The 55,633-nt window shown below is 66.5% G+C and carries 54 protein-coding genes (2 of these 54 running past the window's edge); 20 read left to right on the top strand and 34 right to left on the bottom strand.

Annotated features, from left to right (window positions below):
* From ACCQ10_RS19040 to ACCQ10_RS19005, 8 genes are all read right to left on the bottom strand, one after another.
* Positions 1–453 carry the 5' portion of a DUF3313 domain-containing protein gene (locus tag ACCQ10_RS19040; RefSeq protein ID WP_372361582.1) on the bottom strand. Its footprint begins 210 nt before the window's first position, so only the first 453 of its 663 coding nucleotides appear in the window; it begins with the start codon at positions 451–453; the stop codon falls past the left edge of the window.
* A gap of 55 nt (positions 454–508) precedes the next feature.
* Positions 509–796 (bottom strand): hypothetical protein, encoded by a 288-nt coding sequence (locus ACCQ10_RS19035; RefSeq protein WP_372361581.1) that lies wholly within the window; start codon positions 794–796, stop codon positions 509–511.
* Positions 797–895: 99 nt separating this feature from the next.
* A complete protein-coding gene (locus ACCQ10_RS19030; protein WP_372361580.1) occupies positions 896–2,080 on the bottom strand; it encodes an ATP-binding protein in 1,185 nt (394 codons plus the stop codon).
* Positions 2,077–2,742, bottom strand: coding sequence for a response regulator transcription factor (locus ACCQ10_RS19025; RefSeq protein ID WP_166744891.1), 666 nt, complete (start codon positions 2,740–2,742; stop codon positions 2,077–2,079). The genes ACCQ10_RS19030 and ACCQ10_RS19025 overlap by 4 nt, the downstream gene beginning before the upstream one ends.
* 148 nt (positions 2,743–2,890) lie before the next feature.
* A complete protein-coding gene (locus ACCQ10_RS19020) occupies positions 2,891–3,778 on the bottom strand; it encodes a TIGR01777 family oxidoreductase (protein ID WP_372361579.1) in 888 nt (295 codons plus the stop codon).
* Positions 3,779–4,008: 230 nt separating this feature from the next.
* Entirely contained in the window at positions 4,009–4,602 is a 594-nt protein-coding gene (locus ACCQ10_RS19015; RefSeq protein WP_039404514.1) for a DUF4142 domain-containing protein, read from the bottom strand.
* Positions 4,603–4,679: 77 nt separating this feature from the next.
* Positions 4,680–4,946, bottom strand: coding sequence for a hypothetical protein (locus tag ACCQ10_RS19010; protein WP_047692789.1), 267 nt, complete (start codon positions 4,944–4,946; stop codon positions 4,680–4,682).
* 53 nt (positions 4,947–4,999) lie between these two features.
* On the bottom strand, positions 5,000–5,281 hold the full coding sequence (locus tag ACCQ10_RS19005; protein ID WP_039404509.1) for a hypothetical protein: 282 nt from the start codon (positions 5,279–5,281) through the stop codon (positions 5,000–5,002).
* Between the two features lie 649 nt (positions 5,282–5,930).
* Between ACCQ10_RS19005 and ACCQ10_RS19000 the strand changes: the two genes are divergently transcribed.
* Together ACCQ10_RS19000 and ACCQ10_RS18995 are read left to right on the top strand one after the other, a co-directional pair.
* Positions 5,931–7,037: a DUF3182 family protein gene (locus tag ACCQ10_RS19000; protein WP_372361578.1), complete on the top strand. Its 1,107-nt coding sequence runs from the start codon at positions 5,931–5,933 to the stop codon at positions 7,035–7,037.
* Positions 7,037–7,900, top strand: coding sequence for an alpha/beta hydrolase family protein (locus ACCQ10_RS18995; protein ID WP_372361577.1), 864 nt, complete (start codon positions 7,037–7,039; stop codon positions 7,898–7,900). The genes ACCQ10_RS19000 and ACCQ10_RS18995 overlap by 1 nt, the downstream gene beginning before the upstream one ends.
* 226 nt (positions 7,901–8,126) lie before the next feature.
* Here ACCQ10_RS18995 and ACCQ10_RS18990 read toward each other — a convergent pair whose 3' ends face one another.
* The 3 genes from ACCQ10_RS18990 to ACCQ10_RS18980 form a co-directional block, all read right to left on the bottom strand.
* The gene (locus ACCQ10_RS18990) at positions 8,127–8,927 is read right to left on the bottom strand and encodes a hypothetical protein (protein ID WP_372361576.1); all 801 of its coding nucleotides are present in this window, start codon (positions 8,925–8,927) and stop codon (positions 8,127–8,129) included.
* A gap of 223 nt (positions 8,928–9,150) precedes the next feature.
* Positions 9,151–10,374, bottom strand: a complete 1,224-nt coding sequence (locus ACCQ10_RS18985; RefSeq protein WP_372361575.1) for an RtcB family protein — start codon at positions 10,372–10,374, stop codon at positions 9,151–9,153.
* Between the two features lie 54 nt (positions 10,375–10,428).
* Entirely contained in the window at positions 10,429–11,553 is a 1,125-nt protein-coding gene (locus tag ACCQ10_RS18980) for a slipin family protein (protein ID WP_372361574.1), read from the bottom strand.
* A gap of 826 nt (positions 11,554–12,379) precedes the next feature.
* On the opposite strand from ACCQ10_RS18980, the gene ACCQ10_RS18975 reads away from it, so the two are divergent.
* Positions 12,380–12,700: a hypothetical protein gene (locus ACCQ10_RS18975; RefSeq protein ID WP_372363198.1), complete on the top strand. Its 321-nt coding sequence runs from the start codon at positions 12,380–12,382 to the stop codon at positions 12,698–12,700.
* 153 nt (positions 12,701–12,853) lie between these two features.
* Here the strand turns inward: ACCQ10_RS18975 and fabR are convergent, their stop codons facing one another.
* Positions 12,854–13,501 carry an HTH-type transcriptional repressor FabR gene (gene fabR, locus ACCQ10_RS18970; RefSeq protein ID WP_039411152.1) on the bottom strand — a complete coding sequence of 216 codons (648 nt, stop codon included), beginning with the start codon at positions 13,499–13,501 and terminating at the stop codon, positions 12,854–12,856.
* Between the two features lie 93 nt (positions 13,502–13,594).
* Between fabR and ACCQ10_RS18965 the strand changes: the two genes are divergently transcribed.
* On the top strand, positions 13,595–14,671 hold the full coding sequence (locus tag ACCQ10_RS18965) for a ferredoxin reductase (protein WP_372361573.1): 1,077 nt from the start codon (positions 13,595–13,597) through the stop codon (positions 14,669–14,671).
* A gap of 9 nt (positions 14,672–14,680) precedes the next feature.
* Positions 14,681–15,802 (top strand): fatty acid desaturase family protein, encoded by a 1,122-nt coding sequence (locus tag ACCQ10_RS18960; RefSeq protein ID WP_123137646.1) that lies wholly within the window; start codon positions 14,681–14,683, stop codon positions 15,800–15,802.
* A gap of 399 nt (positions 15,803–16,201) precedes the next feature.
* Here the strand turns inward: ACCQ10_RS18960 and ACCQ10_RS18955 are convergent, their stop codons facing one another.
* A complete protein-coding gene (locus ACCQ10_RS18955; RefSeq protein WP_372361572.1) occupies positions 16,202–17,773 on the bottom strand; it encodes an EAL domain-containing protein in 1,572 nt (523 codons plus the stop codon).
* 383 nt (positions 17,774–18,156) lie between these two features.
* Between ACCQ10_RS18955 and ACCQ10_RS18950 the strand changes: the two genes are divergently transcribed.
* Positions 18,157–18,333, top strand: a complete 177-nt coding sequence (locus ACCQ10_RS18950) for a hypothetical protein (RefSeq protein ID WP_068835690.1) — start codon at positions 18,157–18,159, stop codon at positions 18,331–18,333.
* A gap of 419 nt (positions 18,334–18,752) precedes the next feature.
* Here ACCQ10_RS18950 and ACCQ10_RS18945 read toward each other — a convergent pair whose 3' ends face one another.
* From ACCQ10_RS18945 to ubiK, 3 genes are all read right to left on the bottom strand, one after another.
* Positions 18,753–19,262 carry a lipocalin family protein gene (locus tag ACCQ10_RS18945; RefSeq protein ID WP_166744882.1) on the bottom strand — a complete coding sequence of 170 codons (510 nt, stop codon included), beginning with the start codon at positions 19,260–19,262 and terminating at the stop codon, positions 18,753–18,755.
* A 199-nt stretch (positions 19,263–19,461) separates the two neighbouring features.
* On the bottom strand, positions 19,462–20,982 hold the full coding sequence (locus tag ACCQ10_RS18940) for a YifB family Mg chelatase-like AAA ATPase (protein ID WP_039411144.1): 1,521 nt from the start codon (positions 20,980–20,982) through the stop codon (positions 19,462–19,464).
* A 15-nt stretch (positions 20,983–20,997) separates the two neighbouring features.
* Positions 20,998–21,282 carry a ubiquinone biosynthesis accessory factor UbiK gene (ubiK, locus tag ACCQ10_RS18935; protein WP_039411142.1) on the bottom strand — a complete coding sequence of 95 codons (285 nt, stop codon included), beginning with the start codon at positions 21,280–21,282 and terminating at the stop codon, positions 20,998–21,000.
* Positions 21,283–21,435: 153 nt separating this feature from the next.
* Here ubiK and ACCQ10_RS18930 point away from each other — a divergent pair, with 153 nt between their 5' ends.
* Together ACCQ10_RS18930 and ACCQ10_RS18925 are read left to right on the top strand one after the other, a co-directional pair.
* Positions 21,436–21,810, top strand: coding sequence for a P-II family nitrogen regulator (locus ACCQ10_RS18930; RefSeq protein ID WP_199680230.1), 375 nt, complete (start codon positions 21,436–21,438; stop codon positions 21,808–21,810).
* A 454-nt stretch (positions 21,811–22,264) separates the two neighbouring features.
* On the top strand, positions 22,265–24,238 hold the full coding sequence (locus tag ACCQ10_RS18925; protein WP_372361571.1) for a glycoside hydrolase family 84 protein: 1,974 nt from the start codon (positions 22,265–22,267) through the stop codon (positions 24,236–24,238).
* 219 nt (positions 24,239–24,457) lie between these two features.
* Here the strand turns inward: ACCQ10_RS18925 and ACCQ10_RS18920 are convergent, their stop codons facing one another.
* Entirely contained in the window at positions 24,458–25,114 is a 657-nt protein-coding gene (locus ACCQ10_RS18920; RefSeq protein ID WP_372361570.1) for an RIO1 family regulatory kinase/ATPase domain-containing protein, read from the bottom strand.
* A gap of 547 nt (positions 25,115–25,661) precedes the next feature.
* On the opposite strand from ACCQ10_RS18920, the gene ACCQ10_RS18915 reads away from it, so the two are divergent.
* Positions 25,662–26,474, top strand: coding sequence for an outer membrane beta-barrel protein (locus ACCQ10_RS18915; RefSeq protein WP_184372117.1), 813 nt, complete (start codon positions 25,662–25,664; stop codon positions 26,472–26,474).
* 192 nt (positions 26,475–26,666) lie between these two features.
* Positions 26,667–27,278 (top strand): PH domain-containing protein, encoded by a 612-nt coding sequence (locus tag ACCQ10_RS18910; protein ID WP_166752626.1) that lies wholly within the window; start codon positions 26,667–26,669, stop codon positions 27,276–27,278.
* 359 nt (positions 27,279–27,637) lie between these two features.
* Here the strand turns inward: ACCQ10_RS18910 and speE are convergent, their stop codons facing one another.
* Positions 27,638–28,495: a polyamine aminopropyltransferase gene (gene speE, locus ACCQ10_RS18905; protein WP_372361569.1), complete on the bottom strand. Its 858-nt coding sequence runs from the start codon at positions 28,493–28,495 to the stop codon at positions 27,638–27,640.
* Between the two features lie 234 nt (positions 28,496–28,729).
* Between speE and speA the strand changes: the two genes are divergently transcribed.
* Positions 28,730–30,616, top strand: a complete 1,887-nt coding sequence (gene speA / locus ACCQ10_RS18900) for an arginine decarboxylase (protein WP_372361568.1) — start codon at positions 28,730–28,732, stop codon at positions 30,614–30,616.
* A gap of 318 nt (positions 30,617–30,934) precedes the next feature.
* Positions 30,935–32,062, top strand: coding sequence for an acyltransferase family protein (locus ACCQ10_RS18895; RefSeq protein ID WP_372361567.1), 1,128 nt, complete (start codon positions 30,935–30,937; stop codon positions 32,060–32,062).
* Positions 32,063–32,319: 257 nt separating this feature from the next.
* Here the strand turns inward: ACCQ10_RS18895 and ACCQ10_RS18890 are convergent, their stop codons facing one another.
* From ACCQ10_RS18890 to radC, 5 genes are all read right to left on the bottom strand, one after another.
* Positions 32,320–33,075: an SDR family NAD(P)-dependent oxidoreductase gene (locus tag ACCQ10_RS18890; RefSeq protein WP_372361566.1), complete on the bottom strand. Its 756-nt coding sequence runs from the start codon at positions 33,073–33,075 to the stop codon at positions 32,320–32,322.
* A gap of 48 nt (positions 33,076–33,123) precedes the next feature.
* Entirely contained in the window at positions 33,124–33,657 is a 534-nt protein-coding gene (locus ACCQ10_RS18885; protein WP_372361565.1) for a hypothetical protein, read from the bottom strand.
* A gap of 6 nt (positions 33,658–33,663) precedes the next feature.
* Positions 33,664–34,551 (bottom strand): SPOR domain-containing protein, encoded by an 888-nt coding sequence (locus ACCQ10_RS18880; RefSeq protein ID WP_355605521.1) that lies wholly within the window; start codon positions 34,549–34,551, stop codon positions 33,664–33,666.
* 175 nt (positions 34,552–34,726) lie between these two features.
* Positions 34,727–36,415, bottom strand: a complete 1,689-nt coding sequence (argS, locus tag ACCQ10_RS18875; protein WP_039411120.1) for an arginine--tRNA ligase — start codon at positions 36,413–36,415, stop codon at positions 34,727–34,729.
* Positions 36,416–36,501: 86 nt separating this feature from the next.
* Positions 36,502–37,179 carry a RadC family protein gene (gene radC / locus ACCQ10_RS18870; RefSeq protein ID WP_039411118.1) on the bottom strand — a complete coding sequence of 226 codons (678 nt, stop codon included), beginning with the start codon at positions 37,177–37,179 and terminating at the stop codon, positions 36,502–36,504.
* A gap of 96 nt (positions 37,180–37,275) precedes the next feature.
* On the opposite strand from radC, the gene coaBC reads away from it, so the two are divergent.
* The 3 genes from coaBC to ACCQ10_RS18855 are packed head-to-tail and all read left to right on the top strand — an operon-like array spanning position 37,276 to position 41,363.
* Entirely contained in the window at positions 37,276–38,541 is a 1,266-nt protein-coding gene (gene coaBC / locus ACCQ10_RS18865; protein WP_372361564.1) for a bifunctional phosphopantothenoylcysteine decarboxylase/phosphopantothenate--cysteine ligase CoaBC, read from the top strand.
* Complete coding sequence (gene dut / locus ACCQ10_RS18860) at positions 38,538–39,005, top strand: dUTP diphosphatase (RefSeq protein ID WP_039411114.1); 468 nt, start codon at positions 38,538–38,540, stop codon at positions 39,003–39,005. Before coaBC ends, dut begins: the two co-directional genes overlap by 4 nt.
* 12 nt (positions 39,006–39,017) lie before the next feature.
* On the top strand, positions 39,018–41,363 hold the full coding sequence (locus ACCQ10_RS18855; RefSeq protein WP_372361563.1) for a phosphomannomutase/phosphoglucomutase: 2,346 nt from the start codon (positions 39,018–39,020) through the stop codon (positions 41,361–41,363).
* A 103-nt stretch (positions 41,364–41,466) separates the two neighbouring features.
* On the opposite strand, the gene ACCQ10_RS18850 is transcribed toward ACCQ10_RS18855, so the two are convergent.
* The 3 genes from ACCQ10_RS18850 to ACCQ10_RS18840 form a co-directional block, all read right to left on the bottom strand.
* Positions 41,467–42,027, bottom strand: coding sequence for a hypothetical protein (locus tag ACCQ10_RS18850; protein ID WP_372361562.1), 561 nt, complete (start codon positions 42,025–42,027; stop codon positions 41,467–41,469).
* A 308-nt stretch (positions 42,028–42,335) separates the two neighbouring features.
* Positions 42,336–42,677, bottom strand: a complete 342-nt coding sequence (locus ACCQ10_RS18845; protein WP_228313575.1) for a lipid-A-disaccharide synthase N-terminal domain-containing protein — start codon at positions 42,675–42,677, stop codon at positions 42,336–42,338.
* Positions 42,677–43,399: a glycosyltransferase family 2 protein gene (locus ACCQ10_RS18840; protein ID WP_166744870.1), complete on the bottom strand. Its 723-nt coding sequence runs from the start codon at positions 43,397–43,399 to the stop codon at positions 42,677–42,679. Before ACCQ10_RS18840 ends, ACCQ10_RS18845 begins: the two co-directional genes overlap by 1 nt.
* A gap of 280 nt (positions 43,400–43,679) precedes the next feature.
* Here ACCQ10_RS18840 and ACCQ10_RS18835 point away from each other — a divergent pair, with 280 nt between their 5' ends.
* On the top strand, positions 43,680–43,919 hold the full coding sequence (locus ACCQ10_RS18835; RefSeq protein ID WP_372361561.1) for a hypothetical protein: 240 nt from the start codon (positions 43,680–43,682) through the stop codon (positions 43,917–43,919).
* Here ACCQ10_RS18835 and ACCQ10_RS18830 read toward each other — a convergent pair.
* The 6 genes from ACCQ10_RS18830 to pyrE form a co-directional block, all read right to left on the bottom strand.
* A complete protein-coding gene (locus ACCQ10_RS18830) occupies positions 43,916–44,881 on the bottom strand; it encodes an SDR family NAD(P)-dependent oxidoreductase (protein ID WP_372361560.1) in 966 nt (321 codons plus the stop codon). The genes ACCQ10_RS18835 and ACCQ10_RS18830 overlap by 4 nt on opposite strands.
* 204 nt (positions 44,882–45,085) lie before the next feature.
* The gene (locus tag ACCQ10_RS18825) at positions 45,086–45,394 is read right to left on the bottom strand and encodes a helix-hairpin-helix domain-containing protein (protein WP_039413399.1); all 309 of its coding nucleotides are present in this window, start codon (positions 45,392–45,394) and stop codon (positions 45,086–45,088) included.
* 35 nt (positions 45,395–45,429) lie between these two features.
* Positions 45,430–46,359: a ParB/RepB/Spo0J family partition protein gene (locus ACCQ10_RS18820; protein WP_039413397.1), complete on the bottom strand. Its 930-nt coding sequence runs from the start codon at positions 46,357–46,359 to the stop codon at positions 45,430–45,432.
* On the bottom strand, positions 46,359–47,156 hold the full coding sequence (locus ACCQ10_RS18815) for a ParA family protein (RefSeq protein WP_039413394.1): 798 nt from the start codon (positions 47,154–47,156) through the stop codon (positions 46,359–46,361). Before ACCQ10_RS18815 ends, ACCQ10_RS18820 begins: the two co-directional genes overlap by 1 nt.
* Before the next feature lie 113 nt (positions 47,157–47,269).
* Positions 47,270–47,935, bottom strand: a complete 666-nt coding sequence (locus ACCQ10_RS18810) for a hypothetical protein (RefSeq protein WP_372361559.1) — start codon at positions 47,933–47,935, stop codon at positions 47,270–47,272.
* A 22-nt stretch (positions 47,936–47,957) separates the two neighbouring features.
* Positions 47,958–48,617: an orotate phosphoribosyltransferase gene (gene pyrE, locus ACCQ10_RS18805; RefSeq protein WP_372361558.1), complete on the bottom strand. Its 660-nt coding sequence runs from the start codon at positions 48,615–48,617 to the stop codon at positions 47,958–47,960.
* Between the two features lie 118 nt (positions 48,618–48,735).
* On the opposite strand from pyrE, the gene ACCQ10_RS18800 reads away from it, so the two are divergent.
* The 3 genes from ACCQ10_RS18800 to ACCQ10_RS18790 all read left to right on the top strand — a co-directional run bounded on the left by ACCQ10_RS18800 (position 48,736) and on the right by ACCQ10_RS18790 (position 51,207).
* The gene (locus ACCQ10_RS18800; protein ID WP_372361557.1) at positions 48,736–49,536 is read left to right on the top strand and encodes an exodeoxyribonuclease III; all 801 of its coding nucleotides are present in this window, start codon (positions 48,736–48,738) and stop codon (positions 49,534–49,536) included.
* A complete protein-coding gene (locus ACCQ10_RS18795) occupies positions 49,533–50,900 on the top strand; it encodes an AmpG family muropeptide MFS transporter (RefSeq protein WP_372361556.1) in 1,368 nt (455 codons plus the stop codon). The genes ACCQ10_RS18800 and ACCQ10_RS18795 overlap by 4 nt, the downstream gene beginning before the upstream one ends.
* 79 nt (positions 50,901–50,979) lie before the next feature.
* Complete coding sequence (locus ACCQ10_RS18790; protein WP_003489057.1) at positions 50,980–51,207, top strand: hypothetical protein; 228 nt, start codon at positions 50,980–50,982, stop codon at positions 51,205–51,207.
* Positions 51,208–51,464: 257 nt separating this feature from the next.
* Here ACCQ10_RS18790 and ACCQ10_RS18785 read toward each other — a convergent pair whose 3' ends face one another.
* The gene (locus tag ACCQ10_RS18785; protein WP_372361555.1) at positions 51,465–52,598 is read right to left on the bottom strand and encodes an anhydro-N-acetylmuramic acid kinase; all 1,134 of its coding nucleotides are present in this window, start codon (positions 52,596–52,598) and stop codon (positions 51,465–51,467) included.
* 382 nt (positions 52,599–52,980) lie between these two features.
* Positions 52,981–54,399 (bottom strand): M23 family metallopeptidase, encoded by a 1,419-nt coding sequence (locus ACCQ10_RS18780; protein ID WP_179456629.1) that lies wholly within the window; start codon positions 54,397–54,399, stop codon positions 52,981–52,983.
* Between the two features lie 170 nt (positions 54,400–54,569).
* On the opposite strand from ACCQ10_RS18780, the gene tyrS reads away from it, so the two are divergent.
* Positions 54,570–55,633, top strand: partial view of a tyrosine--tRNA ligase gene (gene tyrS, locus ACCQ10_RS18775; RefSeq protein WP_372361554.1) — the 5' portion only. It continues 148 nt past the right edge of the window; only the first 1,064 of its 1,212 coding nucleotides appear in the window; the start codon lies at positions 54,570–54,572; its stop codon lies off the right edge, out of view.

Genomic DNA, 55,633 nt, shown 5'->3' with positions numbered 1-55,633 from the left:
CACCGCGTTGTAGGAGCCGCCGCCCAGGTCCACCTTCATGACGGTGCCCAGTACGCGCTTGCTGGGCTTGGCGCCGGTGAGGGTAAGGCGCACCCGCACGGTATCGCCATCGGCCACCGTGGTCGGGCGCCAACGCCGTGCAAGGGCGTAGCCGAATTGCTGCTGCATGTCATCGGCCAGCATGCGCTTGTCCTGTTCGGGCACCTCTTCGAACTGCGCATCCGGCCCGCGGTAGATGGCCACCGGTTCGACGATGGCCGCCCGGTAGCGCGTCCAGTCCACGTTGCTGTGATAGGCGTACGGCATGCGGTCTCCGCGGCTGCCGTTGTGTGGGCGCAAATAACTGGACGACGGCAGTTGGCTGTACGGCAACGGGCGGGTGCTGGAGCAGCCGATCAGACTGATGCCGACAACGGCAAGCGTGCAGCAACGAGTGACGAAATGGACAGACATGACAAAGACCTGCATAGAGTGAGGACGGTGGAAGGGCCAGTGCGGGCAGCGAGGTTCAATGCAGCAGCACGCGCGCCAGTGCCAATGCAAATGCAAGGCCTGCCGCGCCCAGCAGCACGCTGCGTGTTACCCAACGTGGCAGTCGGCGGACGTGGCGCGCGCTGCGGATATCGGGCAAGGCGCACCAGATGTCGCGGTTACGTGTGCCGGTGCGGCCACAACGACAGGCCGGCGACGCGGCAATGTGACTGACCGTCATGCCGACGCTGTCGTTGGCTGCCGCGTGCGTGGCCCACGGCGACAGGGCGGCGATGGGCGAGTTGGAGCGGGTCGAGGAAGTCATCACCATGCAGCCTGGATGCGTGTGGTGCGTGCACTCTAGGCGGCCAGGATTGGAAACTTATTGGAGGTGCCGGGCCGCAGCACCGTCCGCCCCGGGTGTTCACGCCGTGGTCGGCGCGCGGTCATCGGCGAACACCACGCGCACGCACAGGCCGCGCCCTTCGTTGCCTTCGCAGGTTTCGATGGTGGCTCCGTGCAGGCGGGCAATGCCCGCCACCAGCGACAGTCCGATTCCGCTGCCCTGCACCTCGCTGCCGGGCACGCGATAGAACCGCTCGAAGATGGACGCATGCGCCGCGTCCGGTACGCCGGGGCCGTCATCGCTGACCTGCACGAACGGGTGCAGTGCATCGGCGCGCAGGCAGTAGCCGCAACTCACTTCCACGGTGCCGCGAACGCGTCCGTAGCGGATGGCGTTGTCGACCAGGTTGCGGATCAGGATGCCCACTGCATCCACATCGCAACGCAGCAGGCAGGGTGCCGCCTCCACGTGCAGATTGAGCTGGCGTGCATCGGCCTGCACGCTGAATTCGTCCAGGACATGCGAGATCAATTCGCCCATCTCGACCTGTTGGTAGGCAGCCGAACTGATGCCGGCATCCAGCCGCGCCAGATCCAGCAATTGTTCGGCCAAGCGATTGCTGCGGCGCGCGGTTTCCAGCAACTGGCGCAGGGCAGCGTCCTTGTCCTGCAGCGTGGGCGCGCGCAAGGCGACTTCGGCGTAGGCATGCAGCGCCGAGAGCGGAGTGCGCAGTTCATGCGCGGCGTCGGCGACAAAATTGCGCTCGGCCTGCACGGCCTGTTCCACCCGTGCCAGCAAGGTGTTGAACGCGGCGATCAGCGGACGGATCTCGTCGGGCACCCGATCCAGCGGGACGGGGTCGGTGTCCAGCCCGGTGCGTTGCGCAATGGCGCAGGAGACGCTGCGCAACGGCGCCAGCGCCGTACGTACCGCCCACCACACCAGCACGCCGAGCACGCCCAGTTGCACGGTGTTGAGCACCATCGCGATCAGGGTCTGCTTGAAACTCATGCGCGAGGACGCATTGCCGATCGGCGTTTCAAGGTCTGCACCATTGGCCGGCGCTGACGGGCTGTCGAAGCGGTGCTGCAGCGCTTCGGGCAGGATGCCGACCAGGTGGTCGCCCAGCAGGTTGAGCTCCTGTTCGAACACGCTATGGTGACCCTCGGTGACCAGCGCCACCAGGATCCACAGCGAAGTGGACCAGCTCAGCAGGACGATTGCGGCCAGCGCCGCCAGCATGCGTGCCTGCAGGGACTTCATTCGGGGGACTTGCCGACCATGTACCCCTGGCCGTAAACGGTGGAGATGAGCTCTTCGCCCAGCTTGCGGCGCAACTGATGCACATACACCGCGATCATGTTGCTGCCGCCGTCGGACGGGCCGCCATACACGCCTTCTTCCAGCTGATCCTTGGTGACCACGCGCCCGGCACGTTCCATCAAGGCCAGCAGCAGTCGATATTCATGCGCGCTCAGCGCCACCCATTTGCCGGCCCTGGTGACCTTGCGGCTGCTCGGGTCCACGCAGACATCGCCCTGGCTGAGCAGCGGCACCACGCGGCCCTGGCTGCGCCGGGTGACCGCGCGCAGCCGCGCCATCAGCTCATCGAACTGAAAGGGTTTGACCAGGTAATCGTCGGCGCCGGCGTCCAGGCCGCGGATGCGGTCGGTGAGCTGGCCACGTGCGGTCAACGCGATCACCGGGGTCGGGTCGTAATGGCTGCGCATAAAGCGGAGTACCGCCAGCCCCGACTCGCCGGGCAGGCCGATATCCAGCAGGACAGCGGTGTAGCGGTGGTCCACCAGCGCCGCCCTGGCGGTGGCGGCGTTGCCCACGTGGTCGATGGTCCAGCTGTGTTGGCGCATGCCGTCGCAGATGGCGTTGGCCAACAGGGGGTCGTCTTCGACAAGCAGCAGGTGCATCAGGGTTCCGCCGGGCGCCGGGCCATTCCAAGATCCGCAGCACTGTCGGAAATGCGCGTTAGGCAAATATTAGTGCATGCGCAAACCTGCCGGGCAGGCGAACCGAGGGGCGGCCGGGATGTGCAGGCGAGTTGCCTGCGCGGCCGGTTCAGCGCTGCAGAATTGCGCGCAGGGCCGGCTCCAGCCGCTCGTGGCGGAAGCCGAACCCGGCATCGAGCGCACGCTGCGGCAGCACGCGCTGGCTGATCAGCAGCAGGTTGGCCATTTCGCCAAAGCCCAATCGCAGCAGTCCGGCCGGTAGCGCCAGCAAGGCCGGGCGGTGCAGGACCTTGGCCAGGGTGCGGGCAAATTCCGCATTGGTCACCGGGTTGGGGGCGGTGGCGTTGTAGGCGCCGGGCTGCCCGTGCTGCAGCAGCCATACCAGCAGCGCGACCATGTCGGCGCGGTGGATCCAGCTCATCCAGTGCCGCCCGTCGCCGAATGGCCCGCCGCCACCCAGCCGGAACGCCGGCAGCATGCGTGCCAGTGCGCCGCCGTCGCGGTCCAGCACGATGCCGGTGCGGACCCAGCTCACGCGTGGGCCAAGCGCGCCGATGCGGGCAGCGGCGGCCTCCCAGTCGCGGCAGAGTACGGCCGAAAAATCCTCGCCGGCGCCGTCCGTTTCGGTCAGCGCCGCATCGCCGCGCTCGCCGTAATAGCCCACCGCCGAACCGGACACCACCACTGCCGGGCGCTGCTGCGCTGGCTGCTGCGCGATCCAGTCGTACAACCGGTCAGTGGTGCCCAGCCGCGACTCGCGAAAGCGCTGCTTGCGTGCATCGCTCCAGCGGCCGGCCGCCAGCGGCTCACCGGCCAGGTTGATGACGGCCTCGGCCTGCACGCCGTCCAGCGTCTCCACGGCGGTGATGCCAGGCAGGCTGCGGCTTGCCCGGCCGGTATTGCGGGTCAGGACGCAGACCTGATGGCCGGCCTGCACCAAGGCCGGGCACAAGGCCTGGCCGATGAAGCCGGTACCGCCGGTGATGAGCACGCGCATGAGAGGTTCCTGGACGGAGGGATGCGGCACCATAGGCCAGTGCGGACTGAAGCGCAGTGAAGCCGACGCCGATGTCGCTGCCGACGCAGCGATACGGCCAGCGGCCGGTGGTACGTGGCGTCAGGCGCGCCGGTCCGGCGCCGTGATGCAGCGCCGGGTAGCCGCCTCATCCCCAAACGCAAACGCGCCGGACAGGCCGGCGCGTTTGCAAGGTGCTGGGTGCAGCGTACTTATTTCGACGACGACACCGCATGGGCACGTTCGAAGTGTGCCGACACCACACGGCGGGTTTCTTCCAGGTGCTGCTTGACCGGTGCGCTTTCGGCGGCGGGCAACAGCTCCGAATCCAGAATCTTGATGGTGTCGCCATGGTCGATGACCATGTTGCGCATGAAGGCATTGCGGTACGCATCCTTGCCATCGGGCAGCGTCAAGGTCTTCTCCAGCGCCTCCACTGCGGCCTTGCCCTTGGCGCGCACCGCGTCGGCGCGCGGGCTGTCCTTTGCGCCCAGGGCCTTGGTCTTCTCGAGGTTGGCCTGGTGGTCGTGCAGCATCTGCTCGGCAAACGGGCCGGTGGAGCCGCCCAGGTCCTGCCCGATGGCCTGCTTGGCTAGCGCAATCTCGTTTTCGTCAATGGCTGCCAGCACGCCCAGCACTGCACCGTCGCCCTTGGCCAGCTCGGTCGCTCCGCTGCCGCTGACCGGCGCGGCAGTCGGTTCCGGCGACACCGCCGGTGCAGTGCGCGAGGCATCGCCACCGGGGCGATCGCAGGCGGTGAGGGTCAGCATGGCAAGTAGTGAAGCGGCAGCGAGAGTGGATTTCATGGAGGTCCTGAGGTGAGTCGGCAATGGCCGACGATGAAATGCAAAGGAGCCGCTAGGCGGCTCCGGTGATGCGTTGGTCAGGCCCACTGCGGCTGGGCGACCGGGGCGATGCCCATGGGTCTGACCGGCGCGCGAACCGCGTCCTGCGCCGTACGGCACACGCGGGCCATGCGCGCAGTGCGCTCACGAATGACGGCGTGCTCGCTGGCAGGTGCGCTGCCGAGCAGGCTTGCCACATGGAAGCCAAGGATTTCCTCCGCGCGGTCGCCCTGGTCGCTGATGATGTGCGGAACCAACCGCTCCAATCGTTCCAGCTCCTGCTGCACTTGATACGGGGTTTTCATGACGATCTCCAATGAATAACGGGTCTTGCTCAACGCCGGTGTCACTGGCGTGCTCAACTATTGCGCGTGCCCAGACGTTGCCAGCAGTCAGTCGCCAACTGTTCGTAGTTGGACTGGGTGCTGGATGAAATGAAGTGATGCTCAAGGCGATCGCGAAACAGCCGCAGACGTTCCTGATCGCTCGAACGCGGTGCCTGCAGGTAGATGTCGCAGGCCATTTTCACCACCGGGGACAATTCGCTGAACTTGCCGCTACCCAGGTTCCCCTGAGCGTGCCGCGCCTGCCAATGCGCGATTTCGGCCTGTACATCGATGACGGATGGGTCTCTGCTCATGGCTTGGGGCGTTCCGGATTAAACAAACTTGACGTGCAGAGTAACTGCGGGTATGTCAACGAATGATCATCGAACGCGACAATAGTGCGTTAGTGGGAACACCAACGCTTAATTGCTCAGGCTGCGTCGGCGTCTCTACACGCTATGCACGCATCCTCGTCGCGTGGTGAATGTTGATCGGCGTGATGGACTCTGTTCGATGGACGAACACGTCTACCTGCAGCGCTATGCAGCATGACGTTGCGATCATCACAGTCACACTGCACGGCGTGGCTTCCAGATTTCACGCAATCGCCTGCGTGCAGCGCCGCATTTCACGGAAGATTCTGAACCGCTCCACACCTGTGTAACGTCTGATCCTTAAGGTAGGCAACGACGTATAGGAGAGAGTACTCAGGATGCAGGACAGCGAAAGCAGTCATCGTAAGCCGCACCATGCCAGCGGAACACCGGAAGCACGTGTGTGGTGGCACGCCCTGTTGGAGCTGCGCGGGGGCCGGGTGGCCATCAGCCTGATCGTGGTGGTGTTGATCGTGGTAGGTCTGTATTTCGCCATGAAATAGGCCTGGTTTCAGGGTTTACAGCGGCGCGTTCCGACACGCAGCGGGAGGCGCCCGATGTGGCACGGGCACGAGCACGGGGACAGCGGATGGCAGAGCCACGGTACTTGCAGGTGCTCGGGCATACCACGCGTGCCGTGGCCGAGCACGGCCACGAACGGGCCACGCATGCCTGGGTGTGCAGCGAACTTGCGCGCCTGCTGGGCGCGCATGATGCAGGCCTGGACACTGTGACTGCGTCCGCCGCAGGCGACCAACATGCCGCGTTGCATGTGCCCGACGACACGCTCACTAGCGAGCAGGCCCGTGCGCTTGGCATCGACGGTCGTCACGGCCTGCTGGGCGGCATCGTGCCGCATGCATTTGTGGCCACCAAGGTGATCGGCCACCCCTTGATCGATCCTGCGGCGACGCGTATCACCGGCTGGAATCAGGCGCTGGCGCTCGCGCTGATCCCGACCACCTTGCCAGGCTACACGGTGTTCTCGCGGGACGATGCCTTGCAGGCGTTGGACCGATTGCTGCCCGATGGCCAGGTGCGCCTGAAGCTGCCCACCGGCGTCGGCGGCAACGGGCAGTGGCGCATCGCCGATGCGGCCGCGCTGGCACTCGCACTCGACGGGTTGCCCGAACATTATCTGCAAACCTACGGCGCAGTGCTGGAGCGCAATATCCTGCAGCCGCTGACGCACAGCGTGGGCGAGCTGTGCGTGGCCGGCGTGCAGATCGCGTACTACGGGACGCAATACAGCGTGCGCAATGCCGAGGGCGAGGATGTCTATGGCGGCTCGTCGCTGCGCGTCCATCGCGGATCGCTGGAGGCACTGTTGGGCACCGGGCTGCCGCCGCTGCAGCGCCGCGTGGTGGAGCAGGCGTGCCGGTACGATCGCAGCATTGCCGCTGCGTTTGCGGGCCTGCAGGTGTCCCGGCGCAATTACGATGTGGTCAGCGGTGAAGACCCGCACGCCGGCGCGGTGTGCGGCGTCCTCGAGCAGTCCTGGCGGATCGGTGGCGCCACCCCGGCCGAACTTGCGGCCATTGCCTGTTTTCAGCAACATCCGGGGCTGCACTGGGTGCGGGCATCCACCCACGAGATCTATGAAGGCGAGCCGCCGGCCAACGCACAGGTGTACTACCGTGCAAGCCGCCCCGGCGCCGGCCCGCGCTACAAATACCGGAGGGTTTCAACCGACTGATGGAAGCCAAACTTTCCAGTATCGACATCGCAGTCGATCACGATGCACTCAGCGGCACCTTGCTCACGCCCACCGGTATTCCGGCGGTGCTGTTCGTCCACGGCTGGGGCGGCAGTCAGCACCACAGCCTGGTGCGTGCGCGCGAGGCGGTAGGTCTGGGCTGCATCTGCATGACCTTCGACTTGCGTGGGCATGAGGGCCATGCATCGATGCGGCAGACCGTCACCCGCGCGCAGAACCTGCGCGACATCATTGCGGCCTACGACCAGTTGGCGGGCCTGCCGTATGTGGATCCGCAGTCGATTGCGGTGGTGGGCCTGAGCTACGGTGGTTATCTGTCCGCCCTGCTGACACGTGAGCGCCCGGTGGAGTGGTTGGCACTACGTTCGCCTGCGCTCTACAAGGATGCGCAGTGGGACCAGCCCAAGGTCAGCCTCAATGCCGATCCGAATCTGATGGCCTATCGGCATCGCATGCTGACGCCCGACGACAACATTGCGTTGGCGGCATGCGCTGCGTACACCGGCGATGTCCTGCTGGTCGAAGCCGAGCACGATGTCATCGTGCCGCAACCGGTGCTGCGCAATTACGCAAACGCCTTTGGCAAGGCGCGCTCGTTGACCTCGCGGGTGATCGCCGGAGCCGACCACGCGCTAAGCGTCAAGGAGCATCAGCAGCGCTACACGCGCGCACTGATCGACTGGTTGACCGAAATGGTGGTGGGGCGCCGGATTGCGTTGGCCCGTGAAGTGGTGGCAGCGCGCAAGCAGCTGATCAAGCAGCAGGAAGAGGCGCCATCGGCGGGAGCCGACGCTGCAGTGTTCCGCGGCGACATCCGCGCGGTGGAAAAAACGTCCGGGTAGTCGAGCGCGCACCTGTTTGCCAGCGCTTGGCGGTACCGTTGCGCTGGATGGATCGCCACTGAAGAACGCGTCATGCGGGGTGAGCGTTGCGATCTGCTTGCAGCGGTTGTCTCACTTACATGCGCCGCCACAAACTCCCAACGAACGAAACGGGCCCATCGGCCCGTTCGTTTTGCATCATGCAACTGACGCGCTGGACACGTCAGCTCGCAAACACAGGAAACCGTCACACGCGTGGGTCGGTCGGGTTACGACGCGCAGCGTCGCCGTGATGATCCGAATCGAAGGCTTCCCGCACGGCGTGCTTGGCCTTTTCCCAGTTCAGACGCGAATCGGCCTTGAAACGGTCCCAGCCATCGCCCAGATCACGTTCCAGATGGTCGTCCCACTGGCGGCCGGCGTGCTGCTGTCGCGCCTGCATGCCGTACCGGTAGGCCGGGCGATAATCGTCATACGAATACTCGGCATCACGGTAGCTGGCACTATCGAAGCGACCGGCGTAGTGGGTATCGCCGTCGCGATACACGGTGTGGGTACGGTCGGCGCGGTCCCAGGCATCACGCGCAGCGAGACGGGCCTCGTCCCACTCCAGGCGCGATTCACCACGGTTGCGGGGCCATTCGCCGGCCAACGTGGCTTCGGTTTCTTCCCAGGTGCTGGTCGGGCGTGTTTCGCGCGCCTGCAGGCCGAACCCGTACACGGTGGCGTAGTCGCGGTCGTAGTCAGTGCCTTCCTTGTAGTAAGGACGGTTCCGGTGCTCCTGGCGCCAGTATTCGGTTTCAACGGTAGGGTCGAGGCGTTCGGCCACACCCTTGCCTGCCGCCGCGCCGGCAACCACGCCGGCCGCCGCGCCGATCAAGGTGCCTAACGGACCGAACACCGTGCCTGCCAGCGCACCTGCCGCTGCACCGCCGGCGATGCCGCCCACTCCCACACCCACCGGGTGCGAACCGGGTGCGCCGGAGATCGGGTCGCGGTTCAAATCCTTTGCTTCTTCCTTGCGTTCCTGCTTGTCGAGATTGCTCATGCCGCCTCCGGTTGCCTGGTGATGGATGCGCCCTGCAACGCAGGCCGCGAATGTGGCGCAACGATGGCGTCGCGAGAGTGAAACGTGTGTGCTTGGATGTGAGTGCGATCGCGACATGACTGAACTGTGCAGTGGCACTGCGGATGAGGTCGCTGACCGGTGTTGCATGCAACCTGCAGAACACGCTTCTTACAGAAGAGGGGTCGCTGCTGCGGCCCTTGCTCTACCCCTTGATGCACACCACCTGGCGCAACGTGTGCAGTACTTCGACCAGATCCTGCTGTGCTGCCATCACTGCCTCGATCGACTTGTAGGCGGCCGGCGACTCATCGATGACGGCGGCATCCTTGCGGCATTCCACATGCGCCGTCGCCTGGCGATGCTGGGCGAGGGTAATCTGTGCACGTGCGGCCGTCCTGCTCATCACGCGGCCTGCGCCGTGACTGCAGCTGTGAAAACTCTCCACGTTACCCAACCCGCGCACGATGTAGCTGCGCGTGCCCATGCTGCCCGGAATGATGCCCAGCTCGCCGGCGCGTGCGCTCACCGCGCCCTTACGGGTGATCAACAGCTCCTCGCCGGCGTGCGTCTCCTTCTGCACGTAGTTGTGGTGGCAATTGACCGCGAGCTTTTCCAGCTGGAATTTGGGCAAGCGGTGACGCATCTCGGCCAGCACGCGCGCCATCATCGCCTCGCGGTTTTCGCGTGCGTAATCCTGCGCCCACGACACCGCTTCGACGTACTCGTCGAACAAGGGCTCGCCCTGCATGAAGAAGGCCAGGTCCTTGTCGGGCAGATGAAAGCCCAGCACGCGGTGCGCCAGTTGCTCGCGCGCGCGCTCGATGAAGTAGCTGCCGATCAGGTTGCCGGTGCCGCGCGAGCCGCTGTGCAGCATCACCCACACCGCATCGGTTTCGTCCAGGCAGAGTTCGATGAAGTGATTGCCGCCGCCCAGCGTGCCGATCTGGCATTCCAGCTTGTCGGTGCGGATGCGCCTGTGCCGTTGTTTGATCGCGTCCAGACGTTGCACCAGCCCCGAACGCGCGATGCGGGTTTCGATGCTGTCGGGCAGCGTGCGGTGTTCGCCGCCGCGACCGTTGCCCACTGGCACGCTGCGCTCGATACTGGAGCGCAACTGCGCCAGATTGTCCGGCAGGTCGTTGGCACGCAGCGTGGTACGCACGGCGGCCATGCCGCAGCCGATGTCCACGCCCACCGCTGCCGGGATGATGGCGCCACGGGTCGGGATCACCGAGCCCACGGTTGCGCCCTTGCCCGTATGCACGTCGGGCATCACCGCCACCCACGGGCCGACGAACGGCACCGCGGCGATGTTGCGCAACTGTGCATGCGCCTGCGCTTCCAGCGGCACGCCGCGCACCCAGCCCTTGATCGGTGTGGTGCTGCCTTCGGCATGCAGTAATTCAAAATGTTGTGAGGTACTCATTGTCGTCATTCCCTTGCGGCAGTGCGTGGCAGATCCTTCCACCACGCGCAGCCTTCATTGCCTGATCGTCACCAATTGCTTCAGCACGCCATCCAGGCCGCCGAACACGGTGAGCTTGTCGATCTTTTCGGTGACCTTTTCCAGCGCCTCCAGTTCCTTCAAACGCATCAGCACCGGGCTGTCTTCGATCAGCTTGGCGGTGTTGAGCAACGAACGCGTGGCGTTGGCCTCTTCACGCCGGCGGATGACGTTGGCTTGCGCCTGCTTCTCCGCCTGCACGACCGCATTGAGGATCTCGCGCATTTCGCCCGGCAGGATCACGTCCTTGACGCCGACGCCCAGCACCTCTATGCCGAAGCCGCTCATGCTGCCACGCACATACCCGAAGATATCCGCATCCAGGCAGGCCTTGTCGCCCAGCAACTCGTCCAGCGTCTTGGCCGACACTGCACGGCGCAAGCCGTATTGCAACTCGCGGTACAGATAATCGCCCGCCTTGGCCACGCGCGTGCGCATCGCCACGGCATCGGTGACGCGCATGCTGGCGGCCAGGTTGACCCGCAACGACACCTTGTCGCGCGTCAACAGCTCCTGCCCGGAGACCTCGACCGACTGCACGCGCAGATCGATCACCTCGGTGGCGATGTTCTTCTGGAAATTCCAGAATGCGTATGCCCCCGGTCCGAATGGCGCGACCAGCTTGCCGTCCACGAACACCAGCCCTTGCGACTCGGCGGGCACGTCCATGCACACTGCCACCCGCGACAGCGTGCCGAGCTGACGCAACCTGCGCTGCACATCGGTAGGCACCTGCAGCCCATCGCCCAGCGGCAGGGTCTGCACTTCGATCGCTGCCGGGCCACGCCAGTACAGCGCGCGCGTGCCCGGCGGCAGCACCTCCTCAAGCTTGCCGTTGCGGATCAGCAGGCCGACCTGCGCGGTCCCGATATCGGCCAGCACGAAGTGTTGCGGCAGGGGGCTGCCGAGCGTGTCGATCAGCATCTCCGCAGCGGGGCCGCCATAGGCGCCCTGGGTGATGGCGTGGACGATGACCTCGCTGCGACCCAGTGGGTCGAACAGGCGATAGACACCGGGGACGAGCACGCGCTCGAACCGACGGTTGCGATACACCAGGCCGCGCTCGCCGTCACCGATCACGACCCTCTTGGTCCAGAACATGGCACTACTCCTTTCACATTTGGCGCTGGTGGTCCGATCCGGGGGGATATAGCCGTCGCGCCGCCCGGATCGGACTGCTGGCGAGACGTCTGCCGATGCAACGCGGCGTTGAAAGGTGGAAACGCCGGTGACGGCGGCCGTGCGGGGCGCGATGCGCTATTGGCGCTTGCGTGCGCGTTGCGGGCGCTGTGCGATGGACTGCGCAGCGGTTGCGAACGGTGCAGCGTGCGCGTTCAGGGCGAGGGCCCGGCAATGGCGCCGCTGCTGCATGTAGTCAGGCGATGGATTGCCTGTGTGCCTGCGGCATGGGCGTTTCCGTAAAGGGACTTGCGTCCCGAGAGATGACCGATAAGGTCATGCATGGAGCGGGATTCGAACCCGCGACAGACAGATTAGAAATCTGTTGCTCTACCCAACTGAGCTATCCAGTGGTGAGTATTCCGGAATCGAACCAGGCCTGCGGATTGCGCCGCCGCTCCACCAGGAGCCGATACTCATAACAAGAAACATTGAGAAAGCGTTCGGTATACGCCACGGCATCGCCGCGCGCACCAGCTGGAATAAACTCCAGGCCGCTGAATCTCTTCCGCAGTGTTTCTGATCACCGTTTTATTCAAACGGTAATCTTGTATGTGCATGACCACGCGCGACCCGTGCCCGGCACCTGGGCACAGCGCTTTCGCGCCTGACCGCATGCAACGTCCATGTTGTCGGGCAATCCATGCCCGGGTGCCTGGAAGGTCATCCACACGATGCGATGCGAACGCGCAAACGAAAACGCCCCCGGATGCAGCATCCGAGGGCGTTCGCTTGCCTCGGAGATCGGGTGACCGATCTCCTCGTCAGGACATCAGTCGAATCGGGTGTTGCGCACGGCTGCTTTCTTCGTGCGCACAAACGACGCCGCGCGGTGTGCGCTGGGCAGTCGATTGAATGTGGCGGAATGGAGCAGGGGCATGAGGTCGGTTCGTTGAAAATGCAGGCGTACCTGCTGAGGGCGCGAACATTACCTGCGTCCTTTTCATTGCGCAAGCACTTTATGCAATTATTTTTGGATTATCTTTCGGATAGTCGAAAGAGAATGCAGCTGTGTAACGATCGCAAGGCGGTATTGGATTTGAATGCGACGGTCGGTATCCGGCGATGACCTGATGTCAGGCATTGCAGAGGAAGCACGCCGACAGCACGTAGCAAGCATTTGTCAGACGGTATGTACGGCGTGCTAAGCATCGGCGTGTGCGCTGGTCCATGCGCCGATGCCGCTGCTCGTTCGCGGCAACGCCATCGCCAACGCGAACAATCAGCCGCCGTGCGTGCCCAGGGTGCGCGCGCCGGTGAGGATCATGCGCAGCATCTGCGAGATCTGTTCGACCAGCTCGGGATCTTTTTCCGGCGGGGAGTCCATCGCCACCGCGCCCATCGCAAATACCAGCCGGGTGATCGCCTTGGACACCAGCGCCGGCGCATGCAGCTTGGCATTGTCGGCGGCGGCCAGGCGGATCAGGTCCACCCGCAGCTCGTCTTCGAAATAGGTGAGTTCGCGCTCCACCGCCTGCTTGAAGGCGTCCGAACCCACCGCACCTTCGCGCAGCAGCACGTGCAGCAACTTGTCGTCGGCGCGCAACTGCTCCATGAAGGCTTCCACCGAGACGCGGATGACGCTGCGGTCGGTGGAGGTGGCGCGCTGGCGTGCCTGGCCGATGATGGTGCGCAGCGAGCGTCCGGCCAGGTCGATCAAGGCCACGGCGAGCTCGTCCATGTCGCGGAACTGGCGGTAGAAGCTGTTCGGCGCGATGCCGGCCTCGCGCGCCACTTCACGCAGGCTCAGGGTGGACAGGCTGCGGTGCGGGCCGATCAGCGACAACGCCGCGGCGATCAGGTCCTCGCGTGAAATCGCCGGCTTGCGTGACGGCGGCGCGTCGTGGGAAGGCAGGGCGATGGAGGTCATGAGGCAGCAGCCGGGCGTGGGCATGAATCATAGCGCTTCCGGCCGATATACAACTGTATACACGTGTGTGCATGCACGCGTATAGTGCACCCTATGAGCCTGGCATCCACTCCCAAGTCCAAGTCCCCCCTGCCTGCACGGCTGGCGCGCCGCCTGGTGTCGCCGCAGCTGTTCGATTTCTGGGCAACCCGGATCAACCCGCTGTGGACGCTGGAGCGGCCGATGGCCCGCCTGGTCGGGCGCAGCGCCGCCAGCCGCGATGCGGTGACGCTGGTGTTGCAGCCCAATGGCCATTGGCAGGGTCTGCAGGCCGGTCAGCACGTCAGCGTTGGCGTGGAGATCGATGGCCGCCGCCTGCTGCGCAGCTACAGCCCGACCGTGCTGGCCGACGGCCGCCTGGCGATCACCGTCAAGGCGATCGAAGGCGGGCAGGTCAGCCGGTACCTGGCGCGCGATGCAGCGCTGGGCACGGTGGTGTCGCTGGACCCGGCCTTTGGCGACATGCTGCTGCCGGCTACCCCCACCCCGTTGCTGTTGCTGGCCGCCGGCTCGGGCATCACCCCGATGCGCGCGCTGCTGCAGGCCGCCGCGCAGGCCGGCATGCCGGTGGACGTGGACCTGCTGTACTGGGTGCGCCAGCGCGACGAAGCCTGCTTCATGGATGAGTTCGAGGCGATGGCTGCGGCGCATCCGCGCCTGCGCGTGCGCCTTCTCACCACTCGCGAGGGCCAGGCACCGGCCGCGCGCGTGGACAGCTATCCGCTGGAGCAGATTGCCGCGCTGGACCGGCGCCATGTGATGGCCTGCGGCCCGGGCGGTTTTGTGCAGGCGGCGCGCGAGCGCTTGCAAGGGCGCGTGGCCGCATTCCAGGCCGAAGCCTTCAGCGTGCCGGCACTGGACGAAAGCGAAGCCGGGCAGGTGCAGGTCCAGCTGTCACGCAGCGGCCGTACGCTCACCCTGCCGCGCGGCCAGTCGCTGCTGGAAGGACTGGAAGCCCAGGGCCTGCGGCCGAAGCACGGCTGCCGCATGGGCATCTGCAACAGCTGCGCCTGCGCGCGCCAGTCCGGCACCACGCGCCACCTGCTGACCGGTGAGCGCAGCAACGAACCCACCGCACAGGTCCGCCTGTGCATCAGTGCCCCGAGCACTGACCTGATCCTGGATCTGTAAGGAACCCTCATGAGCCGAGTCCACAACCGTGCCCTGTCCGCTGCCGAACTGCAGTCCTTCGGCGACGAACTCGATGCCATCCGCGCCCGCGTGCAGCGCCAGGTGGGCGCCGACGATGCGCGCTACATCCGCCGCATCGTGGCGGCCGTGCGCTGGACCGGCGTGGCCGGCCGTGCGCTGCTGTTTCTGGGTGCGTTCGTGCACAGCGTGCTGATCCCGGCCTGGATCGCCGGCGTGGTGCTGCTGACGTTGTCCAAGATCCTGGAGAACATGGAGCTGGGCCACAACGTCATGCATGGCCAGTACGACTGGATGGGTGACCCGCAGCTCAACGGCAACACCTACGAGTGGGACATCGTCGCCACCGGCGACAACTGGCGCAAGACGCACAACTTCAAGCACCACACCTACACCAATGTGCGCGGCATGGACGACGACATCGGCTACGGCCTGCTGCGCATCTTCCCCGAGCAGCGCTGGCGCCCGTTCTACCTGATGCAGCCGTTCATCGCGGTGGTCTTTGCGCTGCTGTTCGAATGGGGTGTGGCGATCCAGGACCTGCGCCTGGGCCGCTGGTTCGCCGGCAAGATGAAGGCAGCCGAATTGCGCGCCTCGTTCCTGCCGGTCGGCCGCAAGATCGGCCGCCAGATGCTCAAGGACTACATCGTGTTTCCGGCGCTGGCCGGCCCGTTCTTCCTGACCGTGCTGCTGGGCAACCTGGCCGCCAACGTGCTGCGCAGCATCTGGACCTTCGTGATCATCTTCTGCGGCCACTTCACCGCCGATGCGGAAGTGTTTCCGAAGGAGTCGATCCGCAACGAGTCGCGCGGGCACTGGTACCTGCGTCAGCTGCGCGGTTCGTCGAACCTGACCGGCGGCAAGCTGATGAACGTGCTGTCGGGCAACCTGAGCCACCAGATCGAACATCACTTCTATCCGGACCTGCCGGCCAATCGCTACGCGCAGATTGCGGTCGAGGTAAAGCAGATCTGCGCCCGTTACGGCCAGCACTACAACACCGGCTCGCTGCCGCGGCAGTTTGGCCAGGTGATGTGGCGGATCGTGCGGCATGCGTTTCCCAGCCGGCCCAAGCCGGTGCGCGAACGCAGCGGCGCATTGCAGAGCGCCTGATCGGGCGCGCTGCCGCTATCGGAAGGCCGCCATTGGCGGCCTTTCTTTTTGCAGGTAGGCCGCGTGGCAATGGTGGTGGAGATGTCCAGTCCTGGGTTCTTGCGCGCAGGCTGGTGCCTGGTTCGGCCATAGGTAGCGCCCGTCGCTGTCCTGCGGCGATAGTGGTCAGTGCTTGGGTGCGCAACTGGAGCAGGATGCGCTGCGCGCCTCAGCCTGGCCGGGCGCAGCACCGACTTTCCCGTCGCGGTTGGGTGATCGGCTCGCGCGTGTCTGTCGATGACGCGCTCAGCGCCAGCCCATATCGGTCGGCGATGGGCGCGCGACGCGGCGGCAGATCTGCCTTCGACCCACCGCTGCAGCGAGCCGACCCGGCACGTGCGGGTGATGCCGCCGAGTGGATCAGTGCGCCGCGCTGCGGGTCTGCGCGTGGTAGGCGATAAAGCCGGTTGCCGGCAGCGCGCGCGAGAACAGCCAGCCCTGCGCCAGGTCCACGCCATGCGCGCGCAGGTAATCCAGCTGTTCCTGGCGCTCCACGCCCTCGGCGATGGTGCGCAGCTGCAGCGTCTTGGCCATCTCGATGATGTGCGCGGTCACCGAACTGGTGGCCGAGTGGGTGCCGATGGTGTCCACGAACGACTTGTCGATCTTCAGCGCATCCAGCGGCAGCCCCTGCAGGTATTGCAGGCTCGAATAGCCGGTGCCGAAATCGTCGATCGACACCGTGTGGCCGGCGCCGCGCAGGTGGGTGATGGTGGTGCGCGCCGCGTCGATATCCATCAGGCTGCGCTCGGTCGCCTCCACCCACAGTTGTCCGCTGTCCACCCCGGTGCCTTGCAGCGCCTGCGCCAGGACCGACTGCACCCGGCCGCTCTTGATGTCGTCGGCCGACACGTTGATGGCCACATGCAGGGTCGGGTCGGCGGCCAGGGTGGGGCCGAGCTCGCGGATGACCTCGGCCACCACCAGATCGGTGATCGGCAGGATCAACCCGCTTTCTTCGGCCAGCGGAATGAAGGCATCCGGCGGCACCAGCACGCCGTCGGGTTGCTGCCAGCGCACCAGTGCCTCGGCACCGACGCAGTGGCCGCTATCGAGCGAGATGATGGGCTGGTAGTGCACGATGAATTCGCCGCGCTGCACCGCAATCTCCAGCCGTGCCAGCGGCGAGAGGCGGCGCCGCGACACCCACAGCACCAGGCCCACCAGCAGCACGGCCACCGCGATGCCGGCTGGCATCACCTGCAGGCGTGCCGCAGCCAGCGGCCCGCGCAGATAGGCCGCCGGCTCGGTCACCACCGCCGCCCAGTCGCCACGGCGGTCGCGGCCGTACAGCACCTGTGGCTGCGTGTCGCCGTCGGTGCGGGACGTGGCGGCGTCGGCGGGCGGCGCCACCAGCAACTGTTCGGCCGCGGTGCCGGTGCTGCTGAGCACCTGGCCGTCTGGCGTGCCGATCGCCAGCTGCAGGCCCGGCGGGATGTTGATGTCGGCCAGCGTGTTCGGATTGATCAGCGCGTTGTAGTTGCCCAGCTGCAGCGCCATCAACGGATGTTGCGGATTGGCCAGCGGCAGCAGCCGGGTGGTCACTGCAATGCCGCGCTTGACCACGAAATCCGGAGCGGTCTGCGGGATGTTGTCGGGAAACTGCCCCCACGAGGTGCAGCGCAGCCAGCGTTGCCGAAAGTGGCCTAGCTCGACGATGTAATGGCTGGTCAGCACCAGCGCGCGCATCTGCGCCAGATGGGCGGGCGAGCAGGGCGGCACCTGCGAGGCGGCCATGCTCAACAACGCGCCATGGGCTTCGTCGAAGGCCGTGTCGGTACGCCGGATCGACAGCGCCGCCAGTTGGCTGAGCCTGCTCTCCTCGCGCGACAGCGCCAGCCGCCAGGCCAGGTAATACGACAGTCCGATCGGGAGCGTTGCGCACAGCACCACCAGCAGCACGGTCAGACTGATGATGCGTTGACGCTTCATGCCCTCACCCGCATCGACAGACAGGCCAGCTCACGCACACGGCCTTGCATGATGCCGGTGGCGCAGCACGCATCGAGCCAGTGCCATGGCACTACCACCGCGCCAGGCAGTGCGCCGTAACGGCGTTAGGTGAACAACGGAAGTGGACGGATGAGGCTGCACGTCGCGAATGTACGACACACGCGTGCATTGCGCGCGTCCGCGGAGCGAAGTCGCTGTGATTTTCTTGCGGCGGACCATGTACGCACAGGGTGGCCGCTGCGTTGGAGGGATTCACGCGCCTGCACGCACGGGCGCGCTAGGGTCGGTGCGTCTGTGCTCGCCCCCGCGGGCTGCGGGGCCAGCCGGTCCCCCTGCAAGGCGCTCTCACTGGAGGAATCACCATGACAACGCAGAAAGAACGCGTCGGCGGCACCGACGCAGTGCCGATCTTCAAGATGCACGAAACCACGCGCGATGGCGAACTGATCAAGTACGTGGTGGGCGATACCGGCGTGGCCTTCGATAGTCTGGAAGGTGCCCAGGCCGCGGCCAAGGATCTGGGCACCCTCAACGGGTAAACCGGCCGGGCGGTAGGGCCGCCCATTGCGCGCATGAACCGGTGCGGCCGGGTCAGGATGGCGGTGCCGATCTGGTAGTGCTGGTCCGGGCCCGGCCGTTCTCATAAGGCTGCCGGTAGGAGAGAGGAAGGGTGTGGTGCGGCATGCGCCAGCTCGCGCCGCAGGCTGGACGACGCTGCGGCGGCTGTCGCCGCAGTCACGTCGGCGCGCCAGCCGAGTCCGGGCGACATGCTGCGGCGTCGCACGTGCGGCGTTGCGAGCGTGAGTGCGTGGCGCGGATGCTGCGTCGTCGAACGTGCCCCGGATCAGTTGGCTTTCCGTCGCACGCGCTTGCACTCAGGCGCTGCAGGAGGCAGGTCGAACGGGGCACCGTGCAACTTCTCGGCTGTCGCGCAGCAGCGCTGGCGCCTCGCGGGGTTTCAGGGAAGCGGTTGTTCGGTCGGCCGTCCGGTGTGTGGGGTGTGGATCAGCGGTGCCAGATCGAACCCCTGCTCGCGCGCCTGCGCCAGATAGGCCTGGGCGATGTTCTCATCCAGCTGCGGCAGCCGCGCCAGCAGCCACAGGTACTTGCGATCGGGGCTGCCCACCAGGGCGGCGGTGTACTCGGGATCGATCCGCATCACCCAATAATCGCCTTTGGTGAAGGGAATCCAGCGCAATCCTTCGGGCAGGAACGTCACTTCCAGCCGACCATGCGTGTCGTCGATGGCGCGGGCCTCTCCCACGGCCTCTTCCAGCTCGCCCGCCGCGGTCAGGCAGCGGTTCTGCACGCGCACGCTGCCGTCGTCCTGCAGCGAATAGTGCGCCGACACGTCGGTGCAGTCTGCATCCTCGAAGCGGATCGGCAGCCGTGCAATCTCGTACCAGGTGCCCAGATAGCGGTTCAGATCCAGCGACGGAACGGTGGTCAGGTCGGGATGTCGGCTCATGACGGCCTCTGCGCAATGGAGTGGCAGACGTTGTACGTGGAGCGCCATGAAGTGGATGTTGCGATGTCCCGCCTTGCGCTCGATGCGGCGACCAAGCATCGCGCGGCGCTGCCCGCAGTCGCACATCACTCAGGGCGTGCGGAAGCCGCTTGTGTTGCTCCAGTCGCCGCAGCAAGGTTCCGGCATTTTCGGCCGCCCGCTAGGCCGCGCTGGCAGGGGCAAGCGCGCGATCGAGCTTGCGATAGCCGATGGCTTCGGTCAGGTGGCGCGTGGCGATGACGGCACTGTCGTCCAGGTCGGCGATGGTGCGCGCCACGCGCAGGATGCGGTGCATCGAGCGTGCGGACAGTTGCAGGTGCTCGATCGCGCGCTCCAGCAGCAATTGGTCGTCGCCGTGCAGGCGGCAGTGGCGATCGGTGTCTGGCTGGTCGAGGCGTGCGTTGGGCAGCGGGCCGCGCGCAAGCTGGCGCTGCCGCGCGGCGACCACGCGTGCACGCACGCTGGCGCTGTCCTCGCCCGGGTTGCCACTGCGCAGCGCTTGCGGTGGCAGGCGCGGTACGTCGACATGCAGATCAATGCGGTCCAGCAGCGGCCCGGAGATGCGGCTGCGATACCGGCGGATGCTGTCGCTGCTGCAGCGACAGCGCCCGCTGCCATCGCCGGCCCAGCCGCACGGGCACGGGTTCATGGCGGCAACCAGCTGGAACCGTGCCGGGAAATCCACGCTGCGCGCTGCCCGCGAGATCGTGACCAGCCCCGATTCCAGCGGCTCGCGCAGGACCTCGAGCGTCTGTCGTTGCCACTCGGGCAGCTCGTCCAGAAACAACACGCCGTTGTGGGCCAGCGAGATCTCGCCGGGGCGCGGGTGCGTGCCACCACCGACCAGGGCGACCGCACTGGCGGTGTGATGGGGGGATCGGTAGGGCCGCTGCCGCCAGCGCGCCAGATCCAGCCCGCGCCCGCTGATGGAGCGGATGGCGGCGGTTTCCAACGCCTCGGCATCGCTGGCGTCCGGCAGCAGGCCGGGCAGGCGCGAGGCGAGCAGGGTCTTGCCGCATCCGGGGCTGCCCATCAGCAGCAAGTGGTGGCTCCCTGCGGCGGCGATCTCCAGTGCGCGGCGTGCGTGCGGTTGGCCACGCACATCCGCCATGTCGGGCAGGGCCGCTGTGTCCAGGGTGGCCACCGCCAGCGCGGCGGCTGGTGCCTGCTGGGTGCCGTTGAGCGTGGCGCACACCTCCAGCAGGGTGCGTGCGGTAAAGGCCTGGACATGCCCGGCAATGGCGGCTTCGGCGCCATTGGCCAGCGGCACGATCAGCCGCCGCCCGGCCTGCGCGGCCGCCAGGGCCGCCGGCAGCACGCCGTCGACGCCGCGCAACTCGCCGGTCAGCGCCAGCTCGCCGAGGAATTCGTAGTCGGCCAGCGCCTGCCGGTCGATCTGCCCGCTGGCAGCCAGGATGCCGAGTGCGATTGGCAGATCGAAGCGACCGCCGTCCTTGGGCAGATCCGCTGGCGCCAGGTTGATGGTGATGCGCCGCGCCGGGAATTCAAACTGCGCACACAGCAGGGCCGCACGCACGCGTTCGCGCGATTCGCGCACCGCCGCCTCGGGCAGGCCCACGATCTGGGTGGAGGGGAGACCCCCGGAGAGATGCACTTCCACCCGGACCTCGGGCGCTTGCACCCCTACGCGGGCACGGCTGTGCACCAGCGCCAGACTCATGGTGGGCGGCTCAGCTCAGGGACTGTCGGCGCTGGCAGCGGCGCTGGGCGGTGCGCCCGCTGCGCGCGCTTCCAGTGCGGCGACGGCCTGTTCGAGCGCGTCGAGCTTTTCGCGCGTGCGCAGCAGCACCGCGCGCTGCACGTCGAATTCTTCGCGGGTGACCAGGTCCAGCTTGCCCAGGCCGGCCTGCAGCGCGCCCTTGAAGGTGCTCTGCAATTCTTCGCGCGATTGGCGCAGGCCCGGTGGCACCAGGTCGCTGAGGCGGCGGGCGAGGTCGTCGAGCTGATTGAAATCGATCATGGTGTTCTCCGCAGGTCCGTAGGAAGCCTAGTGCAGGCCGGGACACGCGGGACATCGGCAAGGCAGTCGGCAGGCAGTAAGGATAGTCCCATTCGGCTGTGGTCCGCGGTGACGGCGCTGCCGCATTAGATGAGTGTTGCCTGCGTCCACGGTATGCTGCGCGGCCGTCATGCCCTGGGATCTGCACCGATGAAAATGATCATGGCCATCGTCAAACCGTTCAAGCTCGACGATGTGCGCGAAGCGCTCGCCGGCTGCGGGGTGGCAGGCATCACGGTGACCGAGGTCAAGGGCTTCGGCCGGCAGAAGGGGCATACCGAGCTGTATCGCGGCGCCGAATACGTGGTCGACTTCCTGCCCAAGGTGAAGATCGAAGTGGCGGTGACCGACGACCAGGCCGAGCGCGTGGTCGAAGCCATCGTGGCGGCGGCCGGCACCGGCAAGATCGGCGATGGCAAGGTGTTCGTCTACGACCTGGGCACGGTGGTGCGCATCCGCACCGGCGAGCTGGATAGCGACGCACTGTAGGAGTGAGCGCACGCCGTAGGCCGAGCCTGCGGCGGCGTTGCTGGTCTCCGCGCGACCGCGATGCCCGGGTCGAACGTGTCGGCATCAACGGGCCCGATCGACGACAAGCAGGCCAGCGCGTGATGCCAAAGGGCTTGCGCGACGGGGTTTGCGGTTGCCTGGCGGCTGCCTCCATGAACGACGCACCAACCAGCGGTGCGCCTACCGGTACCGACAAGAATCCGTTGACCGTGAGTCGGCTGTCGCTCCGAGCCGCGTAGCCATCTCGCTTCATACCATTTCAATACCGCAGCCTGCAGGCTGCGCAGCGCCGTCGCCGTATTGCGGAAACTAGGCAACAACGGTTTTCGTCACGCGCAAAACGGACTCGACCCAAGGCACGGCGCGCTCTTGTCCCCGCGTAGCGACTTGCCTACTCTAGGCGTTAATACCATTCCAATACCGGAGTTCGGACATGAAGCGACGCAGTGGCAAGTCGGGCTTGCGCCTGCTCCCGATGATGGTGGCGCTGGGCCTGGCGACATCGGCGCTGGCCGAGCCGGTCACCCAGCCGGCGATCTTTCCGACCCCGGTGTCGATCACCCTGGATGGCGAGACGATCAGCCTGGGCCGGTCCGTGGTGCTGGTGGTCGCGCCGGGCGCGGACAAGGCGACAGTCGCGCTGGTGCGCGGCATCCTCACCACGGCCGGCGTCAGCAACATTGCCATTGCCACGCGTCTGCCCGCCACGCTGGACCGCCCGCACATCGTGCTTGGCACTGGCGATGCGGCAGTGGTGCGCGATGCGCTGACGCGCAGCAAGGCTGTGCAGGACACGCACAAGGAGGGCTACACGCTGGCCAGCGTTGCCCTGGATCGCGGCAGCCTGATCACCCTGGCCGGCCACGACGGCGATGGCCTGTTCCACGCCGCGCAGACGCTGCTTCAGCTGCTCGCGCGGCCGGCCATCCCGACGCTGGTGATCCAGGATTACCCGGCCATGCCGATCCGCGGCACGATCGAAGGCTTCTACGGTGCGCCGTGGTCGATGAGCGACCGCAGCAAGCACATCGACTTTCTTGCCCGTACCAAGGCCAACACCTACATCTACAGCCCCAAGGACGATCCGTACGCGCGCGACCGCTGGCGCGAGCCGTATCCGAAACCGACCTTGAAGGCGCTCGGCCAGCTGGCTGCCACCGCCAAGCGCAATCACGTCGATTTCGTCTACGCGATCTCACCGGGCCCGACCGTGTGCTTCTCAGATCCCGCCGACGCCAAGGCACTGCTGCGCAAGTTCGATGCGTTCCGCGTGCTGGGCGTGCGCAGCTTCTATGTGGCGCTGGACGACATCGAATACACCAAGTGGAACTGCGAACGCGACAAGACCACCTTCGGTGAGTCCGGTGCGCAGGCGGCGGGCATCGCGCAATCGCACCTGCTCAATCTGGTGCAGGCCGATCTGGTTGCGCGGCACGATGCAGCGTCGGAATTGATCATGGTGCCGACCGAGTATTACGACGCCAAAGAGAGTCCATACAAGGAAGCGCTGCGCAAGCATCTGGACCCGAAGATCGTGGTGCAGTGGACCGGCACCGACGTGGTGCCGCCGGCCATCTCCATTCCCGATGCGCGCGCCGCCACCAAGGCGTTCGGCCGCAAGACGCTGCTGTGGGACAACTACCCGGTCAACGATTTCGAAACCTCGGCCGGACGCCTGTTGATGGCGCCCTACGCGCGGCGCGAGGCCGGCCTGTCGGCCGAATTGTCGGGCATCGTCTCCAACCCGATGAACCAGGAAGTGCCCAGCCGCGTGGCGGTAATGGGCTTGACCGCCTTCGCCTGGAACGACAAAGGCTACGACGCACAACGCACCTGGCATGCAGCAGCGCGCGATCTGGCCGGCGGCGATGCGCGCGTCACCGCGGCCTTGCTGACCTTCTTCGACACCCAGCACCTGGCGCCCACCTTCGGCAGCCAGCCGTGGCAGGAACAGGCGCCACGGCTGAAGGCCGTGCTCGACCATGTGCGCGAAGCGATCGCGCTGGGCGATGCGGCCGCGCGCACGCAGGCGATTGCCGAGCTGGCGCGTACGGCCGACGAGATGGCCGCCGCGCCGCAGATCATCCGTGACGGCGTGGCCGACAAGGGCTTTGCCGCGCAATCGCGTCCCTGGCTGGAGGCAATGGAAGGCTGGGGCCGCGCGCTGCAGCAGACCGCAGCCGGGCTGGATGCCGCCAATCGCGGCGGCACCGAGGCACCGGCATTGTTTGCGGACGCGGCTGCGCTTGCAGCCAAAGCGGCAGCCATTCCATCGATTCCCGGCGCCACCCGCTTCGGGGGCCCGGTCAAGATCGCCGACGGCGTGCTCGACCGCTTTGTCACCGATGCACCGAGCCTGATCGCCTATCGCACGCCGGCAGTTGCCGCTTCGGCAGCAGCAAAGTGATGGGTTAGTGCGCAGGCACCGCGACGCGCATGGGTGACTGTTCGCGTTGCGGTGCAGGCAACCGCGCGAGCGCCCTAGCCATCCGCGTCGCAGCACGTGGTATGCACAGAGCACTCGGGGACGTTCCGCGCTGCAGATCAAACCGATGCGATCGACGCAGCGGATGACGCCACAACGTTGGCCAGCCGCTCCAAAGCGGCTCCCGGCCAGCAGCGCTGGTTACGCAGTGCCTTTCAGACGCCGATACAGCCGCTTCCAGCCGCTGCGAACGGCATGCACCCAGCGCGGTTCGGCGCTGTGTGCGGCTTCGTCGGCCGTCGGTGCGATGCCGGCCAGGCGCTGGCGCATTTTCTGGAAGTTGGCCACGTCGCTGCGTTGCAGCTGACGCGCCAGCGTGCCGCGACGCAACCAGCGCGGGAATCGCCACGCCGAAGTGAAATCGATCAGCACCGGCACGCCCGCACTGACCACCACATTGGTGCCATGCAGATCGTTATGGGTGATGCCGAACGCATGCAGCCGGCGTAACGCCTGCTGCAGTTGCTGGAAGACCTCCTGGCCCACCACCGCGCTGGCGCTGAGGGTGTCGCCGGGAATGAATTCCATGCCCAGCGCCAGGCCACCCAGCGTGCCGAGCAGGGCCGGCGCATGCCGCCATCCCTTCAGCTGTTCCAGCATCCTGGCCTCATGGCGCACCATCAGCCGCGCGACCGGCGCCAGCAGCGTGCGGCGGTAGCGGCCGTAGTCCTTGACCACCGCCAGTTGCCCATCCATGTGGGTGCGGTAGACGTCGGGTTCCAGCAGGCGGGTGCCCTGCTTGAGCAACACGGGCGTGACAACGTGCAGGCTGGATACGTCCAGCGGTTGGTAGTGCATGGCAGTTCTCCGGACCTTGGCGGCGCGGAGATGTCGCGCGTTGCGCAGGTTCACGATGATCGCGAGGGATCGGTCTGCGCAATTTTAGAACTTGTGAGTATTGAAATTACAGTTGTTTAACAAATGAAATGTTCCGGAGGTGGAACGGCGTTGCTAATCAGTCGCTTGGCGGCCTCGTCCCGAAAGGTTCGCGGGCATTGCGTGGGGCCGCGCGTGCGCGCGCAGGAAGCCGGCATTGGCGATGCCAGCTGCCTGCTTCGATCAGCGCCTGACTTGCGGTCGCTTCAACCGGGCGTGAGCGGTCACATCTCTTCTTGACAGCTGCTGAGACTCCAGACACTGTGCCGGCTGCGGTCAGGGGGCTGCATCACGCGTTAGTACGGGCACGTTCTCAGGGGCGGCGCCTGGATCGATGTCGCACGACATCCGGTGATGCCGGGAAAGCCCCCGAATTCGACAGCAACTGCGCCACTTCCAGACGCCGTCAGGTAACCCCTGCGTGCGCAAGGATGCGGGAACGATGGAGTACGACTCATTGGGGGAAGCGATGAAAAGGACCGCAACACTGCTGTTGGCCTGCACGGCCTTCGGCGTCACGGCACAGGCCTCGGCGCAATCGTTGTCGCGCGGCTGGGACAGCTACCGGCAACAGCAAAAGCAGCAGACCGGCACCCAGGACGCGAGCGCGCCGGCAGCGCAGTCATCGCGCACCTCGCAAGCCGGCATCGGCGGCGCGCCGGTTGCCGTCGGTGGAAGCGGCACCAGCCAGACCGGTGAGGCTGGCGGATTCAGTACGGTGGCCGAGCAGGCGTCGGTAGTGGCGGCGCCGGTCGCGCCGGCCTACGTACCGCCGCCGCCGCGCGAAGAAGAGCAGCGCCTCAAGAGCGGCCTGTTCCTTGGCGTGCAGAGTGGCAAAGCCAAGGTGTTTGAAAACGGCAAGCAGGATATGCAGGGCTTTAACGTTGGCTACCGCTGGCGCGCAGGTCCGGTCACATTGATCGGCATCGAAGCCGCAACCGGGAAAGTGGATGGTTCCAAGGATGCGGATGGCTTTGTCGTCATTCCCAATGTGGATTTTGGCAGCATCGGTGGAACGGCGCGCTTCAACTTTGGCGATGTTCCCCTTTTTGCGCTTGTGCGGCTGGGCTATTGGGGCGGCAAAGCGAAAGGTGAGGACTACAACGAGCGCGTCTATGGCGCCTACGTCGGCGCCGGTCTTGGTGTAGATATCGGCAAGCACGTCAGCTTGAGCGCGCTTTACACGAATTATGTCTACGCTGACGAGTATTACGACGACTACGAGGACCTCACGATCAATCGTGCCGAAGTGCTGAGCTTCGGAGCCGAAGTCCGCTTCTGATGCGGTTCGATGGTCACGAAGGGTGGGCGGCAACGTCCGCCCTTTTTCGTGAGCTAGCGTTGCATCGGCTGCGCAGTGGAACGCAGCGCAGGTGACGCCGTGCCGCCGGAGCTCACCGGCATTGCATAGCCATCCATGCAGGTTGTTGTAGTGTCGTGGTCAACGCAGTGATTCAGCCGTTGGCGAGGGCCTATGGATGCAGTGGCGCAGTTTTTGACAGACGAGCAGGATCCGGTGGCAGTCGGCAAGATCCTGCCCAAGGTCAGTGAGTTGCTGACCCGCGACGAGCAGGTCGAGTACATCGCGGTGCAGAAGAAGATGGTGATGAACCTGTCGCCGGATGCGGTGGTGCTGACCAACCGCAGGTTCATCGTGGTCTACCCCACGTTGTTTGGCATGACATTCCGCGACTTCCCCTGGCGCGAGGTGCTCGATGTGCACATGAGCGAACAGATGCTCGGGGCGACCATCATGTGCCGCACCACCCAGGGCACCTCCGCCTCCATCGATAGCCTGCCCAAGAAGCAGGCGCGGCGCGTCTATGCCTATGCGCAGCAGGTGGAAGAATCGGCCTACGAAAAGCGCCAGCAGCTGGAGATCGACAAGTTGCGTGCGGCGGCCGGTGGCGTGGTGGTGCATGCGCCGGGTGCGCAAGGGGCGGCAGTGCCATCTCAGGGCGGTGCCGTTCCCGCCACAGACGATCCGGTGCAGGTGTTGAGCAAGCTCAAGCAATTGCTGGATGCGGGGCTGGTCACGCAGGACGAATTCGACGCCAAGAAAACGGAAGTCCTGGCCCGGTTATAGGCTCATACATTGGTCGGCATGGCATGGGCAGCGGCATCGACGGCAGCGTGACGCTGCAATGGCGCGCAAGACCGATGCTTCCCGCGCACGGCTGCACTGTCGATCGATCGCCGTTCAAGGGAATGTGAGCGGCGCATCGCCGCACCATCGGCATCGGTGCGCCAGCACACCAGGCGCAACGCACTGGCAGATAAGCCCGCGCTACAGGGGCGCAGGCAGTCTCGTCAACGGGCGGCTGCCGACAGCCTGGGCGTCACTTCCAGGCCGTTGCGGCCGGTGTCGTCAATCGGCCGCAACCATTCAAGCATCGCGCCTGCGCGCGCCTTCCGCGCCCGCAGGCGAAGGGTTGTTCGCTGCGCTTACTCGCCCAGTGCCTTGGCCACGAACGGCGGGGCGACCAGCACGCCGGTGTGCAGGTGGGCGGTGTAATACAGCGTCTCGAAGCCCTTGGCCTGCGCGGCATCCTGACGGAACGCGAAATCGGCCTTGGCCTGCTTGCTGGCCATGGTCACGCTCCACCAGCCGGTGGGGTAGCACGGCTGCGGGAACGGCAGGGTCTTGAACGACTGGAAGCCGGCCTTGCCCATTTCGGTGCGCATCTCGTTGATCAGGTCCAGCAGCGCCAGCGGCGATTCGGACTGCTGCACCAGGATGCCGTCGTCCTTCAACGCCTTGAAGCAGCTCTCGTAGAACGCCTTGTTGAACAGGCCCTCGGCCGGGCCCACCGGATCGGTGGAGTCGACGATCACGATATCCACGCTGCCGGCCGGGCAATTGGCCATGTAGGCCACGCCATCGTCGAACAACAGCTCGGCGCGCGCATCGTGGTTGGAATCGCACAACTCGGGGAAATAGGTCTCCGACATGCGGGTGACCTGCTCGTCGATATCGCACTGGGTGGCGCTTTCCACGCCGGGGTGCTTGAGCACCTCGCGCAGGGTGCCGCAGTCGCCGCCGCCGATGATCACCACGCGCTTGGGCGCGGGGTGGGTGAACAGCGCCGGGTGACTGATCATCTCGTGATAGAAGAAGTTGTCGCGGCTGGTCAGCATCACCGCGCCGTCGATGAGCATCAGCTTGCCCCAGTCCGTGGTCTGGTAGATCTCGATCTTCTGGAACGGGGACTGCACCTCGTCCAGCTTGCCGCTGATGCGGAAGCCGATCGCCGACCCGGTGGGCTGGAAGTGTTCGATGTACCAGTTGTCGTTGGCGCTCATGCAAAAATCCTGAAAAGAAGGGGAGCTGTCCCTTCTCCCACCGGGAGAAGGTGGCGCAAAGCGCCGGATGAGGGTCGGGCGCAGCCTCGTGCAGTCAACCTGCGCAGCGGCTGAACCTGCATTCCACCCCGCTCCAGCAGGAGAGGGGCGTGAAGTCGGCGCGGATTGTAACGGACCCTGCGCATGCCAGGCGTTACACTTCACGCCCTTTTTTATTCCAGCCGAGACAGCGAAATGAGCGATTGGTCCCTCGACCAAGCCCGCAAGACCTACTCGATCCCGCATTGGGCCGATGGGTATTTCGATGTGAACGCCGCCGGCCACGTGGTGGTCAGCCCGACCGCCGACGGCCCGTCGGTGTCGCTGCCCGAAGTGGTGGACGCCGCGCGTGCGGCCGGCGCCAAGCTGCCGCTGCTGGTGCGCTTCCCGGACATCCTGGGCCAGCGCCTGGGCAAGCTGCAGGCGGCCTTTGCGCAGGCGCAGTCGGAGTGGGACTACGCCGGCGGCTATACCGCCGTGTACCCGATCAAGGTCAACCAGCACCGCGGCGTGGCCGGTACCCTGGCCGGCCACCACGGCGACGGTTTCGGGCTGGAAGCAGGCAGCAAGCCGGAGCTGATGGCGGTGCTGGCGCTGTCGCGCCCGGGCGGGCTGATCGTGTGCAACGGCTACAAGGACCGCGAATACATCCGCCTGGCGCTGATCGGGCGCAAGCTCGGCCTGCAGACCTTCATCGTCATCGAAAAGCCTTCCGAGCTGAAGCTGGTGCTGGAAGAAGCACGCGCGCTGGACGTCAAGCCGGGCCTGGGCGTGCGTATGCGCCTGGCCTCGCTGGGCGCGGGCAAGTGGCAGAACAGCGGTGGCGACAAGGCCAAGTTCGGGCTGTCGCCCCGGCAGGTGCTGGACCTGTGGAAGACCTTGCGCGACACCGAGTACGCCGACAGCCTGAATCTGCTGCATTTCCACATGGGCTCGCAGATCTCCAACGTGCGCGACATCGCCAACGGCATGCGCGAGGCCACCCGCTATTTCGTGGAGCTGTCGCGCCTGGGCGCCAAGATCAGCCATGTCGACGTCGGTGGCGGCCTGGGCATCGATTACGAAGGCACCCGCTCGCGCAGCTATTGCTCGATCAATTACGGCCTGCATTCGTACGCCAGCAACATCGTGCAGCCCCTGGCCAGCGCCTGCGAAGAGCACGGCCTGACCCCGCCGCGCATCGTCACCGAATGCGGGCGCGCAATGACTGCGCACCATGCGGTGCTGATTACCAATGTCTCCGAAGTGGAGCAGGCGCCGGAAGGCCGCGTGCCCGATGCGCACGACGATGAACCGGCGGCCATCCGCCACCTGCGCGAGATCCACGACGAACTGGATGTGCGCCCGGCGGTGGAACTGTTCCAGGAGGCGCAGCACTTCCATGCCGAGGGCTTGAGCGCCTACGCCCTGGGCCAGATCGACCTGACCCATCGTGCGCGTATCGATGACCTGTTCTATGCCATCGCGCACGGCGTGCGTGCGCGGTTGAGTTTCGACGAAAAGAGCCACCGCCCGGTACTGGACGAGCTCAACGAGCGGCTGGTGGACAAGTACTTCGTCAACTTCAGCGTGTTCGAGTCGATTCCGGATGTGTGGGCGATCGACCAGGTGTTCCCGATCGTGCCGATCGAACGCCTGAACGAAGCGCCGCAGCGGCGCGGCATCATCGCCGACATGACCTGCGATTCCGATGGCATGGTCAAGACCTATGTCGAGAACGAGAGCCTGGACAGCTCGTTGCCGTTGCACACGTTGAACCCGGGCGAGAGCTACCGCATCGGCTTCTTTCTGGTCGGTGCCTACCAGGAAATTCTCGGCGACATCCACAACCTGTTCGGCGATACCGACGCGGTGGAAGTGGCGGTGGACGGCGATGGCTATCGCATCGTGCAGCAGCGTCGCGGCGATACCACCGACGTGATGCTCGACTACGTGGGCTATCAGCTGGATACGCTGCGCGCGACCTACGCCGAACGCATCGCCGCCGCGCAGCTGCCACCGGAGCGCGCAAAGGAACTGAGCGACGCGCTGGAAGCCGGGCTGACCGGCTACACCTATCTGTCCGACGAACCATTGGGCTGATCGTGCACGCGCTGCGGCACTGCCGTGGCGCGCAGTAGGGCGCTGGAGCCATGTCACGCCGCTCGCCTGGAGCGGCAGCAGCTGCTGCGATGGCGCGACGATCGCGGTGCCGGTGTCGTGCCCCCACCAGGTTGACCTGCACCCGCGTTGCCGCTGATGGATGGCGATGCGCGCATCACCGACAGGGACTGTCTGCGGTCGCATGGCATGCCGGGGCGGCACTGCCCGATGCAATGGCAACGACACGGCCGCCACATCCCGGCGCCATCACACCGGCCATGCGGCACAATCGACGTCCTTCAGTCATCGAGCGTGCGCATGCGCTATCCCGCCCTGGACCTGCTGCGTGCAATCGCCATCGTCTGGGTGATGCTGTTCCATTCGTTCGTGGTCGGCGGGCTGGGGCCGGACTGGGCGTGGCTGTCGCGCTATGGCTGGATGGGCGTGGACCTGTTTTTCGTGCTGAGCGGCTTTTTGATCGGCAGCCAGGTGCTGACGCCGCTGGCGCGCGGGCAGCGGCTGGACTTCACCGATTTCTACCTGCGTCGCGCCTTTCGCATCCTGCCGGCATTTCTGCTGGTGCTGATCGTCTACATCACATGGCCGGGGTTTCGCGAGGCGCCCGGGTTGGCGCCGTGGTGGATGTTTGCCACCTTCACCCTGAACCTGTTCGTCGATTACGGCCAGCAGGCTGCGTTTTCGCATGCCTGGTCGCTCTGCGTGGAGGAGCACTTCTATCTGGTGTTTCCGCTGCTGGCCATGGTGTTGCTGCGGCGCCCGTCGGCCGGGCGATTCATCGCGTTATGCATGGCAGTGGTGGTGGCAGGCATCGCCTTGCGCACCAGCGCCTGGCTGCATAACACCGCGCTGGACCAGATCGGCGATGGCCAGCAGCGCAACTGGTTCGTCGAAGATATCTACTACCCCACCTGGAACCGCCTCGATGGCCTGCTGGCCGGTGTGATGCTCGCGGTGCTGAAAGTCTTCCGCCCGCAGACCTGGCAACGGCTGCAGCAGTACGGCAGCGCGTGGTTGCTGGCGGGCGTGGCGGTGCTGGCGCTGGCGATGTGGTTGTTTCGCGAGCGCACCGGCCTGATCGGCAATGCCGTGGGCTGGCCGGTGCTTTCGCTGGGCTTGGCATTGCTCGTGCTGGCCGGCACTGCCACCGGCAGCGCCTTCGGCCGGCTGCGGGTGCCGGGCGCAGCGTGGCTGGCAGCCATCTCCTACAGCCTGTATCTGACCCACAAGGCCATGTTCCATGTGACGCAGAGCTGGCTCGGCGCCGCGCTGGACGGCCACGGCCTGCTGGCATTTGCCGTCTATGGCGGGGTGGCGCTGCTGGTGGGCGCGTTGCTGCACTACGCGGTGGAGCAGCCTTTCCTGCACCTGCGTGGAATGTTGCTGCGGCAGCGCGCCAGGCCGGCCGGTGGTGCCGAGGCGGCGTAGCGTGCCCACGCCGCTCAGCACCACTGCTGCCGCGTGCGCTCTGGTCAGACTTCGGCCATCGATCTCATGCCGATGATTGCTTGGCAAACGACGCTGTGTGGCATCGCCGTTGCCACGCGCGCGTGCCTTGATCGCATGAATGCGTTCCTGGAAGAAAAGCCGCGCAGTGCGCGGCTTCTCAGGCATTGCGCGATGGCGTCTTGCCTCCGTGCGCGCTCGGCCCTTGCCGATGCATGCGTCCAGCATGCCGCGGCATGTCACTGCGCGTCGCGCGCCACCTGAAATCCGGCGAACGATTGCGTCACCGGCATGATTTCCAGCCGGTTGATGTTCAAGTGGGCCGGCAGGCTGGCGACATAGAAGATCTGCTCGGCGATGTCGTCGGCGGTCATCGGCGTGGCACCGCGATACAGCGTGTCCGAGGCGGCCTGGTTGCCGCCGGTACGCACCAGGGTGAATTCGGTTTCGGCCATGCCGGGTTCGATCGAGGTCACGCGCACGCCGGTGCCGTGCAAGTCCGCGCGCAGCCCCAGCGAGAACTGCTGCACGAAGGCCTTGGTGCCGCCGTAGACGTTGCCACCGGTGTATGGGTAGGTGGCCGCGACCGAGGCGATGTTGATGATGGCGCCGCGGCGCGCGATCAGCGCCGGCAGCAGGCGATGGGTGAGCGTGACCAGCGCGGTGACATTGGTGTCGATCATCTGCTGCCACTGGGCCAGGTCGGCCTGCTGCGCCGGCGCGGTGCCCAGCGCCAGGCCGGCGTTGTTGACCAGCACATCGATGTCGGCGAACGCTGGCGGCAGCGCGTCGATGGCAGCCGACAGGGCCTGCGCATCGCGCATGTCGAACGCGGCGGTGTGGACCTGGCCGGCCGGCAGCGCGGCCGCCAGCGCCTGCAGGCGCTCGGCGCGTCGGCCGGTGGCGATGACCTTCCAGCCAGCGGCGGCGAAGCGGCGCACCGCAGCGCTGCCGAATCCGGAGGTGGCACCAGTGATCAGGGCGGTCTTGGACATGCGGAACTCCAGGGGGACGGGGGATTCAGGATTCACTGCAAGGCAGTTTCAGAGCGCAGGGGGCGGACTTGCCATTGCGGCACGCCGCGCACGCAGCATCTCTTCGGTCACGCTCTCGCGCGAGACGACATGGCCACGGCGCAGCCGCAGCACCACGTAGGCGCCCGCTGCGTGCGTGGCAGGCGTCGCGGTGGACGGCAGTGCGACGATCACTTCGCCATCCACCCACACGGCCGGCACTGGCGCCGGCTGGCCGGGGAACAGGACGTCCAACGGCAAGGTTGGTGGCGCATCGGCGCAGGCGCCCAGCACGACGCGATCAAGCACCAACTGCTGTGCGTCCAGACGCCAGTCCGCGCGATAACCGCGCCAGTTGGCGGTGCAGCTGCCCATCGCACTGCGTGCGTGCGCCACGAAGCGCGTCCAGGTGGCCGGGTCATCCAGGGGCCCGGACAACGGCTCGGCCAGCAACGTTGCCTGCTGGCCGTCGATCTGGATGCGGTCGCGGATCTGATCGGTGGCCTGGGCCGTGCCGGTCAGTGCCAGCGTTCCCAGCAACAGCCCGGCACAGCGTCGCAGCATGCGCGCTTACTGCGCCTTGATCGCAATGGCCGGCAGGCCGCTGCCGGTGAGTTTCTGCTTGGCCTCGGCCAGTTCGCCGGCGCTGCCGTAAGGCCCCATGCGCACGCGATAGACGGTTTTCCCGCTGATTTCGGCCGATTCCACGCGTGCGGCCAGCCCCATCATCGCCAGCTTGGCCTTGGTGGATTCGGCATCGCCGGAAGCGCCGAACGAGCCGGCCTGCAGGATGTAACGGGTGTTGTCGGTCACCACCGCTGCAGCGGGCGAGGGCGCTGCAGCCGCAGGCGTTGTCGCAGGCTTCGGCGCCGTGGCCGCGGGCGTGGTGATGGCCGCAGTGCCGGCCGGCGCCGGCGTGGCTGCCGGCCGTGCCGGAGCGGTTTCCGGCAGCGGTTTGGGTGCGCTGGCGGCAGATTCGTTCAAGGGCACCGGCACGCTGGCGGCTGGCGTGGCAGCGGCCACGCTTGCGGCCGCACCGGGTGCTGGCGGCACCGGCTTGCCTTCCAGCGCTGCGCGCGCACGCGCGGCCTCTTCGGCGCGTGCGCTGGCGGCCAGCTCGGCATCGGACATCTGCACTTCCTTGCCGGGCAGCAAGGTATAGAAGTCGTACTGAGTCTGCGCATCGCCGGGCTTGGGCTGCGGCTTGGCAGGCGGCGTGCTGGGTTTGGGCAGTTCGGCAGGGGTATCGGTGTCGGCGTCGGCCACCGGTTCGGGCTGGGCGTCCGGGTTGGCCCGCGGGCCCACGCGCAGGAAGCCGTCGCCGTCCTTCTTGAACAGGTTGGGGGCGGCCAGGAAGATCACTGCCGCAATCGCGGCGCCCGCCACCAACCACACCCAACCGGGGGTGCCATTGCTGGTGTTGCGTCGTGCCTGGCTCTTACCGCGTCGTGCTGCCATCTACCACTTCTCCGAATCATGTCGTTGCGGGCCGTGGAAGGCCCTGCGTGTAGCGCGCGCGATCCGCGTCGCCGTCAGGCGGTTGCGCCCGGCAGTTGGCACGGCCCGCGCGCGCTGCGACCGCGCGGCGCGCGCGCGCCCGGTCGATCGCCGCGCCTGCGTTTTCCGGCAGCGCTTACATCTTTTCCGGGGCGCTGACGCCGAGCAGTTCCAGGCCGTTGGCCAGCACCTGTTGCGTTGCGACCGCCAGGGTGAGCTTGGCGTCGCGCTCGGCGGCATCGTCTACCAGCACCTTGCTGTTGTGATACCACGTGTGGAAGGCGTGCGCCAATTCACGCAGGTATTGCGCGATCTGGTACGGCTCCAGTGCCTGACCGGCGATTTCCACCACTTCCGGGTAACGCGACAGCTCCAGCATCACGGTGAGCGAGTGCTCATCGTCCAGCCGGGCGAGCTGGGCAAGACCGTGGCCTTGCTCGTATTTGTAGCCCTTTTCCTGCGCCTGGCGCAGCACGCTGCACACACGCGCATGCGCGTACTGCACGTAGAACACCGGGTTGTCGTTGCTCTGCGCGCGTGCCAGGTCGATGTCGAAGGTGAGCTGCGAATCGGGCTTGCGCGCGATCAGGAACCAACGCACCGCATCGGCGCTGGTTTCTTCGATCAGATCGCGCAGGGTGACGTAGCTGCCGGCACGCTTGGACAGCTTCACTTCCTCGCCGCCGCGCATCACCGTGACCATCTGGTGCAACACGTATTCCGGCCAGCCCTGCGGGATCCCCAGTTCCAGCGCCTGCAGGCCGGCGCGCACGCGCGTCAGCGAGCCGTGGTGGTCGGCGCCCAGTTCGGTGATCGCGCGCTCGTAGCCGCGCTGCCACTTGGTCAGGTGGTAGGCCACATCCGGCACGAAGTAGGTGTAGGTGCCGTCGGACTTGCGCATGACGCGGTCCTTGTCGTCGCCGAAGTCGGTGGACTTGAGCCACAACGCGCCGCCTTCCTCGTACGTGTGACCGGAGGCGATGAGCTTTTGCACCGCCTCTTCGACCTTGCCGTCCTTGTACAGCGAGCTTTCCAGGAAGTAGATGTCGAAATCGACGCGGAAGGCGGCCAGGTCGTGGTTCTGCTCGTTACGCAGATAGGCCACGGCGAAGCGGCGGATCGATTCGAGGTCCGCCGGATCCTTGGTGCCGGTGACCAGGTGGCCTTCCAGGTCCACGGTGTCGCCGGCCAGGTAGGCATTGGCCACGTCGGCGATGTAGTCGCCGCGGTAGCCGTTCTCCGGCCAGCCCGCGCTGTCGGGGGTCAGCCCCTGCGCGCGTGCCTGCACCGACAACGCCAGGTTTTCGATCTGCACGCCGGCATCGTTGTAGTAGAACTCGCGCTTGACGTTCCAGCCGTTGGCGTCGAGCACGCGCGCCAGGCTGTCGCCGATCGCCGCCGCGCGGCCGTGGCCGACATGCAGCGGGCCGGTCGGGTTGGCCGAAACGTATTCCACGCCCACCGAGCGACCATTGCCGGCCAGGCCGCGGCCGTAGTCGTGGCCCTGCTTGATCACATGCGCCACTTCGCGCTGGTAGGCGGTGGGGGCGAGGTGGAAGTTGATGAAGCCGGGGCCGGCAATCTCGACCTTGGCCACGTCCTCGCTGGCCGGCAGTGCGGCCACCAGCGCCTGCGCCAGCGCGCGCGGATTGCTGCGCGCCGCCTTGGCCAGCAGCATCGCCGCATTGGTGGCGAAGTCGCCGTGTTCGCGTGTCTTGGGTCGCTCGACCACAAAATCCGGCGGCAGGGTGTCGGCAGGCAGGGTGCCGTTGGCGCGCAAGGCTTCGATGCCTTGGCCGATCAGTGCGCGGAGTAGGGCTTTCACGTGGGATCTGCTTGGAACCAAACCAGCGATTTTACCCGACCGCGGGCCCTGGGGTCCGGGTGATGGTTCAGGTCAACGCGGCGGCCTCATCGCAGCCAGCCGCGCTCGGCCAGCGAGACGGGGCGGCCATCGCCGATCACAAAATGGTCGAGCAGGCGGATATCCACCAGTTCCAGGCCCTGCGACAGGCGCACGGTGACTGCGTGGTCGGCCTCGGACGGCTCCGGATTGCCGGAGGGATGGTTGTGGCCGACGATCACCGCCGCAGCGTTGTGCAGCAGCGCCTTGCGCACCACTTCACGCGGATGGATATCGGCGCCGTCGATGGTGCCGGTGAACAGCTCCTCGAAGGCGATTGCGCGATGGCGATTGTCCAGGAACAGCGCCGCAAACACTTCGTAGGGCCGCGCGCGCAGCCGCTGCGAAAAATAGTGGCCCACGCTGAGCGGGTCGCTGAGCACGTCGCCGCGCTCCAGCTCGCTCATCAGGTGGCGATGCGCCAGCTCCATCGCGGCGCTGAGCTTGCACGCCGATGCCGGGCCCAGCCCGGGCAGCCGCGCCAGGACCTTGGGCGGACGATCCAGCAGCGGGCGCAATGGGCCGTGGCGATCCAGCAGATCGCGCGCGGTCTGCACCGCATCCTGGCCGCGCAGTCCCGAGCCGACAAAGATCGCCAGCAGCTCGGCATCGGAAAGCGCAGCGGCACTGCGCGCCAGAAGTTTCTCGCGCGGACGTTCGTGGGTGGGCCAGTCGTGTATGTGCATATGGCGAGATTGCCGGTGCTCATCGCCGACGCCCATCAGGCCAAGCGGGGGCATCGGCTAATCTAGTTGTCCTTGTAACCGTAGGACGACCCCGACGTGATCGGCTCCACTCAGGCCCGCCCCCTGGACGGACAGCGTTTGCTGCTGTGCGTCGGCGGAGGCATCGCCGCTTACAAATCGCTTGAACTGGTCCGTCGCCTGCGCGACGCCGGCGCACAGGTGCAGGTCGCCATGACCGCCGGCGCACAACAGTTCGTGACCCCGCTGAGCTTTCAGGCGCTGTCCGGGCACCCGACCCGCACCACGCTGTGGGACAGCGCCGCCGAGCAGGCGATGGGGCATATCGAGCTTGCCCGCTGGGCCGACCGGGTGGTCGTGGCCCCGGCCACCGCCGACCTGCTGGCACGCCTGGCGCACGGTCTGGCCGACGATCTGGTCACCACCCTGTGCCTGGCCACGACTGCACCGCTGACCGTGGCCCCGGCCATGAACCATCGCATGTGGCTGCATGCGGCCACCCAGGCCAACGTGGCGACGTTGCGTGCACGCGGCGTGGCCGTGGTGGGCCCGGACGACGGCCCGCTGGCCGAAGGCGAATCCGGCCCCGGCCGGCTGGCCGAGCCGGCGGCGATCATTGCCGCACTGGCGGGTGATGCCGCCACGCTCGCCGCCGCGCCGTCGATCAGTGCTGCGCCGGCCTTCTTGCCCAGCAGCGCGCAACTGGAGGGCCTGCGCATCGTGATCAGCGCCGGCCCCACGTTCGAAGACCTCGATCCGGTGCGCTACGTCGGCAATCGCAGCAGCGGCAAGATGGGCTATGCCCTGGCCGCCGCCGCGGCCCGCCAGGGCGCCGAGGTGGTGCTGGTCAGCGGGCCGGTGCACCAGACCACGCCGGCCGGCGTGCAGCGCATCGACGTGCGCTCGGCCGCGCAGATGCGCGATGCGGTACTGGATGCGTTCCCGGCCGACATCTACATCGGCGCCGCCGCGGTGGCCGACTACACCCCCAAGCGGGTGGTCGCGCAGAAGATCAAGAAGACCGGCGAAACCCTGACCCTGGAACTGGTGCGCACCCCGGACATCCTGTCCGAGGTGGCCGCGCAGACCGGTGCGCTCAAGCTGGTGGTCGGATTTGCGGCCGAAACGCACGACGTGGAGCACTACGCGCGTGGCAAGCTGGCAGCCAAGCGGCTGGATCTGATCATCGCCAACCAGGTGGGGATCGAAGGCGGCGGGTTCGAAAGCGACAACAATGCCGCCACCGCTTATTGGCAGGGGGGCGAGCGCGTGTTTCCCAGCAGCAGCAAGACTGAACTGGCCGACCAGTTGCTGGCCCTGATCGCGGAGAGATTGCAGGCATGAGCATCCCGACCCAGTCCTTGCAGGTGAAGCTGCTCGACCCGCGCTTCGGCGATCTGTGGCCGCTGCCGGCCTACGCCACCGAAGCCAGCGCGGGCATGGATCTGCGCGCGGCCCTGGAAGCGCCGATGACGCTGGAGCCGGGCGATGCGGCGCTGATTCCCAGCGGCATCGCCATCCATCTGGCCGACCCGCAGGTGTGCGCGGTGATCCTGCCGCGCTCGGGGCTGGGCCACCGGCACGGCATCGTGCTGGGCAACGGCACCGGGCTCATCGATGCCGACTACCAGGGGCCGCTGCTGATCAGTACCTGGAATCGCGGCCGTGAGGCCTTCACCATCGAGCCGGGCGACCGGATTGCGCAATTGGTGATCCTTCCGATCGTGCGCGTGGGCTTGCAAGTGGTGGATACTTTCGTCGACAGCGCGCGGGGAGCGGGTGGATTCGGCCACACCGGCGTGCGCTGACGGGGGAGTCACATGAGCAAGGCGAACGAGCGCAGGCAGTCGATGTCCAGCGTGCGTACGAGTGGTCCGGTGCTGGGGGGCGTGCTGGTGCTGCTGGCGGCCTGGTTTGGCTGGAGCAGCTACACGCAATGGCGTGAGGATGCGATTGCGCACGACCTGGAACAGGCGCGCGATCGCGCCGTGCAGGGTGTCAGCCAGGCAATGTCTGCGCAGGCCAGCCAGCTCGACGCGGTGCTCAAACAGCCGCCGGTGGCCGCTGCGTTGGCCAACGGCGATGCGCTGGCCGCCGCCTCGGCGATCCGCGAGCGCTTCAAGGGCGCCGAGGACGTGCAGGTGCTGCCCGGCGATCTGGCCGCCGCCTATGCCAATCCCAAGGACTTCGGCTATGCGCGACTGAGTCTGCTCGAATCGGCGCTGGTGGCCGAGCGTGCGCAGGTCCATGTGGTGCGCGATGCCAGGCAGGTACGTTTGGGCGTGGCTGCCGCGGTGCGCCTGGGCGCGCAGCCGGCGGTGGCGTATGCCCGGCTGCCGCTGTTGCGCCTGATCGGCCCGCTGGATGCGATCGCCGTGCCCGGCAGCGCCTACCTGGCCTTGCGCCAGGGCAGCTACAACGTGGCCCAACAAGGCGACGTAGGCCTGGCCGATGCCGCCGAAACCCTGGCACGCCCGCTCGGCACCAGTGGCTTGCGCGTGGCCGCTGCGGTACCGCAGAGCGACAACGGCCCATTGGGTCTGGGCGCGCTGGGGTGCGCCATCGTGGCCGCCTTGTTGCTGGCCATTGCCGTGTTGCTGGTGCTGGCCAGCCGTGGCCGGGTGGCACTGCCACGTCGTCGCGTTGCCGGCGATACCACGGCCGACGAGCCCACCTTCAGTCAAAGCCTGCAGCACGACGCCAGCCTTGCCAGCGACGCGCGTGCGCTGGACCAGGCGGTATCGCCTGCACCGCCACCGCCGCTGCCGGTGGTCCAGGTCGCCACCGACATGTTCCGCGCCTACGACATCCGCGGGGTGGTCGGGAAGGAGCTCACTCCCGGGGTTGCAGCGCTGATCGGCCAGGCCATCGGCAGCGTGATGCAGGCGCAGGGGCTGCGCGATGTGGTGGTGGGCCGCGATGGGCGGTTGTCCGGGCCGGAGCTGGCCACTGGCCTGATCGAAGGCCTGCGGCGTGCCGGCTGCAACGTGACCGACATCGGTCTGGCGCCCACGCCGGTGGTGTACTTCGGTGCTTATGAACTGCGCGCCGGCAGCTGCGTGGCGGTGACCGGCAGCCATAACCCGCCGGACTACAACGGCTTCAAGATCGTCATCGGGGGCGAGACGCTGTCCGGCGCGGCCATCACCGAACTGCATCAGCGCATCAACGAAGGCCGGCTGCATACCGCGGCCACGCCTGGCGACCTGGAGCAGCGCGACATCAACGATGCCTACATCCAGCGCATTGCCGACGACGTGCAGCTCGACCGACCGATCAAGGTGGTGGTGGACGCCGGCAATGGTGCGGCCGGCGATATCGCGCCACGCCTGCTGGAGGCCATCGGTGCCGAGGTCGTGCCGCTGTATTGCGATATTGACGGCACCTTCCCCAATCATCACCCCGACCCGAGCGAGCCGCACAATCTCGACGACCTGGTGAACATGGTGCAGCGCTTCGATGCAGACATCGGCGTGGCCTTCGATGGCGATGCCGACCGCCTGGGCGTGGTGACCAAGGAAGGCACGGTCGTGTTCCCGGACCGCTTGCTGATGCTGTTTGCCGCCGACGTGCTGCAGCGCAATCCCGGCGCGCTGGTCATCTACGATGTGAAGTGCACCGGCAAGCTGTCCGACTACGTGCTGCGCAACGGCGGCAGCCCACTGATGTGGAAGACCGGGCATTCGCTGATCAAGTCCAAGATGCGCGAGACCGACGCCGAACTGGCCGGTGAGATGAGCGGGCACTTCTTCTTCAAGGAACGCTGGTACGGATTCGACGACGGCATCTATGCCGCTGCACGCCTGCTGGAGATCCTGGCCCAGCGCGAGGAAACCCCGTCCGAGGTGCTGGACGCGCTGCCCGAGAGCGTGTCCACGCCGGAGATCAAGGTCCCGGTGGACGGCGATGCGCATGCGCTGGTGGCGCAGTTTGTGGAGCGTGCGCAGGCCGGCGAAGAATCGCCGTTCGAATCGGCGCGCCTGTCCACGATAGACGGATTGCGCGCGGACTTCGTGGACGGCTGGGGCCTGGTGCGCGCCTCCAATACCACGCCGATCCTGGTGCTGCGTTTCGAGGCCGACAGCGAGGCCGCGCTGGAGCGCATCCGCGCGCTGTTCCGCAGCGAACTGCAGGCCCTGCTGCCGGAACACCCGCTGGCGTTCTGAACACCGCACGCTTGCGGCGCACCGCCCTGCCTGCAGAACGCCAGGGCGCGCGCGACGCGGACATCGGCCGCCTGCCTCGATGGAGCGCCGGCGTCGACGCGGCTCACCGCGTGCCACCTGTTGCCGCCAGCTGCGCGGGAGGGTGGGGCGCACGCAGTGGTGCAGGATCGCGCTGGTCGGGCAACCACACCGCATCCCAATACGGATACGCGCCGATCCGCTCGGCCAGGCCCGCGCGCAACGGCAAGGCCACCAGGCTGCGCGCAAAGTGGCGGTGGTCGGCCTGCGGCGCAAGCGCGGTCGCCTCGATGTCCGGCTGCCAGACCGTGCCGCCGCGCCCGCGCGCACGATTGACGGCATCGCCGGCGGCCTGTCGTGCAGCAAGCGCCAGCTGCAGCACGGTGGCCTTGCCCGGTGCCTGCACCAGGGCGCACCACCGTTGTGGCAGCAGTACCCAGCACAGCAGCCGCGCGCCAGGCCACTGGCCCGGCAGGGCCAGACTGGCGGCCGCAGCACGCGCGCAGCGCCAGTCTGCAAACAAAGGCACACCCTGATGTGCATGCAGGCACAGCGACCAACACGCCGCAGTGGGCGCCGGCAGGGGCAGGGGAAAGTGGCGCGTGCTGGACATGCGCACAGCCTGCCGACGGGGTGATGGCGGCACTATCGGTCAGCTTCCCGCGCGCAGGTCGGTAAGCTTCGCAGCCTCGTGTACGACTCGGCTACCAAGCGCCGGCACTCGCGCGTGACAACCCGCCATGACGGATCCATCCGGTCGCCACACAGTCGGCACCCGCACCGGACCGCGGCAGACGCCACGCGTCTGGTCTACGCGCCCGCACCGCAACACATGCCAAGCGGCGATCGCGCCCTCAGACGTCCATCAACCCCTGCGGCTTGGCGACGCCTGCCCCGGCCGCACGGCCATCGCCTGCGCCGGTGACCGCGCACGTCCGCAATCCCGGCAACACATCAATGCGCCGCGCGATCGCGCTTCCAGCCGCGATGCTTCACGTCCAGATACAGGCTGTAGAACGCGGTAAATGCCGGGAACAGGTTCTGCAGCACGCCCACCGAATCCTGCTTGGCCGAGAACACGAAGTAGCTCAGCGTCATCAGGCTGCCGACCACGCTCATGTACCAGAACAGGCGCGGGATCACCGGCTTGCCGGCGCGCTTGGAGGCCACGAACTGCACCAGCCAGCGGCCGCCGAACATCAGTGCGCCCACATAGCCGATCAGCTTCCAGCCGGTGACGTGGATGCCGGTCCAGTACAGCCAGGTCAGCTGTTGATCGAGAAACGACGGATCCATCAACGTTCCTCCACCACGGTGCGCTTGCTGCGGGTGATCAGCCACGCCACGCCGCGCAGGTCGCGGATACCGACCAGGGCGCGATTGAGGTTGTTGTACTTGGACACGCCGGCGGTGCGATGGCGGTGGTTCACCGGCACGCTCACCGTGCGCCAGCCGGCGCGCTGCATCAGGGCCGGCAGATAGCGGTGCATGTGGTCGAAATAGGGCAGGTCCAGAAACGCCTCGCGCTCGAACAGCTTGATGCCGCAGCCGGTGTCGGGCGTATTGTCCTGCAGCATGCGCGAGCGGATCGCATTGGCCCACTTGCTGGCCCAGCGCTTGGAGCCGGAGTCCTGCCGGTTGACCCGCCACCCGGCGAACAACTTGACCTGCGCCTGTGCCTGGCTGCGCGCGATCAGCAGCTTGGGGATGTCGGCCGGATCGTTCTGGCCATCGCCGTCGAGCGTGGCGATCCAGCTGGCGCGCGCGGCCTTGACCCCGCTGCGCACGGCCGTGCTCTGGCCGCTCTGGGTCACGTGATGCAGCACGCGCAGCTCCGGCGTGGTGGCCTTCAGGCCTTGCAGCACCGCCAGGGTGTCATCGCGCGAATGGTCGTCGACATAGACGATTTCGAAGGCCACCACCCCGCGCAGGGCGCGCGTGATTTCCTCGACCAGGGCCGCGACGTTGTCGCGCTCATTGAACACCGGGACGACGACGGAAAGCTGAGGTTGGCTCATGGATTCGTGGTGGCCGGATGAAGGCTGAGCGAAAAAGATCGCGCATTGTGCCCTGACTGTCTGAGTCAGGCATGAAGCAAGCACACCTCATGTGCCGGGCTGCGACCCGCAAGCGGCCTGTAGCGTGTGGTTGGGCGCGAGCAGAGACGGCAACGGCACGGGCGAATACCCGGATCATGCCGTTTCAGCGCAGCCACGCCAGGGTCTTGCATCGCGATCTGCACTGCGCGCTGCCCTGCGGTCAGCTGCTGCGCGGGCGGCGAGAGGCGGCAAGATGGCCATGCGATATCGCCTCGCAGCCCAAAACCACACCGGCCGGCCACTGCAAGCCATGCGGCGCGCCTCCGGCAGCCGCCAACACACCGATCCCGACCAGGGCCGAGAGGGGCAAGACCTGGTGAACGGTGGCCAGGTGGGTGCGGAGGGCGCGCAGGAATCGGAGTACGAGCAGATCATGCCGATTTCGGGCACCGGCCGGACCCGCCTGGCGGCTGCGCAGCAGCGCTGTCGGCCGCTCTAGGCGCGCTCGCCGAAGTAGCTGCGGCACCAGTCCACCACCTGCGGCAATCCGCGTTCGACCGGCGTGGCCGGGTCGAAGCCGAACGCCGCCTGCGCGCGCCGGGTGTCGGCCATGGTGCGGATCATGTCGCCCGGCTGCATCGGCCGGTAGACCTTGTCGGCCGGCCGGCCGGCGGCCTGGGCGATTACGTCGATGAAATATTCCAGCTCCACCGGGGTGTGGTTGCCCAGGTTGAACACCCGGTGCGGTACCGGCTCGCTGCTCGGCGCGTCCAGCGCGCCGAGCACGCCGGCCACGATGTCGTCCACGAACGTGAAGTCGCGTTGCATCCTGCCGTGGTTGAACACCTCGATCGGGCGCCCGGCCAGCACCGCGCGGCTGAAGAGCAGCGGCGCCATGTCCGGCCGGCCCCACGGGCCATACACGGTGAAGAAGCGCAGCCCGGTCGCGCGCAGGCCGTACAACTGCGCGTAGGTGTAGCCCATCAATTCGTTGGCGGCCTTGGTGGCCGCATACAGCGAGCGTGGCTGGTCCACGCGCTGGTCTTCGGAGAACGGCGGCGTGGCCGAATCGCCGTACACCGAGCTGCTGGAGGCATACACCAGGTGCTGTACGCCGCGGTGCCGGCACAGCTCCAGCATGTTGACGAAGCCGGCCAGGTTGCTGTCGACGTAGGCATGCGGGTTTTCCAGCGAGTAGCGCACCCCGGCCTGCGCGGCCAGATGCACCACGCGGGTGGGCCGGATCTCGTCGAACAGCGCCGCCAGACTATCGCGGTCGGTCAGGTCCAGCGTGCGCAGATCGATGTCCGGGCACAACGCGGCAACCCGGTCGTGCTTGAGCTGCGGATCGTAATAGCTGTTGTAGTTGTCCAGGCCGACCACCGTGTCGCCACGCGCGGCCAGCGCGCGGCAGGTGTAGGCACCGATGAAACCGGCGGCGCCGGTGACGAGGATGGTCATGGCTGTGATCCTGAAAAATGCGGAAACAAAAGGCCGGTGCGACTGATCTGCATGCGCCAGCTGCCACAGGCATGGCTGCATGCGGCGCCGGCGGGTTGATGCTGCTGACGCGTCTGCAGGGCGCAGCGCGCCAGTCTCTGCTCGCAGTGGGCGCGGCTCATGCGGTGCTCCAGGGAAGGACGGCAACGCGCCATGCGTGGTCGTTCACCGCAGGGCGAGCGGCGCTTCGCTGGCGAGCTTGGCCTTGCGTTCGGCGCTGAACTTCCACCACGGCTGCGCCGGCTCGCCTTCCATGAAACGCACGATCGACAGGAACACATCGATCACACAGGGGTCGTGCAGCACGCCCGTGCGTAGGCAGAGCTGTGCATGCATGTCGTAGGCATCGCGACCGCGCAGCTGCGCAGGCACGCGGATACCGATCAGGCGCAGGTCCTTTTCGCAGGCCGGCCCGACATTGGGCAGGTCGGTCAGCTGCAGCAGATGCTGGCGGTCCACCTTGGCGGGATTCATTGCCGACGAGGATCCTGTTGAATGTGCAGCCGCGATCAGCCGCGCTGCGCGCGCAGACGTTCCAGCACGCCTTCCAGGGTGTCCAGGTCGGTGTAATGGATCACCAGCTTGCCCTTGCCGCCGCGGCCATGGTTGAACACCACCTTGGTGCCCAGCGACTCGGACAGTTCGGTCTGCAGCGAGGCGATATCGGCCTGCGGGGCCGCGGCCACCGGCTTGCCCTTGCGCAGCGAACCGGGCACCTTGCCGGCGGCGAATTGCTGCGCACGGTGTTCGACCTCGCGCACCGACCAGCCCTGGTCGGCCGCTTCCTGCGCCAGCTTGCTGGCCAGCTCCGGTGCCAGCGTGAGCAGCGCCCGCGCATGGCCCATTTCCAGGCGGCGGGTTTCCAGCAGTACCCGGATCGCCACCGGCAATTCCAGCAACCGCAACAGGTTGGACACCGAGGCCCGCGAGCGGCCCACCGCCGCAGCGGCCTCGGCATGGGTCAGCGAAAATTCGTCGATCAGCCGCTGCAGTGCCTGCGCTTCTTCCAGCGGGTTGAGATCTTCGCGCTGGATGTTCTCGATCAGCGCCATCGCGATGACGGTGCGGTCGTCCAGTTCGCGCACCACCACCGGCACCTCGGTCAGCCCGGCCAGCTGCGAGGCGCGCCAGCGGCGTTCGCCGGCCACGATCTCGAACTGCCCGGGCGCCAGCTCGCGCGCCACGATCGGCTGGATCACGCCCTGCGCCTTGATCGACTCGGCCAGCTCGGCGAGCTTGACCTCGTCCATCTCCTGGCGCGGCTGGTACTTGCCCGGTTGCAGCTGGCCTACCGGCAACTGGCGCAATGTGTCACCCGGCTGCAGCACGTCGTCGCTGGTGGCGCCGGGTGCCGTTGCCGCTGCTGCGCCCTTCGGTCCCAATAGCGCTTCCAGGCCACGGCCCAGGCCGCGCTTCTTCGCCAGAGGCGGCTTGCTCATCAGACGGTCTCCACGGGCCGGACGGCCTTGTTACGGTCGTTCTGGCGGCGCACGATTTCGCCGGCCAGCCCCAGGTAGGCCACGCCACCCCGGGAGCTGCGGTCGTAACCGACGATGCTCTGGCCATGGCTGGGCGCCTCGGCCAGGCGCACGTTGCGCGGCACGATGGTGCGGAACACCTTGTCGCCAAAATGCTCGGTCAGCTCCGCCGACACTGCGTTGGCCAGGTTGTTGCGGATGTCGAACATCGTGCGCAGCACGCCTTCGATTTCCAGCGCCGGGTTGAGGTTGGCGCGCAGCGCTTCAATGGTTTCCAGCAGCGCGGTGAGCCCTTCCAGCGCGTAGTACTCGCACTGCATCGGCACGATGATCGAATCGGCCGCGGTCAGCGCATTGAGCGTCAGCAGCGACAGCGCCGGCGGGCAGTCGATCAGGATGAAGTCGTACTCGTCGCGGATCGGCGCCAGCGCGCGCTTGAGCCGCTGTTCGCGCTCGCCCTGGTCCATCAGCTGGATCTCGGCGGCAGTCAGGTCGATGTTGCCCGGCAGCAGGTCGAAGCCTTCCGGCGCGGTGACCCGGATCTCGGCCGCGGTGTTTTCGCCCAGCAGCAGATCGCAGGTGGACGCGGCCACATCGCGCTTGTCGATGCCGCTGCCCATGGTGGCATTGCCCTGCGAGTCCAGATCCACCAGCAGCACACGCTTGGGCGCGCGCGCCAGGCCGGCCGCCAGATTGACTGCCGTCGTGGTCTTGCCGACGCCGCCCTTCTGGTTGGCAATGGCGATGATCCGGGCCATGCGGGAGAGCCTCGTGGGCAAGGAGTAAGACCGGCCATTATGCGGGCAGGGCGTCGGATCGGGAAATGCCGCCCGCAGCGACCGTGCGCCTGGACGGGAATGACGGCCGCCGCTCAGCCGGCCGGCGGAGCGCCGCCGGGCGGTTCCTTCATGGCGCGGTAGCGCTGCAGGATGTCGGCGATCTCGCCGTCCAGCGCCACCCGTTGTTGCTCGAAGCTGGTCTGCAGGCGCAACTGCGCCATCAGCTCGCGATGGCGTTGCTGAATGTCGCCAGCCAGCTTGTCGGCCACGGCCTGGCCGGCCAGTTCGCGGTCGCCGGCCGTGCGCAGCATGCTGGCCAGCCCTTCGCGCAGGCTGGTCACATTGAAGCGCGCGGTGTGGATGTTGTTGTCGACGATGGCGATGCGCTCGTTGAACACCCGGCGCAGGTCGTCTTCGCTTTGATACGACATCAGCATCGCCTGGTCGGTGCGCTGGCGCATCTGCTCGGCGGCCAGATCGGCCTGGCGTTGCTGCTCGGTGGCCGCAGCGGCAGCACGCTCGTCGCTGCTCATCGCGCGCTGCACCTCGGCGCTGCGCAGCCCGCTCTTGACGTTGAACTCGTCGCGCGCCTGGTTCACCGCCTCCGGTGGCAGCGTGTCGCTGCACACCCGGGCGCCGTTCTGGTTCCAGCAATACAGTTTCTTGGCCGTCGGCTTGTCCTGCGCCAGGCCAGGGGCCACGACGACGGCTGCCGCAACGGCAGCGAGCAATGCCAAACGTGTGTGTCTCGGCATCATCGCAGCCCCCTGTCGCCTGCCGTCAGCCTGTGGTGTCGGTTCCGTAGCGGCCTCGATAGGCCAGCAGCGGTTCCCGGTAGCCGACAAGGTCGGCGTTTCCTTCCGCAAAAGCAAGCAGATCGGCGAGGTTGGCCACTGCGATCACCGGAATACCGGCCTCGGCCGCCACCGCCTGCGCCGCCGACCGGCGATCCTGCTCGGAGGCGATCTCCTGCCGGTCCAGCGCCACCACGATGCCCGCCGGCGTACCGCCAGCGGCGCGAATGATGCCCAGGGCCTCGCGGATGGCGGTGCCGGCGGTGATCACGTCGTCCACGATCAGTACCTTGCGCCCGGCCAGCGGCGCGCCGATCAGGGTGCCGCCTTCGCCATGGTCCTTGGCCTCCTTGCGGTTGAACGCCAGCGGCAGGTCACGCCCACGCCCGGCATAGGCACAGGCCAGTGCGGTGGCCAGCGGGATGCCCTTGTAGGCCGGGCCGAACAGCAGGTCGAACTCCACGCCGGCCGCATCGATCGCATCGGCGTAGCAGTGCGCCAGTTCCGCGGTCTTGACCCCGGAATCGAACCGCCCAGCATTGAAGAAGTACGGGCTGACGCGCCCGGACTTGAGCGTGAACTCGCCAAAGCGCAGGGCATCGGCGCCCAGGGCCAGCTGCAGGAAACGGGTGCGGTGGTTGGTCATTGGACGGGAATGGAGAATCGGGGATCGGGAATGGTAAACGCATCGCGCGCCGGCAGCCTTCCGCACGCGCCTGGGGTAGGCTTTACGACTCTCTATTCCCGATTCCCCATTCCCGCACATGCGCATCATCAGTTTCAATGCCAACGGCCTGCGCTCGGCCGCCAGCAAGGGGTTCTTCGACTGGTTCGCCACCCAGGATGCCGACGTGCTGTGCATCCAGGAGACCAAGGCGCAGGAGCATCAGCTGGCCGGGCCGGAATTCTTGCCGGCCGGTTACAAGGCCTGGTTTCGCGATGCCAGCACCAAGAAGGGCTATAGCGGCGTGGCGATCTATGCCAGGCGCGAGCCCGACGAAGTGCGCACCGCCCTGGGCTGGCCCGAGTTCGACGAAGAAGGCCGGTATATCGAGGCGCGCTTCGGCAACCTCAGCGTGGTCTCTTTCTATATCCCGTCCGGCTCTTCGGGCGAGCTGCGCCAGGGCTACAAGTTCCAAGTGATGGATTGGCTGCGGCCGATCCTGGACGAGTGGCTGGCCAGCGGCCGCCAGTACGTGTTGTGCGGCGACTGGAACATCGTGCGTACTGCGCTGGACATCAAGAACTGGAAGTCCAACCAGAAGAATTCCGGTTGCCTGCCGCCCGAGCGCGACTGGCTCAACGGCCTGTGCGCCGACGCGGCAGACGACGCCAACGCCGCCGAAGGCCGCGGCTGGGTCGACAGCTACCGCGTCCTGCACCCGCAAGGCCAGGACTACACCTGGTGGAGCAACCGCGGCGCGGCGCGCGCCAACAACGTCGGTTGGCGCATCGACTATCAATTGGTCACCCCTGGCCTGCGCGAGGCACTGCAGGCCTGCGCGATCTACCGCGAAGAGCGGTTCTCCGACCACGCGCCTTACATCGTGGATTACGCGCTGTGAGTGAGACCGCCAAACCGCGCCGACGCTGGCAGCAAGTGCTGACCAACCTTCGCCAGCGCAAAGTGCTCGCGATGTTGCTGCTGGGCTTCAGTTCCGGCCTGCCGCTGTATCTGGTGGGCAACACCCTCGGCTTCTGGATGCGCAAGGAAGGCATCGATCTAGGCACGATCGGGTTCCTGTCCTGGGTGGGTCTGGCCTACACCATGAAGTTTTTATGGGCACCGATTGTCGACAAGACGGACGTGCCGCTGTTGGGCCGGTTGGGCCGACGCTGCGGCTGGATGCTGTTATCGCAGGCGATCGTGGCGATAGGCCTGATTGGCATGGCGCTGGTTCAGCCCAAGGGCGGTGAGGTGCTCGTGATGGGTATCGTCTGGGAGCACTTGGTGGTCTTTGGGGCGGCGGCGGTGGTGGTTGCCTTCGCCTCGGCCACGCAGGACATCGTCATTGACGCCTGGCGCATCGAGAGTGCCGACAACAGTGAACAGCTCGGCCTGCTCACGTCCGCTTCTGCACTGGGCTATCGCTCGGCCCTGCTAGTTACCGATGCTCTGATCTTGATCATCGCCGCACGTGTCGGCTGGCAGATGTCCTATGAAGTGATGGCCGCCCTGATGGTGCTGGGCGTGGTCGCCGTCACCATGGCCCGAGAGCCGGCCCGCGAAGCGGTCGCCGTGAAGACGCGGGCTGCGTCACTGTGGACGCCTGTAGGGTTATTCGACGCGATCGCCGGGCCATTTCTGGCATTCGTCCGCGAACATCGTGGCGGCGCCATCCTGATCCTGGTGGCCATCAGTGTTTACCGCATGGCCGACTTCGTGATGGGGCCAATGGCAAACCCGTTCTACGTCGACCTTGGCTTGTCTGAAGACACCGTCGGCACCATCCGCGGATCGGTGGGTCTGGTGGCGACCTTCATCGGCATCGCGGCGGCTGGCTTAGTGTCAGTGCGTTGGGGTGTTTTGGTGACCCTGATGGCCGGTGCGGTACTTGGACCTTGTTCTAATTTGGCATTTGCCTGGCTGGCCTATGTTGGTCCGGACACAACCAAATTCGCGTTAGCAATGGCGATCGACAATTTTGCCAATGGCTTTGCCGGCACCGCGTTGATCGCGTACATGTCCAGCCTGACCAGTATTGGCTATACCGCAACCCAGTACGCCTTATTGAGTTCGTTCTACGCCATGCCTGGCAAAGCCCTGAAAGGCTTTTCTGGATGGTCGGTGCAGGTCTTGGCGCAGGGGCGAACGTTGATGGAAGGCTACGCCTTGTTCTTTATCGGGACCGCGCTAGTTGCGATTCCGGTTGTGGTCTTGTGCGGGATGCTGATCCTGCAGCAGCGCCGGCAGACGGCTGTCGTGTAATCGTTGTGGGCCGCCCTATCGTTACGGGATGATCGCTCGACACGCCGAGGGGACGGTGCCTCGCAGACAAGGAATAAGCATGACCGATCTGGTATTGCGTGACATCGACCCGGTGCTGGTGGACCGCATCCGTCGCATTTCCGTCGCACGTGGCTGGACCCAGCACCAGACCGTCATGCATCTGCTCGAACAAGGCCTGTTCGCCAGCGAATATGAAGTCACCGGTGGCCTGCAGCATCCGGAGGTCGATGCCCTGGCCGAAGCGATCGCCGCGCTCAAGGCGCTGCCGGCGGGCAACAACCCCTGACAGCGGATGCCGGTGGTGCTGGCGCGAACCATCCGGCGCCGACCCGGAAGACGGGCGATCAGCGATAGCGCTGACGAGGAGTCTGCCTGCCGGCCGCTCGCGCAGTTCACGCAGCCAGACGGACAAACCATCGCCAGCGGTTTGCCGCGTCAGCCGGATTCCTGTCCAGCGGCAACGTCGGTCGACACACCATGCATGCACCTGCGCAAGCCGCCACCACCGGCGACGCGACGCGGCCGTTCGGCCCGCTGTTGCGCTTACGCCGGATAGATCGCCCCCAGCAGCCGTGGCCCCGCCGCCCCAGTCACCGAGGGCAGATTGGCCGGGCGTCCGGCCAGCAGTTCGGCCGCCAGCCAGGCAAAACCCATCGCTTCCAGATAGTCCGGATCCAGCCCGTGCCGCGCGCTGGATTCCACCACCACGCCCGGCAACCGGGCTGCCAGGCGGGCCATCAACACCGGGTTGCGTGCGCCGCCGCCGCACACCAGCACGCGCCGGGTCTGCGGCTGCAGGCGCAGCAAGGCCTCGGCCACCGTGGCCGCCGTGAGTTCCAGCAAGGTCGCCTGCACATCGGCCGCATCCAGGGTCGCGTCACCCATCGCCTGCACGGCCCAGTCCAGATGGAATTGCTCGCGGCCGGTGCTTTTGGGCGGTGGCAACGCAAACCACGGGTCTGCCGACAGCGCCTGCAGCAAAGTCGCATCGACACGCCCGCTGGCGGCAAACGCACCGTCGGCATCGAACGGCGTGCCATGATGGCGGTGGCACCAGCTGTCCAGCAGCGCATTGGCCGGGCCGGTATCGAATCCCAGCACCGCGCCATCGCGCGGGATCAAGGTCAGGTTGCCGATCCCGCCCAGATTGAGCACGGCGCGGTCTTCGTCGCCCGCACCCAGCATGGCCACGTGAAAGGCCGGCATCAGCGGCGCGCCCTGGCCACCGGCCGCCACATCGCGGCGGCGGAAATCGGCCACCGTGGTCAGGCCGGTATGCTCGGCAATCCGGCTGGCATCGCCGATCTGCCAGGTAAAGGCCGGGTCGGCTTTGGGCCGGTGGCGGATGGTCTGCCCATGCGAGCCGATCGCGCGGATATGTTGCCGCGCAACGCCGCTCTCTGCGATCAACCGGTTGGCGGCGTCCGCAAAGGCCAGCCCCACCTGCGCATCCAGTTCCCCCAGTGCGTCGATAGCTACCGTCTCGGCGCCCTGGCCCAGTGCGATCAGGGCATCGCGCAGCGGCGGCGCCCATGGCACGGTCGTGCCCGCAACCAGTTCGCAGCGGCGGTGGCTGTCATCGGCAAAACGCACCAGGGCCGCATCGATGCCATCGGCGCTGGTGCCCGACATCAGGCCAAGATAGAGCGGAGAGTCAACGCGTTCCAGGACAGACATGCCGAAGCCAGAGATGCACGGTCGGCCAGCTTGTGCAGCCGGGCCAGGTCCGTCAACCGGTCTCGCGCGCGCCACTGATGCGCGATACCCGCGTCGCCACCGGACCTCACTACCGGGACGCGTGCCGCCAGGACCACGGCGGCGCGCAGTTTCCCCGCAGATCTCAGGCCTCTCCGGCCACCGCACCTATCGCAGTAACGGAGGGCGGTGAGACCAAGGGCAGGGTGTGGGAGCTACTGGCGCTTACGACGCCCAGCAGACCACAGCGGTGGCGGCGGATGGATCAGCCACCCAGCGTCACCACATACAGTGGTCGGCGTTCTGCGCGCCCCGCGCCGCGTCACCGTTCCAGCAACTGCCTCGGTTGCCTGGCCGCAGCCGCTCAACCGCGCGACTTGCCCTTGGCCGGCTTGGCGGCGTCGGCATAGATCAACTTTTCCATGCCTTCGATTCGCGCCAGGGCCGGCGCCGTCTGCGCCCTGAAGGCCGCGAGCTCGGCACCTTGCAGCGGCTCCGGCGGCGGCATCGTCACTGACATCGGGTTGCGTTGCTGCCCGGCCACGCGGAATTCGTAATGCAGATGCGGGCCGGTCGCCAGGCCGGTCATGCCGACATAGCCGATCACCGTGCCCTGGTTGATGCGCTGGCCGGCCTTGATCTTGCCAAAGCGCGACATGTGGCCGTACAGCGTGCTGTAGTTCTTGCCGTGATCCAGGATCACCACATTGCCGTAGCCGCGCTGGGTGCCGACAAACACCACCCGCGCATCGCCGGCCGCCATGATCGGCGTGCCCGAAGCGGCCGCATAGTCCACGCCCTTGTGCATGCGCATGGTGCCCAGCACCGGGTGCTTGCGCGCACCGAAGGTGGAGCTGATCCGGCTATAGGCCACCGGCATGCGGATGAAGCTCTTCTTCAAGGGCCGGCCGGTGATGTCGTAATACTCGGCCGGCTTGCCGGCGCGCTCGAAGCGGAAGCCGGTATACGTCTTGCCACCGGTGGTGAAGGTCGCCGCCAGGATGTCGCCGGTACTGATCCGCTCGCCCTCGCGCCAGGTCTCGTCCATCACCACACTGAAACGGTCGCCCGGCTGCAGGTCTTTATCGAAGTCGATGTCGTACTTGAAGATTTCATCGGTCATGACCGCCACCGCCGCCGGCGACAGCCCGGATTTCCCGGCAGAGGCATACAGCGAGCTGCTGATCTCCCCGCTGGCCACCACCGTGCGCGTTGTGGTCGCCCGCTCGGTCACGTTCTCGCGCACGCTGTCGCCCAGCAGGCGCAGTTCCACCCGGTGGCTGTCATCGCGATCGAAGCGCAGCGCCCGCAGCTGGCCGGGTGTCGGCATGTCAAACGCAATTTCAGTACCGGGACGCAGTTTGGTCAGCGCCTCCTTGGTGCCCGGATGCGCCAGTACCTGATACATCACCGCCGTCGGGATTCCCAGCTCGCCGAACAAGGTGCTCAGCGTCTGGCCCGACTTGACCTGCAGAATCTCCCAATCGGTGCTTGGCGCCAGTTGCTTGCGGCTGGGCACCAGTGGCGGCAACGGCAATGCCAGCGTCGAATGACTGGAAAGTGGCGTATCGATGGCGTTGGAAAAGCCCGGCACAATGGTGGCCACCAACGCACCGATGGTGGCGAACAGGCTGGCGTGGATCCAATGGCGGCGTGTCCAACGGTCATTGAAGGCCGCCGGAAGATGCGCCTTGAGCTTGCGATGCAGTGCAGTGTCGTGGAGGACGTGGAGGCGTTCGTGAAAGCGCCGCTTGCGTGCACGGCCCTGCTCTGAGTTCTGCATCGTTCAAATTCCTCGCTGGCTCGAAGTGCGAGCCCAATCGCCGGTACCATAGACAGCCTGTAACAGCGCGTCAAACCATTGAGCCTGTTCATTATTTTCACTTGGCGCGAAATTAACCCGCGTTTAACATCATTCACGTTTTTGACGGCAAGCGCCGCTGGAGTCTGTGGTTGACCACTATCAAAGAATCCCTCGCACTCATCGGCCGTGGCGCCGAAGAGATCCTCAAGCTCGATCAGCTCGAAGCGCGACTGAAATCCGGCGTGCCGCTGCGGGTGAAGGCCGGCTTCGATCCCACCGCGCCGGACCTGCACCTGGGCCACACCGTGCTGCTCAACAAGATGCGGCAGTTCCAGCAGCTTGGGCACCAGGTCATCTTCCTGATCGGCGACTTCACCGGCATGATCGGCGACCCCAGCGGCAAGAACGTCACCCGCAAGCCGCTCAGCCGCGAGGACGTGCTGGCCAATGCCCGTACGTATGAGGAGCAGGTCTTCAAGATCCTGGACCGCGAACGCACCGAAGTGCGCTTCAACTCCGAGTGGTTCGGCCAGATGAGCGCGGCGGACATGATCAAGCTGTCCGCCCAGCACACGGTGGCGCGCATGCTCGAGCGCGACGACTTCGCCAAGCGCTTCGGCGGCCAGCAGCCGATCGCCATCCACGAATTTCTCTATCCATTGGTACAGGGCTACGACTCGGTCGTCTTGAAAGCCGATGTCGAGCTGGGCGGCACCGATCAGAAGTTCAACCTGCTGATGGGTCGTGGCCTGCAGGAGCACTACGGCCAGGCGCCGCAGATCGTGATCACCATGCCGCTGCTGGAAGGCCTGGACGGCGTGGCCAAGATGTCCAAGTCGCTGGGCAACTACATCGGCATCAACGAACCGGCCATCGACATCGTCACCAAGACCATGAAGATCGGCGATGAGCTGACCTGGCGCTGGATCGACCTGCTGTCCTTTGAGATCAGCATGGCCGAGGCCGCGCGTCTGAAGGAACAGGTTGCGTCCGGTGAGCTGCACCCGCGTGAGGTCAAATTACGTCTGGCGCGCGAACTGGCCACGCGCTTCCACGATGCGGCCACCGCAGAGCAGGCCATTGCCGGCTGGCACGCCGTGGTGACAGGGCAGGGCGACACCAGCCTATTGCCACTACAGGAAGTGGTGGTGCCGGCCGAAGGCCTGCGCATCGCCAGCTTGCTGACAGCCGCCGGCCTGACGCCCAGCAATTC

It is taken from the genome of Xanthomonas sp. NCPPB 1325 (assembly GCF_041477645.2).
In the GTDB taxonomy this organism is placed as follows: Bacteria; Pseudomonadota; Gammaproteobacteria; order Xanthomonadales; family Xanthomonadaceae; genus Xanthomonas; species Xanthomonas cannabis.
Note: the sequence above shows the minus strand (reverse complement) of the source record. Positions and strands in the feature narration are given on the sequence as shown.

Bases quoted from the DNA above. Each gene is read 5' to 3' on its own strand.
- ACCQ10_RS18980 (WP_372361574.1), bottom strand. From the start codon at position 11,553: ATGTTCTGGACCAAGAGGGTCGTGATCGGTGACGGCGAGCGCGGCCTG.
- radC (WP_039411118.1), bottom strand. From the start codon at position 37,179: ATGCACATACACGACTGGCCCACCCACGAACGTCCGCGCGAGAAACTT.
- ACCQ10_RS18950 (WP_068835690.1), top strand. From the start codon at position 18,157: ATGACAACGCAGAAAGAACGCGTCGGCGGCACCGACGCAGTGCCGATC.
- ACCQ10_RS18885 (WP_372361565.1), bottom strand. From the start codon at position 33,657: ATGCTGCGACGCTGTGCCGGGCTGTTGCTGGGAACGCTGGCACTGACC.
- ACCQ10_RS18855 (WP_372361563.1), top strand. From the start codon at position 39,018: ATGAGCAAGGCGAACGAGCGCAGGCAGTCGATGTCCAGCGTGCGTACG.
- ACCQ10_RS18915 (WP_184372117.1), top strand. From the start codon at position 25,662: ATGAAAAGGACCGCAACACTGCTGTTGGCCTGCACGGCCTTCGGCGTC.
- ACCQ10_RS18910 (WP_166752626.1), top strand. From the start codon at position 26,667: ATGGATGCAGTGGCGCAGTTTTTGACAGACGAGCAGGATCCGGTGGCA.
- pyrE (WP_372361558.1), bottom strand. From the start codon at position 48,617: ATGACCAACCACCGCACCCGTTTCCTGCAGCTGGCCCTGGGCGCCGAT.
- ACCQ10_RS18925 (WP_372361571.1), top strand. From the start codon at position 22,265: ATGAAGCGACGCAGTGGCAAGTCGGGCTTGCGCCTGCTCCCGATGATG.
- ACCQ10_RS18960 (WP_123137646.1), top strand. From the start codon at position 14,681: ATGAGCCGAGTCCACAACCGTGCCCTGTCCGCTGCCGAACTGCAGTCC.
- ACCQ10_RS18800 (WP_372361557.1), top strand. From the start codon at position 48,736: ATGCGCATCATCAGTTTCAATGCCAACGGCCTGCGCTCGGCCGCCAGC.
- ACCQ10_RS18815 (WP_039413394.1), bottom strand. From the start codon at position 47,156: ATGGCCCGGATCATCGCCATTGCCAACCAGAAGGGCGGCGTCGGCAAG.
- speE (WP_372361569.1), bottom strand. From the start codon at position 28,495: ATGAGCGCCAACGACAACTGGTACATCGAACACTTCCAGCCCACCGGG.
- ACCQ10_RS18945 (WP_166744882.1), bottom strand. From the start codon at position 19,262: ATGAGCCGACATCCCGACCTGACCACCGTTCCGTCGCTGGATCTGAAC.
- ACCQ10_RS19035 (WP_372361581.1), bottom strand. From the start codon at position 796: ATGACTTCCTCGACCCGCTCCAACTCGCCCATCGCCGCCCTGTCGCCG.
- dut (WP_039411114.1), top strand. From the start codon at position 38,538: ATGAGCATCCCGACCCAGTCCTTGCAGGTGAAGCTGCTCGACCCGCGC.
- ACCQ10_RS18880 (WP_355605521.1), bottom strand. From the start codon at position 34,551: ATGGCAGCACGACGCGGTAAGAGCCAGGCACGACGCAACACCAGCAAT.
- ACCQ10_RS18920 (WP_372361570.1), bottom strand. From the start codon at position 25,114: ATGCACTACCAACCGCTGGACGTATCCAGCCTGCACGTTGTCACGCCC.
- ACCQ10_RS18845 (WP_228313575.1), bottom strand. From the start codon at position 42,677: ATGGATCCGTCGTTTCTCGATCAACAGCTGACCTGGCTGTACTGGACC.
- ACCQ10_RS18990 (WP_372361576.1), bottom strand. From the start codon at position 8,927: ATGAGCAATCTCGACAAGCAGGAACGCAAGGAAGAAGCAAAGGATTTG.
- ACCQ10_RS18955 (WP_372361572.1), bottom strand. From the start codon at position 17,773: ATGAAGCGTCAACGCATCATCAGTCTGACCGTGCTGCTGGTGGTGCTG.
- ACCQ10_RS19000 (WP_372361578.1), top strand. From the start codon at position 5,931: ATGGCAGAGCCACGGTACTTGCAGGTGCTCGGGCATACCACGCGTGCC.
- ACCQ10_RS18790 (WP_003489057.1), top strand. From the start codon at position 50,980: ATGACCGATCTGGTATTGCGTGACATCGACCCGGTGCTGGTGGACCGC.
- ACCQ10_RS18820 (WP_039413397.1), bottom strand. From the start codon at position 46,359: ATGAGCAAGCCGCCTCTGGCGAAGAAGCGCGGCCTGGGCCGTGGCCTG.
- ACCQ10_RS19025 (WP_166744891.1), bottom strand. From the start codon at position 2,742: ATGCACCTGCTGCTTGTCGAAGACGACCCCCTGTTGGCCAACGCCATC.
- ACCQ10_RS18890 (WP_372361566.1), bottom strand. From the start codon at position 33,075: ATGTCCAAGACCGCCCTGATCACTGGTGCCACCTCCGGATTCGGCAGC.
- ACCQ10_RS18985 (WP_372361575.1), bottom strand. From the start codon at position 10,374: ATGAGTACCTCACAACATTTTGAATTACTGCATGCCGAAGGCAGCACC.
- ACCQ10_RS18780 (WP_179456629.1), bottom strand. From the start codon at position 54,399: ATGCAGAACTCAGAGCAGGGCCGTGCACGCAAGCGGCGCTTTCACGAA.
- ACCQ10_RS18965 (WP_372361573.1), top strand. From the start codon at position 13,595: ATGAGCCTGGCATCCACTCCCAAGTCCAAGTCCCCCCTGCCTGCACGG.
- ACCQ10_RS18940 (WP_039411144.1), bottom strand. From the start codon at position 20,982: ATGAGTCTGGCGCTGGTGCACAGCCGTGCCCGCGTAGGGGTGCAAGCG.
- ACCQ10_RS19005 (WP_039404509.1), bottom strand. From the start codon at position 5,281: ATGAGCAGAGACCCATCCGTCATCGATGTACAGGCCGAAATCGCGCAT.
- ACCQ10_RS18995 (WP_372361577.1), top strand. From the start codon at position 7,037: ATGGAAGCCAAACTTTCCAGTATCGACATCGCAGTCGATCACGATGCA.
- ACCQ10_RS18830 (WP_372361560.1), bottom strand. From the start codon at position 44,881: ATGACCATCCTCGTCACCGGCGCCGCCGGTTTCATCGGTGCCTACACC.
- ACCQ10_RS18835 (WP_372361561.1), top strand. From the start codon at position 43,680: ATGCGATATCGCCTCGCAGCCCAAAACCACACCGGCCGGCCACTGCAA.
- ubiK (WP_039411142.1), bottom strand. From the start codon at position 21,282: ATGATCGATTTCAATCAGCTCGACGACCTCGCCCGCCGCCTCAGCGAC.
- fabR (WP_039411152.1), bottom strand. From the start codon at position 13,501: ATGACCTCCATCGCCCTGCCTTCCCACGACGCGCCGCCGTCACGCAAG.
- ACCQ10_RS18785 (WP_372361555.1), bottom strand. From the start codon at position 52,598: ATGTCTGTCCTGGAACGCGTTGACTCTCCGCTCTATCTTGGCCTGATG.
- ACCQ10_RS18840 (WP_166744870.1), bottom strand. From the start codon at position 43,399: ATGAGCCAACCTCAGCTTTCCGTCGTCGTCCCGGTGTTCAATGAGCGC.
- ACCQ10_RS19020 (WP_372361579.1), bottom strand. From the start codon at position 3,778: ATGCGCGTGCTCATCACCGGCGGTACCGGCTTCATCGGCCAGGCCTTG.
- ACCQ10_RS18825 (WP_039413399.1), bottom strand. From the start codon at position 45,394: ATGAATCCCGCCAAGGTGGACCGCCAGCATCTGCTGCAGCTGACCGAC.
- ACCQ10_RS18810 (WP_372361559.1), bottom strand. From the start codon at position 47,935: ATGATGCCGAGACACACACGTTTGGCATTGCTCGCTGCCGTTGCGGCA.
- speA (WP_372361568.1), top strand. From the start codon at position 28,730: ATGAGCGATTGGTCCCTCGACCAAGCCCGCAAGACCTACTCGATCCCG.
- ACCQ10_RS19010 (WP_047692789.1), bottom strand. From the start codon at position 4,946: ATGAAAACCCCGTATCAAGTGCAGCAGGAGCTGGAACGATTGGAGCGG.
- ACCQ10_RS18930 (WP_199680230.1), top strand. From the start codon at position 21,436: ATGCTGCGCGGCCGTCATGCCCTGGGATCTGCACCGATGAAAATGATC.
- ACCQ10_RS19015 (WP_039404514.1), bottom strand. From the start codon at position 4,602: ATGAAATCCACTCTCGCTGCCGCTTCACTACTTGCCATGCTGACCCTC.
- ACCQ10_RS18895 (WP_372361567.1), top strand. From the start codon at position 30,935: ATGCGCTATCCCGCCCTGGACCTGCTGCGTGCAATCGCCATCGTCTGG.
- ACCQ10_RS19030 (WP_372361580.1), bottom strand. From the start codon at position 2,080: ATGAAGTCCCTGCAGGCACGCATGCTGGCGGCGCTGGCCGCAATCGTC.